We start from the raw sequence: 57,261 nt of genomic DNA, 5'->3' as shown, positions 1-57,261 counted from the left end.
TTCAATTCCTGAATCAGTTGCCCCTGCAAGTTCCACAACCGCGCTGTATTGTCTGAGGATGCGGTAGCGATGGTTTTGCCGTCGGGGCTGAAACTCACACTTAAGACTGTACCCTGATGCCCTTTAAATTGGTTACGTTCGCTAATATTGTCGAGGATATTATTTAAGGCATAAATAGGGCTAATGGTGGGATATTTATCCAGGGGATTATTTTTAACTATCTTTTTTAAAGCTTTACCATTTTTTAAAGCAGATACTAAAGCTGGCAATTCTTCAAGTTGAAATTGTCTTAAAACATTCACTCCACCTTGTTCTAGTTTGGTAACTAGTAATGCTTCTTGTTGGGCTTTGAGTGCTGCTTGTTTAGCTATCTCTGTTGTTTTTAATGCGGCATTTGCTATTTTAAAGGTTTTTTGAGCTTCTTTAGCTTTCCTTTCTGCTTCTTGTTGTTGTATCTTTGCTTCTTTTAATTTATCGTCCGCAGTTTTTATATTATCATTAGCTGCTTGAATTTTTTCTGCTGCTGCTATATTTTGCTGTTTTAGTTCGTCTGCTTGTTTATTTACTTCGGCTACTTTAGCTTTAGCTGCTGATAGATTTTTTTGTGCTTTTTGAGTATTTTGTTCTGCTAATTTAAAGTTCTTTTCTACTGCTAGACTTTTTTTCTCTGCTTGTTGAGATTTTAGTTCTAAATCTTTAGTTTGACTTTCTAATAGTTGCGTTTGTTGTTGTAATTCATTTTGTTTGATTTTGGCTTTTGTAGTTTCGCTCAACTGAGTCATACCATAAACAGAAGCCATACCCGCAATTACTACTAAACTCACAGCTAAACCAGAACTTAATTTTAATCTTTTTTGCCCTTCTTTAATTTGTTCATCAGCGTGAATTTTCGCATTAGCTAATATTTGTCTTGCTTCCTGTTCCTGTTTTAAATCTGCTTCAGCTTTAGCTAATTTCTCCAGTAACTCATTTCCCTGTTGTTGACGAATAAACTCAACTAAATAATCATGCACTAATTGATATCTATCCGCAGGTGATTCTGGTAAGAGTAACACCAAACCAGACGCAACGAAAATATTTAAAACTAAATCCAGGTTTTTAGTTCCTGCTGGTAACTGTTCTGCTAATTCAATACGAGTTTTTAAAGGTCTTGTACCATTTTCATCTGTGAGTAAATACAAAACCAGTCTTGCTTTTTGTTCATTTTCTGTACCACAATCTTTAATTACATTTTCTAAAAAACCCTCAACTAATTTTTCTTTACCAAATTCTCGATATTTTTCTAAAGTTTTAATTTGTTCAGTTTGTAATTGTGTCCCAACTATTTGTAATTCAATCGGTCTAACTTCCCCAATATCTCCTGCTAAGTCTTTGACTAATTCATCAATTAATTCTGATTGTAAATAAAGGCGGGTTTTTTCGGTGAGGCTTTTAATCACAGCTTTAGCATCTTCGGGCAAGAAATTACCCAAATAATAACGAATATTTTTATCAAGAATGTTATTATTGGTAACTTTCAAATCAACTAAACGATCTAATTCTAATAAATAATGTAAATAATCTTCTCGTAAAGAAAGGACAATTTTCACAAAAGGAATATCTAAACAGATTCGCAAAAAGTCATAAAATGGTTTTCTGTGTTTTTGGTTTTTATAAACAAAGAAAAATTCTTCAAATTGGTCAAATATCAAAACCGTTAATAAATTTCTGTCGGCATTTTTTCGTAGTTGTTGAATAATTGTTTCTGTGGAATGTAGGGACAATTCATGAATTGTCCCTACATTTGATTTTAAAGATTCTCCTAAAATTTCTACCCAATTTGTATAAACCCGTAAAAGTATAGGTAAAGCGTCACGTTCTCCAATAGGTTCTTGTTGCAGTGCAGGAATTAAACCACCTTGTAAAATCGAACTTTTACCAACTCCAGACTGTCCATGAATCACAGTTAATTTATGTTCATTACTAGCAATTCTTCCCCGCAACCGTTTAACATCTTGTTCTCTTCCAGAAGCAGAAATTTCTTGTGCAATTGTTCCTGTATTTTCAATATCTGAATTTGCGGGATTAATAACTTTACGTTGGGGATTTAAATAAGATGCACCAACAAAAGCTACAAATCCATATTGTTGTTTAATTTGTAATCTTTCTTGTTTAATTTCAAAAGCTTTTAAATATTGTTTTTCTTGAAAATACAGAAAATTTAATTGTTCTAAAATATCAATATATAGTTTAGGATCATATTGAGGATGACTTTCGTTCTTCGCAGTTTCTAAAGTTTGAATTGCTGCGGAAATTTCCCCTAAACCTATCTGAGAAAGTGCCTGAAATAAGTGATATAAACCAAATTCTTGAGATTGTATATTAGGAATATTAGTTAAAATATCTAATGATTGCTGCGCGTACTGGTTTGCTTTTGTCCATTCTTTATTTTTTAATGCTACTTCTGCGAGAAACCCATAATTTTGACCTAACCCCCTAACCCCCTTCCCTGCTAGGGAATGGGGAACAGAAAAAGCCTCTCTCCTCGTAGGAGAGAGGTTTGGAGAGAGGTTTTCATATAATTTAAGCGATTTTTGAGCGAGAGTTTCTAAATCATTCCATGCTTTTAAATGTCGTAATATATCACCCAAACGATTGATATATTCAACAACTAAATCTAATCTTTCTGCTTGTTCAAAAATATCTAAAGCTTGCTGTAAATTATCTCTCGCATTTTGCCAATCTTCTTGATTTTCGGTGTTACTAATTTCAGCTTTTCGACTATAAGCTAAAGATATTTTAACCAAAAGAATCCCGTGACGTTCTAAATTATGATGAATTTGCCAAAATTCACAACTTCGCCGATAATAAATTAAAGCATCATCTAGATGATCTTGTTGATATTCCCGTAAACCAAAAGCAAAATCTAAACCAGCTTGAATTTCTGGGTCTATATTTTCTCCTCGGTTTTGTAAATCCTGACGTGCAGCTTCTATTTCTTTGTAAACTTGAGAAGTGGGAGTAACATCATGAGTAAATATTCCTTCTGTTGTTTCTCGAAGTAAATCAATTAAATCGTCAGTATCATTTTCAAAGTCAATAATACTCCCCCAGTTTTCTAAATCTGGTGCAACTCTGATGATTTTTCTGAGAATTTGGTCATCTATCCAAATCAGAATCGGAAAAGGAAAGCTTTTTCTAAATTCCTCTCGAATTTGATTAGATAAACTCAATATTGCATCAATATTTTTAACAGAGTCTAAACCAGAAATCATCAAAGCTTGTGGTTGTTCATTTACCAATTCTTGAAATATATTATCGTAGAGACTTTTAGCTGATTCTGGTAAAGTAATTTCTCTAATTGGTATAGAAGAAATTTCTTGCAGTTGTGATGCTATCTGCTGACGTAATTTAGCATAATTGCAGCGGAGAAAAATCAGTGATAATTGACCTTGAGAAAAATTAATTGCTCTTAATATGGTTCTGAGAGAATTATCGTTATTTTCAGGAAGATTTTCTTGATTATTCATTACATTAATTCCTTTGATTCTATCAAAATGGGATTAATATCAAACCAAGAACCTTCATCATCTCGATATTCAAAAACAAACATACTACGAAGTAGGATATCATATTTGTCTTCACCTCTATAGGTTTTGGTTTTCTGTACTTCCTTTAGTAACTCCCATTCATCATCTGTAATTGCTAAACTTAACTCATTACAACGTTTTTTGATAACGCTTTCTACACATTTTTTAGAAATTGGTGTATCTTCTATTTGCAAACAGCGAAATAATAACATTAACAAGTTACGCAAATGACCACCGCTAACTTTACAAAGTCTTTCTAATGTCTCCGGACTATCAAAAATTCTGGTAATTAAACTTTGATTTTCTTCATCACTTACCCCAGGAAAAGCCCTGGCCATTACCATTTGTTGTAGAAGTGTAATTCCTGCTTGGTAATCTTTACCATTCCTCTGTTTAATCGCTACCATTGGTAACACTTTAGGATCTACTCCAAAGCGATTTGTTAATCTACCTAAAGCGTTAGAAAATATCAGAACTAGGGGAATTGTATAAACAACATGACAGTTTAATTTATTTAACTGTTCACCCCGTTCTACAAATAAATACTCTGGTTGATATTGACCATTTGGTTTTAGTGCATTATCTACCCTGTCGAGGTTATCAATAATAACTACTAAACCTTGTTTACCTTGTTTTTTCAGTCTTTCTTTTGCAGGTATGAGTAATTCTTTGTTAATTGATTCTAAAATGCCATTGGTGCGGGGTTCTAAATATTGTCGTAATTGACTACGCAGTTTAGGACTATCTTTAGTTTTGGCGGTAATTTTGCCAATACCCACAGATAATTCCGCTTCCACACCAATATCTAGAGGGGTTTGTAAAAGTTCAGCTATTTCGGTAAATAGATTTTGAAAATATCCTGGTTTGAGTTTAATTTCTGCTGCTTCTAAACTTTGACTAACTTCTCTAGCTATTGCTAACAAAATATCTGTAATATCAATATCAGCTAAATCTAAACTTTGACTAGATTCAAAATAAACTACATGAAATCCCTGGTCTTGTAATTCTGCTTTTAATCTTAGCAATTCTGTAGACTTACCGCAACCAATATGTCCTGTAAATAATTGACAAGTTGGTGATTCTGGAGAAAGCAGAGTAATAGTTCGTTTTAATTCTCTAATTATTTCTGCACCCCGCACGTCGGAAAAATCAATATAGTATTGTCTATCTTCAGCTTTGCTTTGATCAAGAGTTTTATTAGGGTTACAAGCTTGATAAAACCTCGTTAAATCCAGTTTCATAGAAAATTTGCCCGAAAATCACCGTTATGACCGTAATTATACAGTTTATAACAGAACCAAACAAGATAGTATCAGCTTAATTCATTTATACATATAACATACTTATTAGCTTACCAAAGAACATAAATAATACTCCCGCAGATTAGCAAATGACTGATTTTGCATGACTCCACGGAAGTGTAATTTATTGGTGTAGTTCTGAAAAATCTTCTTTTAATTTCTCTTAATTTTTTACCTCTGCTAACCAACTTTCTAAATCAGCTAAACTGGTAAAATCTAACAAAGCTTCGCTCAAATCTTCCAATATATGTAACGGTAAAGTAGAGATTTCAGCGCGTCTTTCTGCTGATAATTCTCCAAACCGCTTAGTCAACTGTCGCATCACTAAATTAACTGTTGCTTGTTCTGCACCTTCTTCTCTTCCTTCTTCTTTTATATCTCGATAAAGTCGGGTTTCTTTGAGGGTTATTCCTAACATAGCTTCAGCCTCACTGCGGGTTAAGTTTTCAAATTTGTAGGAGATGATCGTGGTGATAATTTCTATTATGACTTGATTTGATGGCGCTGATATTTCTTGTTGAGTTCTTGTATTTATTGTCTATGATAATTAGTATATAATTAATGTTATTATAATTAGAGAAATTAACATTTTGAGATCTTCAAGGAAATTATTAGCAAATGGTTTTTTTCAATAAAGACGAACAACTAGAAAATCTCGGTAATGAAATTTTAGAGGCTACTTGGTCTAACTTTGCAAGTTTAGCCCATAACCAAATTGCTTTAACATGGATTGTGTATGATCCTCCTGTTCCTGTAAATACAGGTGGTGCATTGACTCCTGACGCTTTTTGGACTCATCCCGTGAGAGGATTTAGTTATCGTGGTGGAGAACGCATCTATCCCGCTAGTGTAGTCAAGTTGGTTTATTTAGTAGCGGTTCATGAATGGTTAGAAAAAGGAATGACTAACACTTCCAAGGAATTAGAAAGAGCCTTGGGTGATATGATTGTTGACTCTAGTAATGATGCTACCAGTTTAGTTGTTGATATTCTCAGCGGTACTACTTCTGGACCAGAGTTACCCAATGGACCTTTTGAAACTTGGAAATATCAACGCAATATTATTAACCGCTATTATCAGTCCTTGGGTTGGGAAGAAATGACGAGTATTAACGTCTGTCAAAAAACTTGGGGTGATGGTCCCTATGGAAGAGAAAGGGCGTTTTATGGGGAAATGTTTGAAAATCGCAATATGCTAACTACCAATGCTACTGCCAGATTATTGCATAGTATCGTGGGTGGGGTGGCGGTGTCCAGTGGGCGATCGCAATCTATGATGTCTTTACTCAAACGCAGTCTTAACCCTGATGAGTTACCCCAAGATGTGGAAGAAGACCAGATTACAGGCTTTTTAGGCAGCGGATTACCCCAAAATAGTCAAATCTGGTCAAAAGCCGGTTGGACAAGTTCTGTGCGCCATGATGCGGCTTATATTGAATTACCAGATCAGCGTCCTTATTTGTTAGTAGTTTTTACGGAAGGGAAAGAGCAAGCTAAGAGTCGGGAAATTTTACCCTTTGTTTCGGGAAAAATTGCGGAAGCGGTTAGCAATTTATAAACATGATATGAGTGGTGCGTTAATAGCATTTGACGCACTATTTTTATCATCCAATATTACCAGGTTATTAATTTGTTGTGTGTGAAAACATCAACCTGAAAATTTAACCCGTCGATAAATTTCATTCATGGGAAGTTCTACATTTAAAGTATGTAGAAAAACTGATTTATCAATCTGATCATAAACTTGCAATTGCCAAAGATTATTATTTTTATCATCCTGTTTATAATACTGCTCAATATAAGATTCAGTTTGACTTACCAGCACATATTCACAAAAGCTAGGAAGAGAGCGATATTTTCTGAATTTATCTCCTCTATCATAACCTTCTGTTGAAGGTGACAGAACTTCAATAATTAGGAGAGGATTGAGAATTTCATCCGTGCGATTATTATTAAATTCCGGTTCACCATTAATCACCAGCACATCAGCATAAGTTCCATGATTAAAATTAGGAATCCAAACCCGCAAATCACCACCATAAAAACGAAAATTAGTATCTCTGAGTGAAAATCCTAAATAAATTAAAATATTACTAGCGATCGCACTATGAATTTCTGACCCTCCAGGCATAATAATAATCTCTCCGTTGCGGTATTCGTGACGTTCTTCGGCAGTTTCCTCCATCTCTCTATACTCATCTGGAGTAAAGTGAGTTTTTGTCATTTCTGGAGTAATAATCGGCGGGTTGGTATTAGCAATAAGCATCATCTCACCTCCTAAATAATTAGACCGGAAACTATTATAACTTACAGCAGCAGTCAGCATTTTAGACCACGTGTATATTTACACAAGGTTCACCGTGGCAATGATTAACTTCAATGGATACATGAGCAAGAGATGGAATATCTTTCAGCAGATTTTTATAATATTCTGGTGTTTGCGGGTAATGAGTAACCAAGGAAATTGTAGCTGCTAAATGATGCTGCCCAACATACCAAATATGCAAATCTGTAATGCGATTATCAGCGTCTTCTTCAATGGTATTAACAATAGCTAACTTTGTTTGTTTATCAACTGTTCCATCTAGTAAAATAAAACCAGTATCACGCACCAAACCATAAGACCATTTGGCAATTACAGCAGCACCAACAAATCCCATTGCTGCATCCATCCAAACCCAACCTAAAAACTTACCAGCAAATAAAGCAATAATGGCAAAAACAGAAGTTAGTGCATCTGCTAAAACGTGAATGTAAGCCGCACGCAGGTTATGATCTTGATGATCATGATGATGGTGATCATCTGCATCGTCATGGTGATGATGATCTTGCAATAAAAAAGCACTGGCTATATTAACAACTAAGCCAATTATAGCCACACCAATTGCTTCGTTAAATTGAATAGTTTGCGGTTGAAAAAAACGCCCTAGTGATTCAAGTCCCATCACAAAAGCTATGACAGCAAGTGCAACAGCACTAGCGAAACCTCCCAGGACGCTGACTTTTCCTGTGCCAAAGGTATATTTAGGATTATTAGTATTATTTCGCGCATATTGATAGGCAAAAATCGTAATTCCAAAGGCCACAACATGGGTGGCCATGTGCCAACCATCAGCAAGCAAAGCCATAGAACCAAAAATTGCACCAGCGACAATTTCTGCAACCATCGTTAATGCCGTCAGCAGCATCACTATTTTGGTATTTCTTTCTGCTTGATTTTGGTTAACAGAAAAGTCGTGAGAATGTTGCCATTGTTCAAGGGTATGTATATGCACAGAACTTTTTAAACTCCTTTTAATAGGGAATAGGGACTGGGGACTGGGGACTGGGGACTGGGGACTGGGGACTGGGGACTGGTGAATCAATTTTATTTTTCCCAATCACCAATTACCAATTACTAATTACTAATTGCTCCTGACTCCTGAATTCTTCTATTTTGAGTTTAAAAATCTCTCTCAAATTCTGTCAAGAACCTCAACGCTTTCAAAATATAACTAGCGCAATCACTGGGTGAAGTATTGTAAAAATGTGGCCATGCTAAACCTTTATCTTCATCATAGCGATCGCCCCGTTCTGGATGATTTTCTAACCATGCTAACCGCACTGCGTGACCAATTAACACATCTAAAACTATATATTCTTCAATTTGCAATTTAGGGTTATTAGCGGCTATTGCTGCTAATTCCATTAATGCTTCTACATTAACTTGGCGATATTCTGGCGCTTCGATTTTATTCAGTAAATGTTCAATTTTCAAAGCAAAGTTTCTTTCCCCTGCTGTCATTTCCGAAATCATCAACTCACCTTCTAAGCGATTGCGTCTTTCTAACTTATCGCCAATCACCAAGCCTTTACAATGGTGCATTAATAACCAAACTTGTTTAAAAAAGTCTTTAGGAACTCGATTTATTGCCCCTTCAGATTGACGAAATCTGCGCCAATTTTCTGGCTCAACTTCAATCTCTTCGCTAATTGTAGGTTGAACTACCCAAGCAATATCACTTTCTTTTTGTTTGATATGAAGTGATTCTTGTTGACGTAATAATCCTGTCACCCCACTATAGCTGGTTAATACTTTTTCCAAGCGCATTTTCACTTCATAAGGTGAAAGCTGCATTAAATAATCATAAGCTTCGTCTTGAGTAACGCCCAATTCTTGAGCTAATTCGCTAGTAATTAACAAAATTAGATAGCCGACTCTTAGCGTCAACAGTCCTTTAAATAGTTCTGGTTCTGATTTGATTAACACACCTAAATAAATTATAATTTCTTGGGTCAAAACGCGATCGCGTATATCCTCCCGACAGAAATTATTAATCTTCTCCGCAATTTCATGATGAGACATGGGTACAACCATCAGCGAAGCTTCGCTATAAGCCCTACCCACCGCAATTTGTTTACCACGCACCAAAATACTTGTCACCGCATCTGATAAACCAATATCCACCATTTGGCGTAAAGCCGCAGCGCGACGCACCACCGCCCACAAGCCTAAATAACCTGCTTTGGTGTAAACTTCATCCAGTAAATCCCCTACTGTGACTCGATAACCTTCTTCACCATAACCAGTATCAAATTCTAAACCCTTTAAACGGCTTAAAGTTTGCAGTAATTCAATTTGTTCATAGATATTTTCTGAAGGACGCAAATAACTTAGTAACAAATCTAAGTTAGTTTCACATTCCATTTGAAATTCTTGAGTATGCCCCAACCGCCAATTTTTCTCAGGATGAGAAATCAGGTAATAACAACGTAGTCTCGCATTTTTAACTGGAGGACAAAATAATTCTATATCTGGGATAAAATCAATTCTTTGAATGGCGGCTGTCAACATTAATTGATTTAATCGCCCTAATTTTACTTGCACACCACCACATACACCATCTTTGAGTTCTTGCATTAATTCTAATAATGCTTCCGAACCTGTTTCTAGCATTGTGCGGGTAATCATAAAAGTCAAAGTTGGACGACCTAAATCACTCCAACATTTTTGAATATAAGCCAGTTCACCTCTAATTTGATCCCGTAAAAAATGGTAGTCCAGGGTTAAATAGAACTGTTGTGAATCTAAAAAAGCAGGTAAAAATGCAACTGTTTGCTCTTGAATCCGGTAAATTCGTGATGTCGTTAAACTCCGCAACCTACGCACTGGACGACCTGTTAAACCTAATTTATCATTCCGCCCAATTTGAGTATAAATTTGTGATAGTTCTCCAGCTTGTCTAACTTGAATTGGTTCTACTTGGTTGGGTGTTTGGCTTTCAATTCCATGTACTTCTAATTGCGCTTGTAAGTCCTCATCTTCTGCTAATAAAGCAATTTGCACCATTGCTTCCCGATTTTTACCCACACGCAAATGTCTACCCAAAGGATCAATATCACCTACCGCTATTAACTCTTCACTCAACATTTGACCCAGAAAATATAAACTCTGCGCCCAAACTAAGGGAATATTTTCATTTGGTAATCTTGTCTGTGAGTGGGGGTTTAATTTCTCAGCTTCGATATTTTCTTCTGGCACATAATACACTTCTGGTAACAACTGCAAGCCATCCCTTTCTACCAGTAATGCTCCTAACAGTTCTTGATATTTTTTAACTTGTTCTTTGTCTTGGCGGAAAATACCATCGAGAACTAAATAAGTGAAAAATAACGGCCATTCACATTCAATATGCTCAAATTGTTTTAGTTCCCAAGGCTCGTAATGTAAACGGTGTGAGTCTTCTAAAACAGTTTGGTGTCCATCTCTGAGAAAGCGTTTACAGCCATATTTACCTGCTAATTTATTGATAATTTCATTAAATGTGCGTTGCTGCAACTGCACATCTTCCACTGCAAAGGCAGGATAACTAATAATACTCAATAATGCTGCATCAACTTCTTTAGAAGCAGACTCTCTTGGTAATAAAGATTCTAGGGTAATTCTCGCTCTAGCAATTTCATCTGGTAAAACATGAATTACTGATGCTTGACAACCATGTACACCAAATAGATTCAGTCCGTTCATTGCTTCTAGTGCGGCTTTTGCCATACCTAGAGAACTGGCGTTTAATTCTGCATTACCATGATTAATTTTGTTACCTCTCTCCCAAATCCCAAAATCAGGGGTGCGGTAAGCCCTACCAATGTAATAAACCAAATTTTGGACAAAGTTCACCTCATCCAAGGTAAAAATAATTGATACCCCTGCTGCCGTCATTTGTGCCAACATCAGCAAATATATAGATGTGGCATCCACTTGTAAATGCCCCCATTCATCATCCCCAACGACAATATCGCCCGTTGCTGTGTTGTATTTAGCGTGCAGTCCATCAAGTAAAGATTGTGTGTGTTTAAATTTTTCTACTTTATGCGCCTGTCGCATCATAGCAAACAGCAAGCCACGCATAAGTTTAACAACACTATATTCAAGTTCGTAGGCACGCCCTTGATCATTGTCTATTTTCCGGTATGCCAGTGCTAAACCCCAAACTGCCAAAATACTATAAACGTTGTCTCTTACCCAAGCGTCAGTATAATCACCATGAGCGGTAATTGCTGTACTCGCAGGCAGCAAACCAGTAATGGGATTTTGACGAGCTAGAATAATTGTCTTGATTTGCTGGTAGTAAGAATCTAAGCGAGTTGGCAGTGTTGTAGGTGTTTTCATAGTTAAGTAAGTGGGCGTTAAAAATTGTCGTTATGACAAGGGAACGAGGAACGAGGAACGGGGAACGGGGAACGGGGAAGAGGGTTCTGGTGAATTTACTTTTTATTACATACTACTCTTCGAGAAGCCGCTACGCGTCTACGGTTTTTTCCCACTGACTTACTGAGTTAAAAAGGTTTGGGGAAATTCAACCCTGTAGTTGTCAGCTAAACGTCTCTTCTCAAGCAGGAAATTAACTGGTAAATTTTGAGGAAATTACAGATAAAGGTTAGTGTTGCTTTATGTATTGTTTCTGTTGATGAAAAATGGGTTTCAGTAATTATATCTAATAAATTTCACATAAATAGCAGCTGAGTTATTTGTTCTAATCTTCATCATAGGTTCGCCTATTTTACCCTAATTTAAGCTTTTTTCTGTTATTCTATTAATAGAGAAAAAGAAAACACAACTCACCAAAGACGACACACTGACAAAAATATTTTCACATTATATAAATAAACATCTTTAAAAACAAGAACAATTTGTAACAGACAAGAGAGGATATGTTATGTCTTTACGTTACAACGAAAACCACGCTCCTTTGCTTAAAGTAGTTTACTCCCAAGTAAAAGTTAATGGCAAAACTGAATTAGTACCCCTAGAACTGTATGCTGATGGTTCGTTTAAACGTGGTAATGGTTGAATCAAAATCAGACATGAGGATTCAAGTACCGATGATAAGTAGAATGACTTGAAAAAATCAAAGTATATAAGTAACTTGGCACAATTAAATATAAAACCTCTCTCCAAACCTCTCCCCTACCAGGAGAGAGGCTTTGACTCCCCCTTCCCTAGCAGGGAAGGGGGTTGGGGGGTTAGGTTTATATTATATTTTTTAACGCCCACTTACTTAACAATAGGTAAAGTAGCTCAAAAACCTCTTCCTTCTTGCATGAGTGAATGAGTACATGAGTGCCTTGTCATAACGACAATTTTTAACGCCAACCTACTTCATATGTTTCTGCAAAGTTGTTTTGCCCAATAGACATCTGGTAAGAATTAAATGTGCGTGGTTTGAAACCCTTGTAGAGACGTTCCGGCGGAACGTCTCTACCATATTTCCGGAGAGGTCTAATGAATAATTCATGAATATAGCTCCTGTGTTTTTCAACCTATAAACCGTTACTAGCTCCCCTGACATTCTCGATTTGGGGGGTTTAACTTTTGCGGAATTTGGGTTTGAAAACAGTTCATTTCCAGTGAGCAAGGCATTTCGCGATCGCTACACCTCTATACCTTATGCAGATATTACCATCACTGCTGGAAAAATAGGCATAAACAATGATTCAGATCCTACTATTTTTGGCGTAGTAAATTTGACTGTTTGATTATACCCATGATTAATGGCCAATCATGAATGACAAAGTTACAGTTACTAGTTGATGCCTAAAACGATATCATATAAGGCATCACTTCAGACATCAAAGACTGAACGCGCCATGAAAGTAGAAACTATTCGCACGACGTTAACGATCCCGAAAGAATTGTTGGAAGCGACTGATAAAGCAGTGCTAGAGGGAAAAGCCAAGAATCGGAATGATTTTATGGTGCAGGCTTTGAAGCGAGAATTAGCAGCACAAAAACGAGCCGAAATTGATGCCGCCTTGGCGGAAATGGCCAGAGATCCAGACTATCAGGCAGAAGTTTTAAAAATCGAGACAGAATTTGCTACGGCTCAATGGGAGGCGTTGCAGCTAGGGGAATCTCCAAGATGAGAAGGGGTGAAGTGTATGATGCGCGTCTAGAAATGACTGAAGGTTCAGAACAAGGAGGAACTCGCCCCGTAATTATTGTCAGTCGTGACGTGATTAATCTATCTAGCCCAGTTGTTTTGGCAGTACCCTGTACGACTTATCAAACCGGGAAGCGGGTTTACCCCACTCAAGTTTTAATTTTAGCACCAGATGGCGGACTCAGGAAAGACTCGATCGCAATGGCAGATCAGGTGCGGGTGTTGTCAAAAACCCGCTTTTTGCGGTTACGAGGTGTACTTTCTGAAGTGGTAATGGCACATCTAGCACAAGCGTTGTTAATCGCTTTGGATCTACCAGGGGAAGGGGATATTAACAGTTAACAGTTATCAGTCATAGCAGGTGACAGGGAAGATGGGGAGATGGGTAGAATAATAATTACTTTCTGCCTTCTGCCTTCTGCCTTCTGCCTCTAAAGTTTACTGGGAATTTCAATCCAAAACTCACAACCCTGACCAGGTTCAGAAACACAATTAATTTTACCACCATGTTTGCCGACAATTATTTGATAGCAAACAGATAATCCTAACCCAGTACCTTGTCCTGGCTCTTTAGTAGTAAAGAAAGGTTCAAAAATACGCGATTCCATGCCTTCCGGAATACCACAACCATTATCAGCAATGCGAATCAAAATAGAATTCTTGTCTGTAACTTTTGTACGAATCCAGATTTTAGGAATGTCAGTTAATTTGCCATATGCTAATGATGTTTCTAGCGCCCAAATAGCATTATTGATAATGTTCATAAACACCTGATTCATTTGGGCTGCATAGCAGAATACTGGGGGTAAATTCCCATATTCCTTAACAACTTCAATAGCTGGGAAATTAATCTGTGTCTGTGGTTGAAGGCGATTTTGGAGAATTAAAAGTGTGCTATCAATGCCTTCATGTAAATCAATAGGTTTTTTGTCAGCTTCATCAAGGCGAGCAAAAGTTCGTAACGAAATAACTAATTCCCGAATCCGGTTAGCTCCACTCCTCATGGAATTGAGTATTTTTGGCAAATCATCAGCAATGAAATCTAAATCTAGAGATGCTGCTTGCTGTTGAATTTCCTCTGTTGCTTGAGGATAGTTTTTCTGGTAAAGGCGCACTAAATTCAATAAATCTTCAGTGTGGTTAGTCACGTAAGGGATATTACCGTAAATAAAACTAATTGGATTATTAATTTCATGAGCTACCCCAGCAACTAACTGTCCTAAACCAGCCATTTTTTCACTTTGAATTAACTGGCTTTGAGTTGCCTGTAATTCCTTGAGAGTTTGGGTGATCTCTTCTTTTTGAAGTTGGGTTCGTTCCAATAATTCTGCTTGCTGGATTCCTACCCCCAATTGAGAGCCAATCTGTACTAACAAATCTATCTCATCTTCTTGCCAATTACGGGGTTGAGTATGTTGATACGCTGCCAATAATCCCCAAAGTTTTTCACCTTGAAAAATAGGTACAATCATATATGCCCTTGTTTCTGTAGGAGTAATCAAGGCCAGATGGGGAATGGAAGTATTTGTAGTCAATGTATCGTTAACAACAATAACTTTTCCGTTGGCATAATCTCCCCCTTGGGTTGCTTGTAAATAATCATCTGCAATCACAGGTGTAAGTTCCTGAACAGGTTTCCAACCATAAGCTAAGGATTCGGCTACAAATTCCCCACTCCAATCTGGTTGAAAGCGATAAATTGTGACTCGATCAACTTCCAATAACCGCAAAACTTCTTGAGTGCTGGTAGCAAAAATAGTATTTATATCAAGAGATTGGCGAATTTTCTCTACAGTTGCAGCTAAAGCTTTTTCCCTTTCCGCTGCTTTCCGTTCTCGTTCGGCTGCTTTGGCCAATTTTTCGGCTTGAATTTGCACCTGTTGTAAGGATTCAGCTTGCTGTAATGCCACACCCAATTGCACACCTACTTGTGCTAACAAGTTGATTTCTTCATCTTGCCAATAACGGGGTTGGGAGTTTTGATAAGCTACTAACAATCCCCACAGTTTGTCACCTTGGGAAATGGGAACAAATACTTCATTACGGGCATACTTCCCAGCATTGGTTCCTTGTAAAAGTAAGCGTTCTGTAACAGGTTTAGGTTTAACTACTGGTGTCCAACCATCTATAATTGAATCAGCTACAAATTCACCACTCCAGTCAGGATAGAAGCGATAAATTGCGACTCTTTCCACTTCTAATAGTCCGCGAACTTCTTGAGTTGTGGTTTTAAAGATGGTGTCAATATCCAGAGACTGACGAATTTTATCAACGGTGTTGACTAATGCTCTTTGTCGTTCCGCAGCTTTGCTAATTTCTGCGGCTTGTTTCTGCATCTGTTGTAAGTATTCGGCTTGTTGTAAAGCTACACCCAATTGAGAACTAACTTGGGTGAGTAAGTAAACTTCATCTTCTTGCCAATCGCGAGTTCCTGTATTTTGGTAAACTGCTAACAAACCCCAAATTTTGTGGTTATAAAGAATCGCAACTATTACATAAGCTCTAGCTTGATAGCTTTCTAAAACTTTGATATAACAGTCGTTAAAGCCAGCATTATAAATATCATTACAAATCCGGTAGATTTCACCTTTGGCAAACCTACCACCGCCTGTATCTTGTAGGTAGGTATCTGTTGTGGGTTCAACTAATTCTTTTAAGTTACAGTCGCTGATGTTATTAGCTAATTCTGGTCGTTGTAGCTGTTCTTGCATGAGTGTAACCCAACCCTGGGTTACAGATTCAAATACAAATTCACCACTCCAGTCAGGATTGAAGCGATAAATAGCGACGCGATCGCTATTGAGTAATTGTCTGAGTTCTTCAGTAGTAGTGCGAAAAATGCTTTCTAAATCTAAGGACTGACGGATTTTCTCAATAGTTCTCGCTATGGTTTTTTGCCATTCTGCGGCTTTTTCTCTGGCTTTTGCTTGTGCTAGTTGGGCAGATTGTAGTTTCATTTTTTCTATATAATCTGCTTGTTGTAAAGCAACTCCCAGATGTTCGGCTATCAATTGCACAAATTCAATTTCTGATGCTTCCCATTGCCGGGGTTTACTACACTGATGAATAGACAAAAATCCCCATAAATCTTTGCATTTTCTCAGAGGTACAGCTATGTTGGCACGTACTTGAAACTTTTCCAACATCTGAACCTGGCAATCACTGTCTATTTCGTGATAGGTATCCCATCCTACATTAATTCTTCCTTCTTGATGGAATTTGGCAAACTCCTCACTACAGCAGTGATCATACCGTTTAGTTTCTAATATGGAGATCGATTCTGTTCCTACATCCTCATAGATAAATTCCCCTTCCCATTCCGTCTCTGGATCAAAACGAAATACACCAACCCTGTCAATATTCAGTAATTGACGCACTTCTGTAACTGTAATTTTGAAGATGGTATCTATATCTAGAGATTCACGAATATGAGCAATCACTCTAGATAAAGCTTTTTGTTTCTCACTTTGATCCAGGGAAAATACCATATCTGGTTGATATTGTGTTTGGGAAGTCGATGGTATCAGTTTCATGATCAAAGAATTTTCCATTCCCAATTAGATTTTCATTATAGTCATTCTTCTATAAGGTAACAATAAATATTGGTATCTGTTATATCCTGTTAGGTGGAATACTTATTATACCTGTTAGGGCAGGGAATAGGGAATAGGCATAGGCAATAGGGAATAGAAAATAGGCACTAGGGAATAGGCAATCGGAAAAAAGTTATTAAAAGGTTTTTCAGCCAGAAATCAGGCAGATATATGCTGCAATAGCATCAGCGTTGTTTGGCAGTGCTAGTGCTGTGTTTAAGTTCGCGAATTTCATCTTCTCGACGACGGCGATAGCCGCGCTAAAGCGTAACGTCTCGCAGAGAAGGCATGATATAGCAGAAGGCAAGAGTAAAACCCTTGTTATTCTTTGGTTTCAAGGACTAATCATGTCCTAATGATCCTGGCTACAGCTATACTAACCTGCCCAAGTTAAATAAACTACACTACCCTCAATTCTTGAATCTCGTGAAACTCAAACATATTGATGCTTTAAAAGCATAATAAAAAGCAAATTTTAGATTTTTAAATGCTTCCATTCTTAACTTCAAGGAGCTTAATATATTCGATACCACGAATATCTTTAACCGTATGAACTTCTTTCCATTGATAACCTCGTGCTGTTGTTGCTTTTACTTCGTCTGATTGAAGGATAAACAAGCATTTTTTATTTAGCTGTTTCTGTTCAGGTATGGAAAGGATATTATACTTACCAATTGTGTAATTGCCTTCTCCTAGAAAAAGTTGTTTTCTCCTTACAGGATCAATCGGTGACTGTTGATATTCTTGAGGAGGATATTGAGTATAAAAAGGAATAAATACGTGAATTGAACCACATTTTTTCAGGTAAATTTGATTGCTGACAACGATACAATCATAATTACTTTTGTCTGCATAAGTGATAGCTTCTCTCATGCCATATTCCCATTCACGGGTAGTATACTTTGGATAATCTAAAAAATATCGTTTTCCCAAAATACCTAAACTGGCTACTAGAATCAATATACTAGTCACTAACAATATTTTGCGTTTTGAATCTAATAAATCGATTAATTTGGAAACACCATAACCAGAAAGGATAGCAAATATAGTGACACCTACTATTGCCCGCAGCGCGTGTTCTTGTGTTGTCAGGGCAGCGGGTATAGGATACAAAAATAGCCAAAATAGGAGGATAAATTTTTCAGGTCTGTTTTCTTTTACTATGTAAAATAAGCCAACTAGAACTGTAATTACTTCAAAATAGTAAAGTTCACCAATTCCAGCCGGACTATGGCGATCAATTGGATCTCCCTTGAAGAAAAGAAATTTCGGATTGAAGTAAGATAAGTAGTATTGAAAAATAATCAATGGATTAGTTTCTACTCCTGTTCCTTTAGCCCTTGCCATTCCTTCAGGTGATATCCAAAAGCTAAAAAGTGGGATAAAAATCAATAAAAATAATATACCAGCAATTAGTGTTTGCTTTCTAATTTTCCACAAATGTTTTCTGTATATTACTACTATTCCCAGTAAGAACAAAGGAACAAAAACCCTGGCTGCTTGATAAGTATGAAGACTTAACGCAAAGAATAAAAAACTTAGAATTATGTAGTTTGATTGTTTAAAGCTTTTGACAAAAAACAAAATTCCTAAAGTAAAAAGTAAAGGAATAAGAATCGCCTCAAAAGCTATTCGACTAAACTGTATATGCCAAGGACTTATTGCTAATAAAAAAGCACAAATTAAAGCAACTTTATTATTAAAAATTTCTTTGGCTAGATAATATAAAGCTAAAACAGTTAATGTTCCTATAACAGCAGCAGGTAATCGGGTAGCAAACTCATTAAGCCCAAAAATTTTTATAAAAGGAACTGTTAAATATATATACATGGAAGGGCGATAATCATCTAACGCTCTGGCAAACAAAGGTAAAAAATTACCATGTTGATCGCGTAATGTTTGAAGAATTGAATAAGAATCATATCCATTAGAAGCTTCATCACAAAAGAAACCATTTGGAATCGTGCCTAAAAATAGGATTCTTAGTAAGGCAGCAACTAATAAAATGATTGAGAGGGATATAACCTCTCCCGGAATCACTCGCTTTGATTGTGACATAGCAAATCAATACCTTTCCCAAAAAGGATCAAGAGATAGAGCTAATTCAGTAGATTAATGGTTTTCCGTAACGACAACTCAAAAGCCACAAAAACCATTGTTGGACATTATACTATGGCCACAGGAAATAACGATCATTTACGCTCTAAAACATTTCACTTCATTATTGTTTTCAAGAGTGATAGGGTTAACAGCTAGTTAGTGTTTTACTAACAAATGCAAACAGATGCTTACATTTGATCAAGATTTATGTCTACTCATTGACAGAAAAACTTGAGACTTGAGAACCCTAAAGAGCCTGTCGGCAGACAGGAAAGTGCTATTATTGATAGGTATTTTAGGTGATAACCAAGCCTAAATACACCAATAGTAGGGTGAGATACACCCAATCTTAAAGCCTGTGGACCAGACAGTGCCGACACTTCTAGGATGAAGCAGGAAGAAAAAGCTGCCTCTTGTTAGCATTAGTTAGCTTTTTTGTATCGGATCACTATATATCTCACATCTTGCACCAGGCGACTTGAAGTCACGGCTATACATACAAAACCCACCTGCGTGGGTTTCAAACCCTTGATTTTCCGTGAGTCCGTGCAGACGGACTTAGTTTGTATAAGTAAGTGGGCGTTAAAAAATATAATATAAACCTAACCCCCCAACCCCCTTCCCTGCTAGGGAAGGGGGAGTCAAAGCCTCTCTCCTGGTAGGGGAGAGGTTTGGAGAGAGGTTTTATATTTAATTGTGCCAAGTTACTTAGCAGTATCTTTCTAATCACCTGGGCTTGGTGCTTCATTGATCTATGTATAGTGCTTGTACTAATATAAATATGTGGGGATAGGATATAAATCCCATCTCCACACACAGGTTTTTTAAGCCAGAAAACAGGCTGATATATGCTGCAATAGAATCAGCGTCGTTTGGCAGTGCTGCGTTTGAGTTCACGGGTTTCGTCTTCTCGACGACGGCGATCGCGCCAATCTGCCAAGGTTAAATAAACTACACCACCTGTAACTCCTACTAGCAGCACTAGGGCAACCAGAGCCAAAATACTCAGTAATGGACTTTCCACGATTTTTCTATAGTCCGTTGCGTCCCCAAACTACCATAGAAATCGACCAAGTGAACACAACCAAAAGTGATACCCAACCCAGTGTCAAAATCATAGTTCTACTTTTCAAATAATTGCAAAACGTCTCTAATACTTATCATACTGGGAAAAGGCGGTTGATTCGTTAACTGTGTTGATAGAAAGTGAGGAAAATTATGGAACTAATGGCAGAACGGTTAGAATCCCTAAAATCGGGGATTATTGGCAGTATATCTTTGGGTTTAGCTTTCCTTTTCACCAGCTTGATCAATGTTTTGTGGCTGGCTAAGTATTTTCCCCTGCTTACATATCAGAAAGTTGAGTTTTTAAATTTACAGATGTTGCTAAGTGGTATAATAGCAGGTTTTTCTGGGTTTCTATTTGGTGTCACCTACCGTTATATCATCCGCGTAGATACAAATCCTCACCTCAAAACTGGTGGTATCTGGGCTTTTGGTTTGGTGCGAGGATTAACTCAAATAGAAGTAGGCTGGAATGTAAATAATACACTTTTACCTTTCTTGATTTTAGCAGGAGAAAGTATTTTCTGGTTTGCTTTAGCGGCTATTATTCTGGATACTGCTATTTTACTTGGTTGGCTGAAACCGTTTTCATCAATTTATAAATAGTCAAGATATTTTCTTGCCAATTAATTATTTAGACTTACCAATTACCAATGAATCACTACTTTTTGATCATCGATCTTGAAGCTACCTGTTGTAATCAACGTAGTATTCCCCGTCATGAAATGGAAATTATCGAAATTGGTGCAGTGATGCTAAATCGCCAAACCTGGGAAATTGATGCTGAGTTTCAGCAATTTATTAAACCCGTAACAAATCCTCTCCTGACAGATTTTTGTACAAATTTAACGAGTATTTCCCAAGCACAAGTTGACGTAGCACCGCATTTTGCAGAAGCGATGTCAAAATTAACAGTCTGGATGAATTCATATCCTCATTATATATTTTGTTCTTGGGGTAATTACGATAAAACGCAATTTTTACAAGATTGCAAATTTCATCATGTCCCCTATCCTTTTGGTGCAGAACACAGAAATATTAAAGAAGAATTTTCAGAATATTTGGGTGTATCTCATAAATTTGGTATGTCACAGGCACTACAACATTTGGGAATGGAATTAAAAGGCATACATCACAGAGGAATTGATGATGCCCGGAATATTGCCGCAATTTACCGTTATATGCAAACTACAAAAAGAAGTTAATAAGTAAGCATTCAGCCGTTAGCCATCAGCTTTCAATGTTGAAATACAACTAACTTTCACAAGAAATAATTGCCAACGTGTAAATTCAGTACCCATTAATCTTCTATAATCCTTTTGCCTGCCTACACAAGTAATTTCCGTAATCAAACGGATTCCTATATGTGCGATCGCTATCTCAAATAATCATTAGACCTCTCCGGAAATATGGTAGAGACGTTCCGCCGGAACGTCTCTACAAGGGTTTCAAACCACGCACATTTAATTACCGGAGATGTCTATTGAGTGAGAAATTTTGTATGAGAGTTGAATCCCTGTTCCCTAAAACTAAAAAACTTTGTACCTCATGAGCATGGGAACTGCTATATATCCCCAAATCACCCCCCACTATACTTTGCTTTCTTGGTTTAAATGAAGCACAATATTAATCTAGCAAAAATAAATCAATGTCTTTGTTGCCATTCCTTGGCTAGTCGTCGTCATTTTCTCCAAACTCTCCTTCCCGGAGCAGCAGCATTTACTATTTTACAATCAGCAGCACCCGCTAGAGCCGAAACTCATCAAACAAAAGCTTTAGTTCTTAGTTGTATTGATTTTCGGTTTTTGACAGCAGAACGCTATTTTTTAAACAGGAAAAATTTATGGGGTGAGTATGATTGGACAGCTTTAGCAGGTGCTTCCCTGGCTATAACAGGTTTTCCCCATCCATCTGATGCTGAAGCATTTTGGGATCAATTAGATATATCCTATCGACTACATCATATTCACAAAGTGATTGTGATTGATCATCAAGATTGTGGTGCTTATGCAATGATGATAGACTCTAATTTAAGCAAAGATCCAGAGCGAGAATTGCAAGTACATACAGATTATTTAAGTCGGGCTTATTGGTTAATTCGCAACCGCTATCCTGATATTGAAGTTGAGCTTTATTTAGCGACTCTCAAGAAAGCTGAATTTCAACCTATTTTACCAATACAGATAACAGGTGACAGGTAACAAATCTCCTCACCACCTTGACGGTTGCTGTAATTACAAAACTTGATTATTTCACATCAGTTACCCGCCAACTTAGTTTGAGGTTAACCCAGAAATTCCAAATTGTGGCAACTGCGATCGCAATCAAGTTAGCAATATACTGATTACGAACCAAGAAATTATAAACAATATTCAAAACCAAGACATTAATTACCAATCCTGCTAAACAAACCACATTAAACTTGAAAAATCTCTTAATGCGTTGTTTCCATCCTTTTTGCTGCATGGAAACATCTGCAAATGTCCAAGCATCATTCCACAGGAAATTATTGAAAATGGCCACTTCACCAGCAATAATTTTACTGCGAGTTAAATTCCAACCTAAAGTAGAAGGATCACTGAGTAAATAAAGCACTGCCATATCTACAAACACCCCACTGAATCCTACTAAACCAAAGCGGATAAATTTGCCAAGGGGAAAATCAATCTTCCGACTAATTTTACCTAACCTACCAGTAGATACCCGTAAACGAATTAGATGTTGAATATACTCTACATATTGCTTCCATGTTACCTTACTTTCGCCTTCAGTGCGTTCACGGAAGACATAACCAGCTTCTGCAATTTCCCCTACTTTGCCTCTGCCAATCACCTCTAAGAGAATTTTATACCCTACCGGATTCATGGTTGCACCAGCGATCGCACTGCGTCGCACCATAAAATAACCACTCATTGGGTCAGTAACTCTTCCCAAGACTCCTGGTAAAATAATTAACCCTAAAACTTGCGCTCCACGAGACAAAAAGCGTCTAATCACGCTCCAACTACTCACACCACCACCGTCTACGTGACGACTGGCTAAAGCCAAATCTGCTCCGTGTTTTATCTTATTTAACAGTTGTAATAATACTTCTGGAGGATGCTGCAAATCACCATCAATCACACCCAATATGCTCCCTGTCGCAGCTTGCCAGCCACGAATCACCGCAGAAGACAACCCCCGTTCCTCTTGTCGTCGCATCACCCGCAACTGGGGATAATCTGGGATCAGTGATTGTGCTACTTGCCAAGTGAGGTCTGGGCTATCATCATCGACTACAATTAGTTCATAATTACCAGGAATAGCTTCATCCAGTAATCCAGTCAGGATCTTGACAATATTCTCGATATTATCACGCTCTTTGTAAGTAGGAATCACCAGAGATAGCAGAATATCATTGTCTCCAGCTAGATCACCTGGTGGATATTCAGCAATCTTTAATGGACCAGTGGGAACGGTTAATAGTATCTCTGAAGAGTTATTGTTCATGTGCCTTGTTGCAAAGTTTAGTAAATATTTAAGATTTTCCCACGAAACAGAGAAAAACAATGATTTGTTATCCAAATTTTGGCATTTTCACTAGCACCCCAAAGTTAAGCCTACTTTTATTTTTAATTACAGCAACCAATTCTATTTTGATAATTTTACCTAATTAAATTTTTAATGTCAGATTTTTACTTTAACTTTATGAAAAATTCAAATAAATCAATAATTAGTCTGTTATAGTCTTATTTCAATAATGTTTGTAAATAGATGCAGCTAGTGTCAAATTTTTACTTCCATTAAAAATTTGAGGTATAAATAAGTATGACCATTAAACTTTCGCCATTTAATCAAGTACCCAAAAAGCTTTTTTCTTCAAACAAAAAAACAATTAATTTGAATTTTATACTTATATCACTATTGGTTTTAGGAATTCTTTTCAGATTTATCAACATTGACAATAAATCATACTGGGATGACGAAGCATTTACATCTTTACGCGTAGCCGGGTACACAGAGTATGAAGTAGTTCAAAAGGTTTCTAGCGTTGATAATATTAGTGCTAAAGAACTTCAAAATTATCAGACTCTGAGTTCTAGCAAAAGTTTATTTGATACTATTCAATCTCTGGCATTGGAAGACCCACAACATCCACCAGCATACTACGTTATCAATTGGTTGTGGGTGAGATTATTTGGTAGTTCAATTGTCGCTTTTAGAACTGTTGCAGCATTGGCTAGTTTGCTCGCATTACCTAGTATGTATTGGTTATGCCAGGAATTATTTGCTTCATCTTTACCCTCTAGGATAGCCGTAACTTTTATAGCTATATCACCATTTCATATCCTATACGCACAAGAAGCAAGGCAATATAGTTTATGGACGGCAATGATTTTATTTTCCAGTGCATCACTGCTGTATGCAAGCCGCAAAATGAGAATCTTTGATTGGGTAATTTATGCCGCATCTTTAGCACTTAATTTTTATACTTTTCCCTTCTCTGTATTAGTTGCATTAGCTCATGGTAGTTATGTAATAGCCTTAGATAAATTTAGATTTACAAAAAGAATAATTGCTTACCTACTAGCATCTTTTGTCGCTGTCATAGCTTTTATTCCCTGGTTATTAGTAATCATCAACAATTTAAAACATATCAATAATATAGTAGGTGGCAAGGGAGGAATGCCAACTTTATCATTAGTCAAAACCTGGGCTTTTAACCTGAGCCGCATCTTTGTTGATACTAACCATGAAAGGGCAGTTATAAATTTTGGATTTGAAAATATATTTACTTATCTCCTGCAAATAACATTAGTATTCTTGCTAGTAATGTTATCTGGGTATTCTATTTATTTTGTGTGTCGTCGTACCCATGCCAAAACTTGGATATTTCTGTTAACATTAATCCTGTTAACATCTGTCCCCATCATGGGAAAAGATTTATTGTCTGGAGATAATAGATCAATCATTCTGCGCTATCTCACCCCCGCTTACTTGGGTATTCATATATCTGTTTCCTATCTCCTTGCTGCTGGTATTACAACTAGAAAAGCACAGAATAAATTTTGGTATTTTACCATCTGTCTGTTATTCTCTGGAGCATTATTTTCTAGTGTATTAACTTCTCAAGCTACCTCCTGGTGGACTAAAAGCCATAGTGATATTACTTACAAAGCCGCTAAAATCATTAATCAATCTCAACAACCACTAATAGTTAGTGATGGTAGTATGGGAACAAATTTAGCTTTGAGCCATCAACTTAATCCTCAAGTACAGCTAAGATTAAAACCTTACTGTCATACTTGCCGTTCTCTACCTCCTGAATTAATTACCAAAAATCTGTTACCAATTCCTAATAATTTCGATGTATTTTTATTTGTCCCATCTCCAGAATTAATGAATCAACTCAGTCAAGATTCTCAATACAAAATTGAGTTTTTAAGTCCACAATTATGGCGATTAACTCACAATACACAATGAGTAATACCAATTTTCTATGACGTGGCACTTAATTTTTTTAACTAACCGCAAAGTACGCAAAGTACACAAAGGAAGATAATAAATTAATTTGTTAAAGATTTAGTGCAATGTGACAGAGAACTGGTATAAGGAAAAAATTAGATATGGATTGAAAACCCACATACTCGGAAGCATTGGGTAAGTATAAGGTAATATAGCAGTTCCCATGCTCGTGAGGTACAAAGTTTTTTAGTTTTAGGGAACAGGGAACTCTTAAGAGGATGTTTGAAAAGTTTTGAATGTATAAATAAACCCCTCTCCAAACCTCTCCCCGACGCGGGGAGAGGCTTTGAAACCCCAATTCCCTCGTAGGGAAGGGGGGAAGGGGGGTTAGGTTGCTGAAGATTATTGGTTTCATCTAATACTTTTCAAACAACCTCTAACAGGGAACAGGGAATAAATTGGTGTGTACTTCATTAGACTGGGAAACGCTATAAGCAAAACACTTTTGCCTATACCCCCACACAGGACACCTTTTAAGAACGAATGTAAAGATTAGCAGTAAATTGATCAAGGGGCATTGTCCCTAACAGATTGCGAGTTTCTTTTAATTGAAACTGGGATGACAAAACTTGTTGAATTTTCTCTTCTTCCCTTTTTATTTCCGCTTCTGTTTTCAAACGTGACCATAGAGGATTACCACTATTTAACCAAATAATCCGAGAATATTTATTTGCTTCTTCTTTGAGAACTTTTTCTAAATGAGTTGCTAAATCTGCGGGGTGGTGAGATAGAAGCATAACAGGATACTCCGCAGGAATATAATAAGCCACACGATTTACGTGACCCCAAGCTTTCGAGTTCATAGCAATTAAAGTTGGCTGATTTACATCTTTGGCAATTAATTCGGCAACTGAGCGAAAAACAGAACGATGTCGCAGACTCAAATCACTAATACTAATAGTTAGATATATTAGCAATATACCACCAGCTATGAGAGTACGCCATTGTTTATTAACTGCCTTTTCTACCCACAAAGCTATTAATAATAAACACCCAGGCACAATAATGATCATTGTTCTGCCAAAGCCAAAACCCAAGGTAAATTTTTTGGTGGCAATATCTACTATCAATCCTAGTAAGATCGGCAAAATACCTAATATTAAAACCGTACCTAAGTTTTTCTGTTCATTTTGTTGCCACAGATGAATACTAAACCCAACAAATATCAATATTACTAAACTACCAGCTACTGTAACGACGATGGGATCTAAACTAGTTGCCCAGTCTCCTATCAATACGTCAGTACCCAAAGTGTTAGCAAAATCCTGTAAATGTCTTAAAAAGGGAGGTAAGTTAGAACGGTTATTACCAAAGCGGTTTAAGTCAGCATTCCTAAGTTGTTTAAGAGTTCCCCACAACACCCAAGGTATGGTTAATAAAACGCCAGCACCTAAGCGTAAGCCATATTTCAACCAATTTCGTCTATCTAAATACAGTACCAATACTCCTAAAATTATTAGCCAATAGGCATATAAATAAAAAGTCATCAACCCGGCAGCAATGGAAATAATTAAAAGTCCATTCCATAACAACTGACTGCGATGACTTTGGGCAATGTCAGAATTTTGTTGTTCAATAAGATATAGTAACGCCCATGTACTGATAATTACCCATAATACCAGAGGCGCATACATCCTGACATTGAGAGAATGAAATAAATAAAATGGACTAATAGCCAAAAGTGCTGCAAAAAAAAGTCCGCCCCGATGTCCTAAGATAAACTTTCCTAAACCATAAGCCCCACCCATCGCGGCTATACTAAATAATGTGTTTAAACTTCGCATTGCAGCTTCGCTATTGCCAAAAAGACGCAACCAAAAATGCTGACTTAAAAAGAATATTGGTGGATGAGGTTCCCCTCCTAAGAGACTTTTGATTAAAACTATGATAGTTTGAAAAAAATCCCGTAAACTTGCTTCGGTGGGTAAGCTTAATAGGGATGTATATTTTGCTAATACTACTGGTGCATCTCCAGGACTTTTGTAGACACCGTTTTGACTCGTAGAAAGTAGTAATGATAAAACTTCGTCATACCAAAATTCTCTAGTTCCTAAATTGATAATTCTGAGGATGACTGCTACGGCTATAGTTATTAATGCTAATTTTTCTATAGACAGCAGTTGTTTGAAGTTATTTTTTGGGAAGTTCGTTTTCATATTTTTACAATTTTTATGAATTTGTTTTCTCTGGCTTTTGAATAATGGTAGCTTCTTCTATTCTGTATCTTTTATTTTCTTTGATTTTTTTTAGCTGAATAATTAAATTCTTCGGCTTTGCAGCTACTTCTAATTTATTAGGTATGTTGGGGGAGGAAAAGCATTTATCGTAAAAAGGACATATATACAGAAATTTTTTATATCCTTGTTCATCCAATGCCAAACCTAATTTACTAACATCATCAGGTTGCTTAGTGAGAAAAAATATTTTTTGTTTGAAGGTGGCTTCAAAACTTTGTCCAACATATTGATTAGCGACAGCTACAATTTTGTTACTATCTTTCCGTAAAAAATCAAGGACTTCAATATTTTCATTTTTACCTTTTTGATAAGCAGTTTCTGTACCTTCAATTATGTTGAGATTAAATCCCACAACAAACAGCATCGCTAAAATTCCCGTGCTAATATATCTGATACCGAACTGTTTAATTTTCCAAGTTTTCTCTAAACCAGATATGGCGATGACATTAAATAAGGGGATGAGAATTAATAAAAAGCGCGATCCCCACTGTTTACCACCATCACTAGGAATAAGTATAGGTACTATTAACAGAAATAAAGCTGATATTAATAATATTTGGGCGATTGCAATTTTTAATCTCAAGTTAATTTGAAATATAGAAATAACAGAAATTCCTACGGCAAAGTATATGATAGGAAAATGTTTCAGCAAGCTGTCTTTGAGTTCATTAAAAAACTTAAATGATTTCAATAGTCTTTCTTGCAGTGAAAAATTTTCTACCACTTGGAACGCATGAGCGCCCAAAGGATGATTATAAATCATTTTGTTCAAAGCAAAGAAACACAAGATAGTGAGTATTAAACTAGCTAGAAATATTATTTTTTTATCTTTGATAATGGTAATTAAATCTAGTTTAAGTAGATATGATACAATTACTAGCATTATCAAAATAGCTACTAATGCTAGAAACTCTGGTCTAAACCAAACTGATAAACCAATTAATATACCACTGAGTATGGCTTGTTTGTTGGTAAAGTCGTTTTCTCTGTTAGAAAAGATAATCACTAAGCCACTAAATGCCAAACATACCGCCAGTGTATGTTCCCAATACATGGAACTATACATAGTCAGTGGAGAAGCGAAAATTAAGGTAATCAAACCTATGGAAATTATGAACTTATCGAGATTGAAAGCCTGACAGAAACGATAAAAATTAAACCAGATAATCCATGTAGAAATTAAAGGTATTATATAAAATCCTCTATAACCGAAAATGGCGTAAAATGGTGCGGTTACTAGGGGAAATGTAAAAGGAAATGTGATATAATAAAGGTTATTAATTTTATAACTAAATGGAGGTTCAAAAGGATATAATCCGCTATTCCAAGTATTCTGTACCCATGGGGGTACTTGTAGGTTTAAATCAAAGCGTAAGTTACCAGAGCCAAGTTGTTTAGCTAACAATGCTTTGAGTCCACCATCACCACTAAAGTAAATATCATCTGCAACCTGTGACAGTAAATATAAAGAAAAAATCACACCTGATAAAATAATCAGTAATGGTAAATTAGCTTTTAATTTATTCATACGCTAATAAAAATTTGACAACTGTGACTAATATAACCTTGGATACAACTCTTGAGCGTTCCTTACTAGGGTTTAATATATCACCATCTGAGGCAGTAGTATTATTAAAACAAACTGACCCAGATGCTGTAAATGCTATTCGGGAAGCAGCTGACCAAATGCGGCAAAAACAAGCTGGTGAGACTGTTACTTACGTAATAAACCGTAATATTAATTTTACTAACATCTGTGAACAACACTGTAGTTTTTGTGCTTTCCGGCGGGATGATGGTGATACGGATGCTTACTGGTTAGATTGGGCGCAGATTTTGGAAAAATCTACAGATGCGGTGCGTCGGGGTGCAACTGAGATTTGTATGCAAGGGGGACTAAACCCACAAGCGCAAATCAACGGAAAATCCTTACCTTATTACATTAAGTTGGTGGAAACCATTAAACAGGAGTTTCCCCAGCTACATTTACACGCTTTTTCTCCCCAGGAAGTTCAGTTTATTGCCCGATTAGACGGAATTTCTTATACTGAGGTTATTGCAGCTTTGCGTGATGCTGGTGTGGGTTCCATGCCAGGAACAGCAGCAGAAGTGTTAGATGATGAAGTCAGACGGGTATTGTGTCCAGAAAAGATTGATACTGGAACTTGGTTAGAAATTGTCAGTACGGCACATAAATTAGGTGTACCTACCACCAGTACAATGTTATCTGGGCATATTGAAACCCCAGAACAGCAAATTAGACATTTAGAAAAATTGCGATCGCTCCAACAAACAGCCCTTGAACAAGGATACCCCGCCAGAATTACTGAATTTATTTTATTGCCCTTCGTTGGTCAAGAAGCGCCTAAATCCTTACGTCGTCGGGTAGGAAGAGATCAACCAGTCTTAGCAGATGCACTTTTACTAACTGCGGTAGCACGGTTATTCTTAGGAAACTGCATACCTAACCATCAACCAAGTTGGGTAAAATTAGGGCTTGCTGGTGCGACAGAAGCCTTAACTTGGGGTTGTAACGATATTGGTGGCACATTGATGGAAGAACACATTACCACAATGGCCGGGGCTATCGGTGGTACTTGTATGGAAGTAGAAACCTTGCAAAGTGCGATCGCTTCCCTCAACCGACCTTATCAACAACGTAATACTTTGTATGAGGGAATAGGTAATGGGTAATGGGTAATAGGGTTATTAACCTCCCCACCTCTCCAGTCCCCAGTCCCCTATCCCCCGCATACCAATCCAAGATAGGATGGACGATGATTTACGTATTTAATTAATGGATATGAAACATTATTGGTCGCGTCTGCTGGCACTGGTTTTAGTTATCACCGTCGGCTTAATGGGTTGTTCTGGTAGTCCTGATGGCTTAACTGGAGATTATCGTCAAGACACCTTGGCTGTAGTCAACACCTTAAAACAAGCCATAGAAGTATCACCAGATGATCCAAATAAAGCAGCACTTCAAGCCGTAGCACGTCAAAAAATTAATGACTTTTCAGCACGTTATCAAAGAGCTAATTCTGTTTCTGGCTTGAGTTCCTTTACAACTATGCGAACAGCACTCAACGCTTTAGCTGGACACTATAGTTCTTACCCTAACCGTCCCATACCTGAAAAGCTGAAAAATCGCCTAGAACAAGAGTTTGCTCGTGTCGAAGCAGCCCTGAAGCGTGGTGGTTAATTATTGGCTATCCTCATCTTCAACAGGCAAAAGTTGATCATTTTCAAATATCCTTAATAGCAGGCTTGTCCTGCTTTTTATTCAAAAATTTGTCAGGATTCAGAAAATAAGCAGATGTGAGTTTGCACATAATTACATAATTCTGGATCTTTATTGATCAGGACTTATAGTTACTAAAAATATAATCACATATTTCTAGCTTGGTAAGGAACCTACACCTTACCGATGCTCACTACAAGCCTCTCTACTGAGTTTCTATCAAAGATAGACTCCCCAGCTACCTTTCTTAATATATTCAGAGAACCGTTTAAATCTGCTGAATAAGGTTTACCCGACCGGGACTTAAATAAACCTCTTTTAACTCTTTTACCTAAATATTGCTCATGCTTTTTGATTGGTTCAAAATCCAGAAAACTACATTTTGATGTGTAGCTTTCCTCTGTAATTTGTACCTTGATGCCCACAAGTTTAGCTTTATATTCTAACTGCTGTATAAATCGCGCATGAGGAATATTGGTAAAGTTTTGGTTAGTTTTACTTCCTAAGTTAATGTTCTGTTTCCAGTTTTCATTTTTACCTATAATCAAATGTGTGATATTTTGACTAACTAGCTGATTAATAATAAATCTACTAGCTGTGTGGAGGTAGTAATCCACTTTATTGTTACGCTTGAGTGTTAATGCTTCTATTTTTCGAGAAGTTTTTTGATTTTTAGGTAGCTGAGATTGGAGACTAGCTTTAACTTTGTTGTAAAACTGGTTACAAGATTTAATTGCCTTGCCACAAACAATAAAAGGTTGAAAATCTAAACAATTACTACTAACAGTAGCTAAATTATTTAAACCTATGTCAATCGCCGCTATTCTATTATTGCTCTCTATGGTGAAGCAGCCCCCATCTTGGCGGTTTCCGTCGATGGGGGACTGCTGAACCCGTAGGGTGGTTTCTTCTCTTTCATAAACTGCCTCAATAATGTAGACATTATTTTTAGGAATAATCCTCACTTCTTCAATTTGAACAAGTTTAGTTTTAATTAAAATTGACAATCCAGAAGGTGATATTAAACCTTTTTTTAAGGCTTTCTTAGAAACAGCCTGATTATTAAAAGTTAGAACATTTCTCCCTTTTTGTTTATGTTTATATTTAGGTAATTTTGGTTCACCTAAAAACTTACCTGGATTTAACTTATATTCTTTCTTAGCTTCTTGGTAAGATTTAAAGCATTTATCAACTTGTTTAAATACCAGTTGAGCGACTTTGCTCGGTAAAGCCTTGTAATCATAACTCTTCTTGAGTGAATGATATATTTGATTGAATGTTGGTATTGGTTGACCTCTAAAAACAGCTTGACGACATAAATAAACAGCACAGTTAAACAGATTTTTTGATAAAAAAGACATTTTATCAATTTTTCTAAACCTGATGTGATTCTGTTTAATTATATGTCGCTCAACTAATCGCATTCTGACTCCAGGCACTTAACAATACACTCTGTTTTTCTCTTTCTTCTTCTTAATCCATAGATTCTGGCACAAAAGCTATTTATTATCGAAATAAAATCCTGCATAATATCTTCTGTTTCTTCTTCTGCCAGATTTACTACTTCAATATCCTTGCCTTGTTTGTTAAGCAGAACCTTCAAATAATTAAAACCAATTCTGGTTAATCGGTCTTTATGTTCCACAACAATGATTTTGTAATCATCTTCATTTAGTAATTCAACTAATTTTTTACGATTATCATTAACCCCACTTCCTATTTCTTTAATTACTTTTTTTATTTGGTAGCCCTTAGCTTCGCAGTAACGCACAAGTCTTTGGGCTTGATTATCTAAATTCGCTTTATTTTCAGAGCTTGAAACTCTCGCGTAAATAACGACTCCTTCGGTTGTTTTTTGTACATCAACGATGACTGTACCTGTAGGTAGTTGCGTAGCTTTAAGTTCACCACGTTTCCACATTCTCCAAGCAGTCTGATAGCTTATTCCTTTTGATTTTGCATAGTCAGATAGTTTCATTCTCCAACTATAACACAAATGATTATGTTTGACTATATTTGACTATATTTTTGTTATTTAAACTAAATACCAAATTGATATGAAGTTGCAGAGAATAAGATATCAAGAATAATTGACCGCAGATAAACGCAGATAAAGACGGATAATTGAATTGATGTCATCATTCTGTACAGCCTCACATAAAATTGGTATAAGTCCTATTTATATGAAATTCCACAGTATTTCCAGAATAATGTTTTTATGCTTGAGAATTAGTTTTAGATGAAGACTGGCTACCAGAATAAAAAAGGGCAGGTCTCAAACCCACCCTCATTATACATCGTAGTTGTAATTACGAATTAATTAATTACCAATTATTGGCGCACTTAAAGAAACAGTTTCCACCGCTTTATCAGCCGTCAAAGTCGGTACAGAATCACGCAACCTTGCTGTCAATTGTACAGTTGTAGCGTCGTACATTTGTGTTAGCAACTTGGGATAAAAACCAATGCCGATAATGGGAATCAACAAACAAGCAATGATAAACACTTCACGGGGTTCAGCATCAATCAAAGCTTGGTGAGAAACTAACTCTTCGTTTTCTTGACCATAGAAAATTTCTCGCAACATTGAAAGTAGATAAATTGGCGTTAAAATCACACCAACTGCCATTAAGAAAATGACAATTACTTTGAATGTTGGGTTATAAGCATCGCTAGTAGCAAAGCCAACAAATACCATTAATTCCGCTACAAAACCACTCATTCCAGGCAATGCTAAAGATGCCATCGAACAAGTTGTAAACATAGCGAAAATTTTCCGCATCTTCTTACCAACACCACCCATTTCATCTAACATCAGGGTGTGTGTCCGGTCATAAGTTGCACCGACTAAAAAGAACAAACTTGCCCCAATTAAACCATGAGAAACCATTTGTAACATTGCCCCACTTAAACCCAAATCGGTGAAGGAGGCAATACCAATCAGAACAAAGCCCATGTGAGAAATTGAAGAGTAGGCAATTTTCCGTTTGAGGTTCCTCTGGGCAAAAGATGTTAAGGCAGCGTAGATGATATTTACTACCCCCAACACTACCAATACTGGTGCAACATAAGCATGGGCATCGGGGAGCATTTGGGCATTCATGCGAATTAAGGCATAACCACCCATTTTCAGCAAAATACCTGCTAGTAACATATGCACAGGCGCTGTAGCTTCACCGTGGGCATCTGGTAGCCAAGTGTGCAAAGGAATGATGGGCAACTTCACAGCGTAGGCAATGAGGAAGCCAGCGTACAGTAAAAGTTGTAAATTTAGTCCGAAATCTTTCAATGCGAGCGATCGCATATCAAAGGTAACTGTATCGCCATAAAATCCCATCGTCAAGGCAGACAACAAAATAAATAGCGAACCGCCAGCAGTGTATAAAATAAACTTGGTCGCTGCATATTGGCGTTTTTTACCGCCCCAAATCGACAATAGGAAGTAAATTGGTACAAGTTCCAATTCCCACACCAGGAAGAATAACAGCATATCCTGGACAGCGAACACAGCGATTTGACCGCCATACATCGCCAAAATCAAGAAGAAAAATAATTTCGGCTTTAGCGTTACAGGCCAAGCTGCTAAAATCGCCAAGGTGGTAATGAATCCTGTTAGCAAAATCAGGGGCATAGACAAGCCATCAGCGCCCACTGACCAATTTAAACCCAATTGGGGAACCCAGGGGTAACTCTCCACCAATTGCAAATCGGGATTGGAGAAATCATAACCAGTACAAAAAGCGTAAACAATTAGTGCGAAATCTATCAACCCTACAGCGAGGGAATACCAGCGCACTGTTTTGCCGTCTTTATCTGGGATGATGGGAAGCAGTAGCGACGCGGCTATGGGAAATAAAATAATCGTCGTCAACCACGGAAAATTAGCTATATTCATCACAATCAGTCAGCAATTAAAATCATGTTTGGCAAAAAGTCACAGTTAATAACTAACAGCTTTTTGGCAATTTTGCCTTCATTGTTAGGTTGATTTAATTAAATTGGCAATACCCCACCCTCCCAGATGCAGCAATAGACCACTTCTTGTTGTGCATCTGGCAGGTAAACTGCCCGCCAATTGGCTCAAATTGAGCAATTATGGCATCTGTACGACATTAAATGGCAAATTTACTAAAAAATATTAAATTCTTTACAATTTTCAAATGTCTGATAGGGTAGCGTGGCGCAAGCCATATCAGGATTTACAGGATTATATTTTTGGAGGGTAACAAATTGTACAACGTTTGTGATTTTTCAAGGGGGTAGAGAGTCAATATTTGCTTTGGCAAAATCTAGCATTTCGATAGTTCTTTGAATAATCTGATCGGCATCAGCTTGTGTAATGTTAGGATCAGTATTATAGTCACCGCGTAAACGAGTTCTTTCCGCATCAATTAAATAACGATGAAATTCACGAGGAACTCTTTGTGGACGTGCAAACTTTTCTCCAAAAGCAGCAATTACAGCTGAATGTTTAGAATAAGCTAGTCCTTCTCCTTCTAAAAAAGCGGTAGCAATATAAAACATCGCATAATAACCACGAGATGCTGCAAATTCAGCAAAACCGTTTTGATTGAGTTCTGCTGCTGCTTGCAAACTTCTCTCGGCTTTTTCCAGAAGTTTTTCTTGTTCAGTGTTCATATTACTAACCCATCTTGTCTGACATTACGAAAAAAACCACTATTATGATTTTCTAGTTGTTCACAAGTAGCAAAAGCACAACTGATCAAAACGTTGTATTCTAAACATAAATCAGCAATAACTTGACTTATTTTTTCGCTTTCTTGAGAATAGTTAAAAACGTCTTTTAACACAATTAAAACATCTATATCTGAATCTGATTGTGCTGTTCCTCTGGCTTGTGAACCAAATAGAATTAGTTTCTCTAATTGTTCTCCATATAGTTGTTTTAAGTTTTTGCTTACCTGACTTAAAACTGTTGAAATTGGTTGGTTTAGCATGATTTTAAGTAAATAATGATTTTATGTTTATTTTAACTTAAAATGTCTGAATCAGGATGTCCAGGATTAGAGGATTCACAGGATTTTGTATGAATATTTATATGGGAATATTTCAGATTTTAAAGATGAGTTTTTTTCTACATCCTGTACATCCTTAAATCCTGGTTATCCTGATTCAGACAGTAGGGTGTGTTAGCGAAGCGTAACGCACCAAAATTGATTAAATTGATTAAATTTAATATTGTTAATCAATCTACGTTACGTCGCGTTGATAATTTAATGTATGTTTTATAATATTTTCCAGATCATAACGCACCCTACAACTTAGCTCCCTTAATATATTTTTTAATAAGTTCATCAAAGAAATTCTCGACCAAATACTTTCCAGACTCTCCCTCTAATTCATATCCCCCAAACCTATAAATTTCATAACCAGCTAGTTTGAGCTTTCGATCTTCAGCAACCATGTCAGCATATTTTTTAGGACTGGCAATATTATCATCAGCATAATGTTGTTTACCATCAACCTCTATTACTACTCTTTCCTGATGAGAAAAGAGGATTAAAAAGTCCATTCTTTGTCTTGGTATTCTTTTTTCCTTTAATTCCCTTAAAGTGTATGGATCATAGTGTAAATAAACTTGAGGGATCAAGGCGGGTAAAAATTCACCGGGAGTATCCCGCAATTTTGTATAATATGTAGAAAATAATAACTTTTCAGGTGGGGAAGCTAAAGAACTTACTAGACGCTTGTAAAGGGATTCCTCTGTTTCTCTAGTAGGACATTCAGTATTTAATTTTTTCGCCCACCAAGAAACTAAATTCTTCCAAAATAATCCAGAACTAGGAATAGGTTGATCATAAATAAGACAAAACTCTCCATTTTTAACAATACGAATATCATTGTTGATAGAGTCTTCGAGTATTAATTCTGGTTTTGGTCCATTTGCTGCAAATATTAAGTTCTTTATGTTACCACTAACACCTGACCCAATCTTAATTACTTGGTAAAGTGGAAGTCCTGATATCTCTTCTTTTGCTTCTAAGCGATAACTATCTTTAACTAAATGATTATTTATGAGATTAACTAAAAATTTTTGAATCTCTGGTTCTTGTACCAATGGATGAGTAACTTCCTCCATAAATCGAAATAACATTTCGTCGGAACTATCTGTTAAGCCTAAATAACTATTGAACAAGTAATGGTAGTTCCATTCATGGGTCTTAACCATGCGCTGTGTAATTTCTTGTGCTGCCGATTTAAAATATTTGTCAGTAGGTGGCATTGTATCTAATGACCAGATGCGTTTGAGAAAGTCAATTAAATCTAACTTTCCATGTATAGTTAATTCTTCAGATTTTATAATTAACTCATCTAATATATTTTTTCGGTTAATTAAAGATATTTTAAAATTACCTGATATAAATTGGGTAAGTATTTTGCGAAGTTCTTCTGAAGAATAATCCTTTAATACTCTCTGTGATAATTTAATTAAAATCTCCTCTGATTTTCCGATAAGACGTTGTTTAACATAAACTCTTTTGCTAGAGTGTGCCTCTTCATTAGTACCAGGAGATAGACCAAATTCTTCACAAACTTTTGGCAAATTGTAAGATTTTTCTTCAGCTAAAGCATCAGCTATTGCTTCACGTAGTTTATTGAGAGGTGGTTTAGTTGTCATCAATAATAGATGGATTGGGTGTCTACACAGTAGATGCAATAATAAATATTTTTATACCTTACCTAAAAATCCTAGCTCAAATCAACCTCTATACAAAATTACCTATCCTATCTTCTTTCTTTCTTTCTTTCTTCCTTCGTGTCCTTCGCGTCTTCGTGGTTCAATAACTTTGCGCCTTTGCGCGAAACAAAAATCCTCTCCGCGACTCTGCGCCTCTGCGTGCAAAAAAACAATCCAGGGGCGGACAAACCGCCCCCATTAAAATCAGGTAACACCAAAAACGATCACCAAGCCCAAAACAGCCCCAAAAACGATCAGAGCATAGAATTGAACCCGACCGCTTTCCAGGTATTTCAGACCTTCACCACTAACCAAAGTAAAGAAACCAGTTAAATTAACCGCACCGTCAACAACACGGAAATCAACTTCCATCACTTGTCTAGCCACACGACGCAAACCAAGCACAAACACACGATGATAAATATCGTCAAAATACCACTTGTTCAACGATAATTCATACAGTGGTTTGATTTTGGATGCGATCGCAGCGGGGTCAATTTTCCGGGCTAAATACATCAGCACCGCCAAAGTAATACCCACAACAGAAATAGCAATAGAACTACCCGCCATAATGTAAAACTCATGGGGGTCAAATTCCGCAGCCTTTTCCATTACTTCAGCCAAATTTTCGTTAGGAGAAAAGATGAACTGCTCAAAATAATTGGCGTAGGGAGTACCTATCAAACCAATTAACATCGAAGGGATAGCCAACACCAACAACGGTAGAGTCATTGTCCAAGGAGACTCATGAGGAGAAGTGCTGTGATGTCCGTGGGAGTCGTGAGAGTGACTATCCAGTTCGCCTTTTTTCATCGCCCCAGGACCAAAGTTAGGCGCTAATTCCACAGCACCTAATTTTTCAGCCGCAGCAGCCGCAGCATTCTTGAGTTGGGTTTTGATTTTCTCATCATTACCCCGGAATTTGCCTTCAAATGTCGAGAAATACATTCTAAACATATAAAAAGCGGTAATCCCAGCAGTCACCCAACCAATGAACCACAGCAGGGGGTTAGCTGCAAAAGCCGCACCGAGAATTTCATCTTTTGACCAAAAACCAGCAAAGGGAGGAATTCCGGAAATTGCCAAACAACCAATTAAGAAAGTGATACCGGTGGCAGGCATATATTTCCGCAGTCCACCCATTAAGCGCATATCCTGTGCTAATACAGCATCATGGCCAACCACGCCTTCCATACCGTGAATTACCGAGCCTGAACCCAGGAATAGCATCGCCTTAAAATAGGCGTGGGTCATCAGGTGGAATAATCCCGCACTGTAAGCGCCTACTCCCATAGCCATCACCATGTAACCGAGTTGGGAAATGGTGGAGTAAGCCAAGCCCTTTTTGATGTCGTTTTGGGTAATAGCGATAGTCGCGCCCAAAAATGCTGTAAATGCCCCTGTGAAGGCGATCACGTTCATAGCTGCGGGAACGTGTTCAAACACTGGGTACATCCGCGCAATTAGGAATACACCCGCTGCCACCATTGTTGCCGCATGGATGAGGGCAGAAATGGGGGTAGGACCTTCCATTGCATCTGGTAGCCAGACGTGGAGGGGAAATTGGGCAGATTTGGCAACTGGACCGAGGAAAACTAAAATTGCTAAGACGATGGCGAGGAAATTGCTAATAGAACCTGATTCTACGAGTTCAGATAAGCGATCGCCCATAATCATGAAATCAAAGCTGCCTGTTGCCCAAAATAGCCCCAGAATGCCCAGGAGTAGACCAAAGTCACCCACCCGGTTAGTTACAAATGCCTTTTGACAAGCATCTGCTGCTGCTTTGCGATCGTACCAAAAGCCCACTAGGAGGTAGGAACACATCCCTACTAATTCCCAGAAGATATAAATTTGTACCAGGTTGGGACTGACCACCAAACCTAACATTGAAGAGCCGAATAAGCTGAGATAGGCGTAAAACCGCACGTAACCAGGGTCATGCGCCATGTAGCCATCAGTGTAAATCATGACTAGGAAGGCTACCGTTGTCACAATCACCAACATCAGGGCTGTTAGGTGGTCGATAGTGTAGCCCATCGTCAGATGAAAATTACCTGCTGATGCCCATTCTAAGGTACGGAGATAAGGCGCATGGCCTTGATATTGACTCCACAGCAAGGCCAACGACAGCCCCATAGCTGCTCCCATCAGGGAGATAATTACCACAGCGTTAAGCTGTCGCAGGCGGTTTGTCACCTGATTTATCGAGATTAGCCCTAGACCGACCAGCATTGCTCCTAAAAGAGGTAACACTGGAATCAGCCAGGCATACTGATAGATTACTTCCATCACTGACGCCTACTTTTAAAATTCTTGACAAATTGAGGACAGTGCTGTAGTAAATTCTTCCACAGCTAACTGTCCAGGTCGGAACTGTTAATAATTGTGACACACACCCTTGAGGATAAAATACCCCACTCAATCAGCTTTGGGTGGGGTGTTAAGCATGGTTTTATATTTGGGGACTGGGGACTGGGGAGATGGGGGAAGCGGAGGAACATAATCTCGTGCCTCCCCTGCTTGCCTTTCCTCCCCTGCTCGCTGCCCCCTGCCTCCAATTACGCTGATTGACACTCCAAGTCGGCTGTTGTTGGTATATTGTAGGTTTTAGGGCTGCTAATGTAGCTGAGTTTAATTTCTTCTAAGGCCAGACGTAAATCGTCTCTACTGCGAAAACATTCCAGGCGCTGTCGAACCAGTCCTTTTTCAATCAACAGTAAAGTCGGTAGTGATTTAAGTCTATAGGTGGTAGATAGCTTGAAATTTTGGTCGGCGTTAACCCCCACAAGTTTAATTTCGTCACCGCATTGAGCTTGAAATTGCAGCAACAGCGGGTGGATGATGCGACACAAGCCACACCAAGGAGCCTCAAAATTAACTAATACAGGAATTGGAGATTCTAAAACTTCTTGAGTAAATGTCCGCTCACTTACCGACAACACCATGACGCCTCTTGAATTATAAGGTTTTTATATCAAAGTAACTACCAGTAGCAGGGATTGGCAAGTCAGTTTCTTATGGTGTCTCTGACAAAAAAGCCAGCGTGATAAAATTCACGGTAGCTTTTTTTTAATGTTCAACTTCTGATTGCCGTTTCCTCCCCAAGAAAGTCAATCGATCAGCAAATACCAATACTAAATCTCAAACCGACTGAGGAAACCCTCACTGACAGCTATTTGAATTCATCCTACCTTGATTTGGTGGTAATTGATAAGTGGCAATTTTGATGAGATTGATATTTTATGTTTATCTTGGGGATCACTTAAAACTACCATATTATCCTACTAGTTGCTACGATTAACAGGGGGTGAGACCACCAAAGCAAGGCTACAAAAATGGCAACTCCTAAGTAAGCAGGACGAAAAAATTCCTGCCATTGGATAGATTGACGACCATCAAGAATTGCTTTAAAGGGAATAATTGAAGTTCGCTGTTTGACGGCTGCAAAAGCTTCTCCATAGCGATTGCTTAAACGGCGATCGCCATGCCAAACCCCAAATAAGTGGTGTAGTATTAAACCCATTGATGTGACAAAAGTAAAGGTAGTACCTAGCCATAGGGTATGGGCAACACACCAAATCACTTGCCCCACCATTTGCGGATGGCGGGTTATACGCATAATTCCTGTCTCATAAAGATGGACTTGGGGCTTTTGAATAGCCGCAATTTCTAGTAGATTGAAGGTAGCAGGATATAAAAATAAAAACGAAATCGCTGATAGTACCCAAACTACTGGTTTTACTCCCGGTATGCCTTGCACCTGCCAAAGTTGCCAGCCATCATAGCGGTGGTTAAAAAAGTAAGTAATTAATATCACCGCTAAGGGTAAGCTAACTAATGCAAACAGAATGCGATAAAGCCTTGGTCCGATGAATTTTTCTGCCCAAGGACGCAAAGCAGCGCCTCCGCTGTGGGCAATCGCAAAAGCTAATTGTAACCCCAGGATCACAAAATGACTGGAGGTAAACCAAGGATTTGTCATCATAGACACAACTCAATTCCAGATTAAAAATTCAAAATTCCCAATGAAAGAAGGTACTATTGGTAAGCATCTTGACCTTTAACAGATTATACACAAGAGGATTTTTGTCAAGATGTTGTGGTAATGTCTTTTTCGTATCAAGCCTTCAAAATGTTAACAATGTCATAAATCATGCCTAGCTACAAAGCTATCCACTCTGATTTATTGCCAAATCCGCTCCTTTCAAAGTTTGTGGTTTGAGCCTTATGTCTGACCTTCCTTTCACTTTAGATCAGTTACGCATTCTCAAAGCGATCGCCGCAGAAGGGAGCTTCAAACGCGCCGCTGATAGTCTTTACGTCTCCCAACCAGCTGTAAGTTTACAAGTCCAAAACCTAGAACGCCAGCTGGATGTCCCCTTATTTGACAGGGGAGGACGACGCGCTCAATTAACCGAAGCAGGGCATCTACTCCTGAGCTACGGTGAAAAAATTCTCAGTCTGTGTCAAGAAACCTGCCGCGCTATTGAGGATTTACAAAATCTTCAAGGTGGTACTTTAATTGTCGGAGCTTCTCAAACTACCGGCACTTATCTTTTACCGCGCATGATTGGGATGTTTCGACAAAAATATCCCGATGTGGCAGTACAATTACACGTCCACTCTACCCGTCGCACGGCTTGGAGTGTGGCTAACGGACAAGTTGATTTAGCTATTATTGGTGGTGAAATTCCCGGTGAATTGGCAGAATCTTTGGAAATTGTTCCTTACGCTGAAGATGAACTGGCTCTGATTTTACCTACATTCCATCCGTTTGCCAAACTCGACACCATTCAAAAAGAAGACCTATATAAATTACAATTCATTGCTCTTGACTCCCAATCTACTATCCGCAAAGTCATTGATCAAGTACTAGCACGCTGTGAAATTGATACTAGACGTTTTAAATTTGAAATGGAACTAAATTCCATTGAAGCAATTAAAAATGCTGTGCAATCTGGTTTGGGGGCTGCTTTTGTCTCCACCTCAGCGATCGCTAAAGAATTACAAATGGGTGTGCTGCACTGTACCCCCATTGAAGGTGTAGTCGTCAAGCGAACTCTTTGGCTGATTGTTAATCCCAATCGCTATAGATCCAAAGCCGCAGAAGCCTTTAGTCAGGAAATTTTACCCCAGTTTGCTACCCCTGGATGGGATGGAGACACGTTAAAATTATCACAAAAGAATCTAGTGGTAACTACATTAGATATAGATACAGCAACGGCCAACTCATCTGACCCAAACTAAACATTTTGTCAGTAGTCAAGCGTCATTAGTCAAAAGTAGATAGCTAATGACTAATGACTAATGACTGATGACTAATGACCAATAACTAACATGGAAGTTTACTGCACTCGTCCACGTTGCGCTCGTCCAAAAAACCATTTTGCAGATTTAGATGACGTTACAACGTTAAAAACAACTCAGCAAAAATACTGCACTAGTTGCGGTATGCCGTTACTATTAGATGGTCGATATGTACCCACTAAACTCCTGGGTAGAGGAGGCTTTGGTGCTGCATTTTTGGCAAGCGATCGCCGCATACCCGGAATGCGAAAATGTGTAGTTAAGCAATTTCAACCAGCAGGAAATCTCACCGCAGATCAACTTCAATTAGCACAAAACCTATTTGAACGAGAAGCAGAAGTTTTAGCTCAGATAGGTAATGAACATGAGCAAATTCCTGACTTATTTGCTTTCTTCCCTGTCACGGTTCAAAGTTTACAACTAGGAGAAAAAGAGCAATTTTTTTATCTTGTCCAAGAATATATTGATGGACAGAATTTAGAAGAAGAATTAGTCCAAGAGGGCAAATTTTCGGAAGTCGGAGTAACACAAATACTCACAGAAATTCTGCCAGTTCTCACTTTTATCCACGACAGAGGCATTATTCACAGAGATATTAAACCTTCTAATATCATGCGTCGTCGGGATGGTAGACTATTCCTTTTAGATTTTGGTGCAGTCAAACAAGTGACTAATGCCCCTGGTGGTTCTACTGCTTCCACGGGAATTTATTCTATGGGATTTGCACCCCCAGAACAAATGTCAGGAGGTCAAGTATTTCCATCTACTGATTTATACGCTTTAGCTGTTACTCTAATTACTTTAATAACAGGAAAAGAAGCAAATAAACTATTTGATGCTTATAGCAATCAGTGGCAATGGCGAACACAAGCCACTATCAACGACAGACTAGCTGATATTTTAGACAAAATGCTGCTACCTGCTGCTAGTCAACGCTTTCAGTCAGCCGCAGAAGTTCTAGAAGCCCTTTCTCCACCACCTCCCACAATTCTTCCCACAGCATTACCACCACAAAAACAAGCACATCCACCAAAACCACAAGGACAAAAACCACCACAAAAACCAATTCCAATACAATCAGCGTTTGCTACATGGGAATTACTAGCTGGGGCTGCTTTTAGTGGGTTTGAAGGGGCATTAATAGCGATCGCTCTTTTGAGCTTAGTCAAAAATCCCATCATCACTTTGGCTATTTCTGTTGTGATTTTGAGTGGTTTAATTTTTGCTCAAACCAAACGCTGGTTAGAAAAATTTGACTTATTAATTATCCCCACAATTAGTTTTGCAATTATATTTATAATCCCCTTTTTACGAAGTGGTATTGTCATGCAGCAAGTGCTTATTTTTGCAGTTACTTCTGCCTTAATTGCCATTGCAGTAACAACTATATTTCGTCTGATTTATAAATTGATATCTTCAATTATTTAACAAGCATTCAGTAAAAGTGAAAAATTAATTTATGTCTCAAAAAAAAGAAACTCTGGTAATTTTTTTGTCTCTGATAACTACTATTACTTTAATTTTTGGAGGACTATGGTTTTTAATGGAACGTTGGGCAAACATTAATAAAAGTCAAGTTAGTAATACACCTACTTCTAGTAATTCTAATGCTGGCAATCCCAGTAATAACTTAATCAATTCCAACAATTCCCCAAACAATAATTGTAACGTACCCAATTTACCACAGGGAATCTTTAGTTATGGTGGCAGCACAACCTGGGCACCAATTAGAAAAGATGTCGATTCAGTATTATTAAACATTTGCCCTCAGTTTGGTTTACGTTACACTCAACCCATCAATGACAAACCAGGTTCAGGAACAGGAATTAAGATGTTGATAAATAATCAACTAGCTTTTTCTCAATCTTCTCGCTCAATTAAAGCCGAAGAAAATGTAAAAGCTCAACAAAAAGGATTTAGTCTCAAAGAAATTCCTGTAGCAATTGATGGCATAGCGATCGCTGTTAACCCTCAACTCAATATCCCAGGCTTAACTGTTGCTCAAGTCAAAGATATTTACACAGGGAAAATTACCAACTGGAAAGATGTAGGTGGTGTAGATTTGCCAATTCAAGCCCTATCTCGTACTCAAGAATCTGGTGGTACAGTAGAATTCTTTGTAGAAAACGTCCTCAATAAAGAAAACTTTGGCAAGAACGTTATTTACATGGGGACAACAACAGAAGCCATCAGAAAAATAGCCACAACACCAGGAGGAATTTATTACGCTTCTGCCCCAGAAATCGTCCCCCAATGTACTATTAAATCCTTACCAGTAGGGCGTAAAAAAGGAGAATTTATAGCACCATATCAACAACCTTATGTACCGACATCTGAATGTCCCATCAAGCTTAATCAGTTGAATGTCGAAGATTTACGCAATGGTAATTATCCCATCACTCGCAATTTATTTGTGATTGTTAAACAAAATAGTCAAACAGATCAACAAGCAGGAGAAGCTTATGCAAATTGGTTATTAACATCTCAAGGTCAAGAATTAATTGAAAAAGCAGGATTTATTAGAATTAAATAGTTTAGTTAATCACACCTCACTCAAAACAATCATGGAAAAACCAGCTAATTCTCAATATCCAATCCATCCCTTATTGCAACAACGTTGGAGTCCTTTAGCATTTTCCAACAAATCCATTACAGCAGAAACACTTTGCAGTTTGTTAGAAGCTGCTCGTTGGACAGCATCTTGTTACAATGAGCAACCCTGGTATTTTATTGTTGCCACTCAGGAAAATCCCCAAGAATTTAGCAAGTTGCTAAGTTGTCTGGTAGAAGCAAATCAAGTATGGGCAAAAAATGCGCCGGTGCTGATGATATCGGTAGCCAAGCTTAATTTTGAGAAGAATGGCAACCCAAACCGTCATGCTTTTTATGATGCCGGAGCAGCGGTTTGCAGTCTCACCACTCAGGCTACCTCCTTGGGTTTATTTGTTCATCAGATGGGAGGATTTGATCTAGCTAAGGCGCAAGAACTGTACAACATTCCAGAGAACTATGAACCAATAGCAGCGATCGCAGTTGGTTATCCAGGCGATCCCCAAACCTTACCTGAACAATACCAACAACGTGAGTTTGCACCACGTCAACGCAAACCACAACATACATTTGTATTTACCGGCACTTGGGGAGAAAGTTAAACGGAGAAGCAGGGGGTGCAGGGGTGCAGAGAGGAAATTTCTTTTCCTGACTTTTGCCTTTTGCCTCCCATAACTCCTGACTCCTTTTATGAGAATGTTTGCAAAAAAAATTAATACTTCCAAATACTAAATCTTACTCTGTACAACAAGAGTGGTAATTCACTATGTCTCAAAAAAATGAAACACTAGTTCTCGTCCTATCTCTATTCACAACGTTATTACTAATAGGTGGAGGCTTTTGGTGGTTTACTAAAAAATCAACCGTTGACCTGAATACAATTGTTAATTCCCAGTCCAACAGTTCTAGCTCCAGCAATCAAAATCAGCAATCAGTACAAGCTCAAGGTACAACCTTTGCCACTGTGCAGAATGTCCCCACAGGATTATTTAACTATGGAGGCAGTACATCTTGGGCCCCGATGCGGTTGGCAATTGATCCAGCAATTCAAGCAGCACGTCCAGAATTTCGGCTACGTTATGTACAACCCAGTAATGCTGCTCCTGGTTCTGGCACTGGCATACAGTCATTAATAGACGGTCAACTAACTTTTGCCCAGTCTTCCCGACCAGTTTTAGATGAAGAGTTAAGCCGATCCCAGCAGCGTGGGTTCAAACTCAATCAAATTCCTGTAGCAATTGATGGGTTAGCTGTAGCCGTAAATCCCGACCTGAATATCCCCGGATTGACAATAGACCAGCTAAAATCCATCTACACAGGCAAGATTAATAATTGGCAGCAAGTGGGTGGACCGAATCTGCCGATCAAGGCATATTCGCGCCGTATTAGTGATGGCGGCACAGTTGAACTTTTTGTCCAAGACATTTTGGGTGGTCAAGCTTTCAGTTCCCAAGTCGAGTTTGTCTCTACGACCACCCAAGCCTTAAAAAAGGTGGCTGATAGTCCTGGTGGCATCTATTACGCTTCTGCCCCAGAGGTTGTTCCTCAATGTTCCATTAAACCCTTACCTTTGGGACGAGCGGCAGGGCAATACATTGCTCCTTATCAAGAACCATTTATTCTCCCTAATCAATGTCCTGATCAACGGAACCAATTGAACATTAAGGCTTTTCAATCAGGAAAATACCCGATTACCCGTAATCTGTTTGTGGTGGTCAAACAGAATGGTCAAACTGAGGAGCAAGCCGGTGTTGCTTATGCTAACTTACTGCTAACAGAGCAGGGACAGGAACTAATTACCCAGGCTGGGTTTGTTAAAATCCGCTGACACCTGCTAGTCATAGCTTGGAATATATCAATAACCAACTTGTAGGCTTCACATTGGCTTTGTGAGTTTGCTTTAGCTGGCTCTGTTAATTGACTCTGCTGGCAAGCAAATCAAATTATCCCCTTGGGTGAGGATTAGTCCACGCTGACGCAATTTACCCATCAAGCGGGTAACGGTGACGCGAGTAGAACCAATGGCGCTGCCAATTTGGGCATGGGTGAGGGGGAAGGGAAGGCAATAGCCGCGAATTACATCAGGATCGGTTTCGCTCATTGATGGCTCTCCATATTCCTCAATCAACAAGGTGAGAAATCCTAGAAGTCGGTCAATTGTGCGTCGTTGTCCCAAAGCACTTAGCCACAAAAGCTTGCGCTGGTGTTGATATCTAAAGGCATCCATTACTTCACGACGGAAGTGAGGCCAGTTATCCAAATCATGCCAGTACATCCATAGCACCGCAGTTTGGTCAACGTGAGCGTAAGCTTGGAGTGTAAAGGGTGACTGAGCAACGATTTCAAATGGTTGTCCTGCTCCCACGAAACCCAAAAAGGCTTCTTCTGGGGTTCTGTTGATGCGTCGTGATGTTAGCTGGCTGGCAGTAGCACTTACTTGGGCAGTTCCTACCATGCGAATTGCACCTCTCTGCACTAAATATAGCAATCCGGGTCTGGCGGGAATGCGCTCATCTTTGCTGAAGGTGCGGCAGCGGTAGTGTTCTTGAGCCCAATCAAGAATTCGTTGCCAAGTTAAGAAAGGCCGTGATGCCTCGGAAAAGGAGGATTGAGATTGCATAGGTAACAAAGAGCGTTAGGCTGAAGACAAAGACTAAATAAAAAGGTGCAAGGAGTGTCTTTGTGTTAACAGGGTAGGCTTAACGCCTAACAGCGTCAGCCATCCAAAGTGTAGAAAGCAAATTTGCCCTCTACTCTTTTGTTATACTTCTTACTGTACAATGAGGGTAGTAAAGTTTACTAATTATTCATCGATTATTCATGAAATTTTATCCTACTCTCATTTTTCTTTACTTAGACTAAACTTCTATCTAAAGGTGGATGGAACAGGATAAAATCGTGATAACCGTAAAAGTTTTCTAAATAACTACGTGCATCATTGGCTACTGTTTAAGAAGTATACCTCAATTAAACTTTTAGTATATATCCATTTCATGAATTTTCTAAGTGTTTATACCAAGGATGAGAAAATTCTATGGATAAAAAAGGGAAAAGTGCCTCTATATCAAGGTACAGATGGCAAAAAAATTTTATATATTTCTAGCGTAGCTTTGCAAATTTCCGCTGCTGACAATTCAAAAGTGATGCCAATTGTTAGCGGAATCGCTGCTCACCTATCAACAACTTGCGGCGAAATTTTCAACGTTAAAATAGTTCCTCCTGCTTTGATTCATATAGAACTAACTGATCCTACCTTAGCAGCTTGGTTAGATAATCTGACAGGCGGAGTTGCCAGCTTAGAGAAAATGGGGGACTGGGGACTGGGAAGAGGGGAAGAATTCCTTAACTCCTGCCTTCTGCCTCCTGCCTCCTGGGAACGGGAAAATAAAAACCAATTATTATTTGATATTCAATATACTCATGCACGCTGCTGCTCATTAATACAACTGGCTGATCGCGAGGGGTTGATTAAACTGAAAAAATCAATTTCCGATGATGAAAGTTTCATTCCCGCGCAACCTATACCTTGGCTGGACTGTGAGCAAAAACTACGTTTCCATCAACCGGATGAAGTTCGTCTGATTCACCAGTTGGTAAAAATGGTAGACGATTTGGTATTTCCTGATTCTAGCAGTTCAGTTTACTGGGAAACAGCAGCAGTGAAATTAAGCAAGGCTTTTGACAGTTTCTGGTGTAACTGTCGGATTTGGGGAGAAGTGAAAACTAATTCACCAGAGTTAGCTCAGGCTAGGTTGGGATTGCTGATAGCTACGCAGTTGGTTTTAAGGTCTGTCTTAGAAACGAAATTGGGGGTTTTTGCGCCTCTGGAGTTGTGATTGAGCCTATTTCACTGACAAAAACTCAAAATTGTGATTACAGCTATTGACGCGATCAATCTACTGGGATATATTGTCTGGTGTGTGAGGAGCGAACCAGCAAGGACACCGAGACGAAACACGGCCAGTCGTCGGTGTCCTTTCTGATGTTTAGAGTATGTTTAAAGCAAAAATTTTTCTATAGCGATCGCTGCCCCATCATTTTCTACAATAGGAGCTACCCAATTAGCGATCGCTTGTACTTGTTCTGGGGCGCTACCCATAGCCACACCAATACCCGCATACTCTAGCATTTCCACATCATTGAAGTTATCCCCAATAGTCATAACTTGATTGCTTTCTAATCCCAGCAGTTCTTCTGCAAGATAGCGGACAGCAGTTCCTTTGTTGACAAAGGGGTTAGTTGCTTCAAAAAAGGTAGCAACGGAAGTTGTCATATATAGTTCTGCTGGCGTGTATTGAAGGCGTAAATTCCCCAAGAGTTCCCTAATTAAATTCGCGTCGTCGCACAAAGCTAAAACTTTGGTAGGTTCATTAGTTAAAACTTGACGCAAATCACCAACGGGAAAGGGAGTGACACCACAGCGTACTGCATAACTTTCTGTTTCTGTCGTGATTTCCCGCACGTAAAGTTGGTCATTGATGTAAAAATGAACAGAGAGGAGCGATCGCAACTCTGGCTGTTCAAAATAGTCCAGTAGTTGATGGGCAATTTCCCTAGTTACAGATAAATGACGATGAATTGTTTGGTTACTTGGATCTTGAATCCAAGCTCCTTGATAAGCTACCAATGGTAGAGTTGATTTAATGTCTTGATGAAACCGCAAAGCTGAACAATACATTCTACCCGTGGCTATAGCCACCTTAACGCCTTTTGCTTGGACTGCTTGAATGGCTTGCTTGACAGTTGCACTCACTTGGTTGTCATGTCCGGCAATAGTACCATCTATATCTAATACCAGTAGCTTAATATCTCTTCTATCTTGAGCCTGATTGTTGATAGATGCCATAAGATTAGCAGGTACGTGGTTCTAGTAATCGTTCCAGTAAGAGATTAACAGTCTCTAGGCACTAGTTAAAATAGCGTTATGTTCCCAACTTTGGCTAATCAGGTGATTTCTAATTCTCCAACCACAACCAGTCCCACCATCATCCTTGTAGACGGACATTCTTTAGCGTTTCGTTCCTATTTTGCATTTGCTAAAGGTAAAAACGGAGGACTACGAACAAAAGCGGGTATTCCTACTAGCGTTTGTTTTGGCTTTATTAAGTGCTTATTGGAGGTAATGACAACCCAACAACCGCAAGCTATAGCTGTAGCATTTGATTTAGGATTGCCAACTTTCCGCCATGAAGCAGATGATACTTATAAAGCGGATCGTGTAGAAACACCAGAAGATTTTATTCCCGATTTAGAAAACCTGAATGAATTATTGAGAGGTTTAAATTTACCAATTTTTACAGCACCAGGTTATGAAGCGGATGATGTTTTAGGAACTTTAGCACAAAAAGCGTCTGCGGCTGGTTATCGAGTTAAGATTTTATCTGGAGATAGAGATTTATTCCAACTAATTGATGAAAGAAAAGGTATTACAGTTTTAAATTTTAGTCCTGAAGCTTTAAAACGTTCTGCGAATAGCATCACGGAATTTCAAGCAGAACAAGTTAAGGAAAAATTAGGCGTATTACCTACACAAATTGTAGATTTTAAAGCTCTTTGCGGTGATAAATCAGATAATATTCCTGGAGTCAGAGGAATTGGTGAAAAGACAGCGGTTAAACTGCTCAATACTTATAATTCTCTGGCTGAAATTTATGCAAAGTTAGATGAAATCACAGGTTCAACTCATGAAAAATTGATTGCAGGTAAAGAAGATGCTCTGCATTCTCAATATTTAGCGCAGATAGTTGTCGATGTACCTATAGAAGTCAATTTAGAAGATTGTCAATTAACAGGTTTTGATACTAACAATTTAATTCCTATTTTAGAGAAATTAGAATTTAAGAAATTCTTAGAACAAATCAACCAACTACAAGAGAAATTTGGGGGTAAGGTTCTAGAAACCAAAGTAGAAGAAATTAATAAGATTGAACCAGAAGAAAATGATGATTTATGGTTTTTTAGTGCTGAAGATACAGCTAAGGCTGAAAAATTACCTGAGTCATCAATTCAGATACGTATCATTGACACAGAAGATAAATTACAAGAATTAGTTAGCATTCTCCAAAAATGCACTAACACAGAAAAACCCGTCGCTTGGGATACAGAAACTACAGCTTTAGAACCTAGAGATGCTGATTTAGTAGGAATTGGTTGTTGTTGGGGAATAGGAGAAAATGAAGTTGCTTATATTCCTGTTGGTCATAAAATAGGGAATAATTTACAATTAAATTTAGTGCTATCAGCATTACGTTCAATTTTGGAAAGTGCTGATTATCCGAAAACTTTTCAAAATGCTAAATTTGATAGATTAATTTTCAAATGTCAGGGAATTAATTTAGCAGGTGTGGTATTTGATCCGATGTTAGCAAGTTATTTGATTAATCCAGATACTACTCATAATTTAAGTGATTTATCTTTAAGACATTTGGGTTTACAGTTAACAGAATATAATGATATTGTTCCCAAAACAGGTAAAAAAGAACCACAAAAAACTATTGCTGATATTGGAATTAATTTAGTAGCGTATTATTGTGGTACTCAAGTTTATGCGACATTTCAATTAGTTGATAAATTGCGTGCAGAATTAGAAAAAGCACCAGATTTAGCGAAATTATTGGTGGAAGTAGAACAACCACTAGAAGCAGTGTTAGCGGAAATGGAATACACAGGGGTGAGAATTAACTCCGGTTATTTGCAAGAATTATCTCAGCAGTTAGAAACTGAATTAGCTAAATTAGAAATACAAGCAACTGAAATTGCTGGAGAAACATTTAATTTAGGTTCTCCTAAACAACTGAGTTATATTTTGTTTGAAAAACTCGGTTTAAGTACCAAACATTCCCGCAAAATTCAAACAGGTTATTCTACCGACGCAGCAACTTTAGAAAAACTCCAAGAAATTGATGATACTGGTTTTGTGGATGCGATTATTGAATATCGGACTTTATCAAAATTAAAGTCTACCTATGTAGATGCTTTACCAGCGTTGGTACATCCCCAAAGTCAACGGTTACATACTGATTTTAACCAAACTGCAACTTCTACAGGTAGGTTATCTTCTTCTAATCCCAATTTACAAAATATTCCTATCCGTACTGCTTTTAGCAGACAAATTAGAAAAGCATTTTTACCTGAATCTGGTTGGTTGATGGTAGCTGCTGACTATTCACAAATTGAGTTAAGAATTTTGGCTCATTTGAGTCAAGAACCTATATTACTAAAAGCATATCAGCAAAATGAAGATATTCACACAGTTACAGCAAAGTTAGTCTTTGAAAAAGAAGAAGTGACATCAGAAGAAAGACGTTTTGCTAAGACAATTAACTTTGGTGTGATTTATGGGATGGGTTCGCTTAAGTTTGCACGTTCTACAGGTGTAGATAAAGCTAATGCGAATGAATTTATTAAGCGATTTAATGAACGATATCCCCTAGTATTTAAATATTTGGAGGGTGTGAAAAAACAAGCAATTTCTCAAGGTTATGTAGAAACAATTTTGGGAAGAAGACGTTATTTAGATTTTACTAGTAAAAGCTTACAAGAGTTAAGAGGTAGAGATTTAGAAGATATTAATTTGAGTAAGTTAAAAAATTTGGGTGCTTATGATGCGGGGTTATTACGTTCTGCTGCGAATGCACCAATTCAAGGTTCGAGTGCAGATATTATTAAAATTGCGATGGTGCAATTACATGAGGTTTTAAAGAATTATCAAGCGCGGTTGTTGTTACAGGTGCATGATGAATTAGTATTTGAAGTTCCTCCGCCAGAATGGGAAGAATTGCAAATACAAATTAAGTCGGTGATGGAAAATGCTGTGAGTTTAAGTGTTCCTTTAGTTGTTGATGTGCGTGCGGGTGATAATTGGATGGAGACGAAATAATGCAATCGCGTAATCATCTAACCTAGCAATAAATTTATGAGTAGCAGCGATTTTTGATGCGTATGAATTTATTTTTAATTGTTATGAAAAGTACAATAACAAAAAAAATACATATTGTTAACAAAATTTTAATAATTTACTTGGAACTGGCATTATAAATGTAGGTGATTAATAGTAATCAAAGAAGCTGTTTGTTAATTTATCATTCGGGGAATATTTCACAGGACTTACGCAAAACAGAACGGAAGTAGGGGTAATTCATGAATTACCCCTACGCAAGAATTAGGTTTTGAGTTCAATCTTGCGTAAGTCCTATTTCAGTAAAAATAGTTTCTTCCAACACAACCTAGCTACTATATCAACATTAAAGAGTGTTTGAAACTCATAGATAGGTATATGAAAAATACAGAAGATATTTCCGTACCATTGTCTTGTCGAATTCGATTTAAAACAGAAAGTAATGCAACTAGGCAATACTTACAGGCAATGGAACGTTTATTATTAGTAGTTCAAGACCTTTCTCTAGCCCGTAGTTTAGACAGAATTATGGAAATTGTGCGGGTAGCTGCACGAGATTTGACGGCATCAGATGGAGCTAGTTTTGTACTACAGGATAATGGTTGCTGTTACTATGCTGACGAGGATGCTATTGCCCCACTTTGGAAAGGTCAAAGATTTCCGATGAATATTTGTATTGGTGGTTGGGCGATGTTTAACCATCAACCTGCGATTATTGAAGATGTAAGTGTTGATGAGCGCGTTCCCCATGTTGCCTATAAACCTACATTTATAAAAAGTATGGTGATGGTTCCTATTCGCACACAACAACCCATAGGAGCTATTGGCACTTACTGGGCCATTCACCATCAACCTACCTTAGAAGAAGTCAAGGTGTTGCAGGCATTGGCAGATGTTACTTCTGTAGCAATGGAAAATGTAGAAGTTTATTCAGAATTAGAACAGCGAGTAAAAGATCGTACTGTTGCTTTAGAAAAGGAAATTGAAGAACGAAAAGCTGCTGAGGCTGAGGTGCGTCGTCTTTCTCTAACTGATGAGTTGACAGATTTATACAATCGACGAGGATTTTTTGTAGTTGCAGAACAACAATTCAAGTCAGCCCAACGGACTCAAATTCCTACTTATTTAATGTTTATTGATTTGGATGGACTCAAACAAATCAATGATCAATTAGGACATGAAATAGGTGATGCGGCTATAGTTGCAGCTGCTAACTTAATCAAACAAACTTTTCGTCAATCCGATACTTTGGGGAGATTGGGGGGTGATGAATTTGTGGTATTACTGCAAGGTAATGACCCTAGTTTAGAAGTAATGATAGGGCGACTACAATCGTCTATTGATGAGTATAATAAATCTGGAAATAAGCCGTTTGATATGTCAATGAGTATAGGGGTAGTGAGTTATGATTATAACCAACCAGTTTCTTTAGATCATTTAATTACTTTGGCAGATGAATTGATGTATCAACAAAAACGTGCTAAGAAAAATAAAAAGGGGTATAAAATTTAGTTATTTAGTATTTACTCTTTCTCTAAGATGCCTATCTACGATGCTGATCCGATTAATTATGAGGGTGTAAATGGTCATCGCTATTGGTGTCATGAACCATTTTCTTACACAGGAATAACTGATATTGATGAAAGACTGAGCGGTTTTCCTGTAGCGGTGTTTCTTCCCAGTCATCGACCTCTACAAGATACACCTTTAGTCATTGGTTTACAAGGGATGTGTGCGCCCTATCAGTGGAATAATTTTATTATCCCCACGTTAACACAGATGGGTATTGCTGTGGCTTTATTTGATACGCCATTTGCGGGAGAAAGAAGTTTGGTAAGAACATTTAAAGCTGTGGTAGAAAATGAAATTAAGCCTTTAATTGATCGGGGTATTTCCTTTGATACGCAACTTTTATTAACAGTATTTCAGCAAACTGCGTTAGATATTACAAGAATTCATCAATTTTGCTGTGAAAAATACGGTATTAGTCATCGTTTAGGTTTGTTTGGTGTGAGTATGGGGGTTTTATTTAGCGCATACACTTTTACTGCTCATGGAATTGGGGAAAGGTTATTAGGTACAATTGGCCATGCTGATATTTCAGCTTTTGCTAATAGTTGGGGGCGTGGGTTTTTGCCAGATTTAGCAGCTTCACCTTTGGGAACTTTAGCAGAAATTATTTTGGCAAAAGTGCAACCACAAATAAAACCAGTCGTGCAGATGCTCACGTTGGCTAACAATTTGAAATATTCTGATAAATATGCTCAATTGTGTGACCCGATGACCTATATTGAACAAGTTCAGTTACCGCGACGGGTGAGATTTTTAGTAGGTGCTGATGACCCAATTGTGAATTTTAAAAATGCTCAAGCTTGCGCTCGATGTTTCCCTGATGGTGATTGTTATGTAGTTCCAGGTTTAGGACATGGAAACAGCAACTTTGGGCTAAAATTCACTGATCATGTCCGTTATTTTTTGGCTACGCAGTTAGGAGATTGGTAAACAAGTCAAAAGACTCCTGTAGAGACGTTCCGCCGGAACGTCTCTACTCCTGAATTCTGCTGTATTAATTCCGGCAAAATTTACGATCGCCATCATGTTCTGGATGTTGCCAAGAATAAGCAAAATGACTGACTGCATTGATTTGGGGTGAAAATCGTCGTAAAGCTGCCATCTGCACTTCTAGAGGTGGACGGCCAGTGATTGGTTCTCCCCACTTACCAGCTAAAGCGGGAATTACCTGTGTTCTTGGTTGTGCCATACTCAAAACCCGTTGCACTTGATCCATAATACAACTGGCATTACCACAAGTAGCATAAGACATAGGATGCCATTCTAGAGAATTAGGAAATCTATCCCAAGGTTGCAAACGGGAATCATAACCTTTGCCTACGGTTTGATTACCATCGGGGAAAAATACTACTCCAGCGGGAATATTATTTTGTGTGGCTGGATAACTAGCTAAGGCGACAAAATCTAATATACCCTGCATCGCGTGAGCAACTGCTAACAACCATAACTCTGATTGTAAAATTGGTTGTTTCTGGTTTGGTGTCAGCAGTGATTTTTGTGCGACTGGAAGATTACGTCCTTCCCACATCGGTTCATCTTCTTGGGGATAGAGTTTATCTACTTCACCTATATCTCCAGCGGTGACGAATCCTTTACTTAAAAAGCGGCGGATTAATTCTAAGCCCTTATTATTTTTGGCCCGACGCAGAAAAGCTTCTTGAGTTGCGGGAGTAAATACCCATAAATCCGACACTTTAGTAGCGATGGAATCACTTCCTGCTTGTCGGGGATAGCGTACATAGTCCAATAACAAACCATCAGGACGACGACGCATTATTTCTTGCACCATGCGGTAATAGTCATCTTTCGCTTGCTGGTTGTAGGGGTCTACAAATACTTGGGAACGGTTATCTACAACTTCTATGCTATTTTGACCTTTACCATTACGAGCGATCGCCTCTTTTCTACTAGCAATCTGGCCGTAAGTATAGCCAAAATTCATCGTAAACATCCAAGCATAAACCTTTAAACCTCTTTCTTGTCCTTTTTTAATTCCTTCAGCTAATAAATCTACTTTTTCTTTTCCCGGAGTGCGAACTACAGCAGGCCAAACTGTAGGATTATTTGCTGCTGGTAACAATACCTGACCATCATAAAATGCTTCTAAATAAACTTGGTTATAGCCACTGTTGACTATCTGATCCATAATCTGATCAATAGCTCCCGGCTGAGAGTCACAGGGATATAAGCGCAACCAGATGG

The 57,261-nt window shown here is 38.0% G+C and carries 44 protein-coding genes and 1 pseudogene (1 of these 45 cut by a window edge); 20 read left to right on the top strand and 25 right to left on the bottom strand.

Annotated features, from left to right (window positions below; translation table 11 throughout):
- The 3 genes and pseudogenes from H6G06_RS22700 to H6G06_RS22690 form a co-directional block, all read right to left on the bottom strand.
- Nucleotides 1–3,509 (bottom strand): ATP-binding protein (locus tag H6G06_RS22700; protein WP_190564325.1); only part of this gene is annotated, 3,509 nt, incomplete at its 3' end.
- Nucleotides 3,509–4,810 (bottom strand): ATP-binding protein, encoded by a 1,302-nt coding sequence (locus H6G06_RS22695; RefSeq protein ID WP_190564324.1) that lies wholly within the window; start codon nt 4,808–4,810, stop codon nt 3,509–3,511. The genes H6G06_RS22695 and H6G06_RS22700, both read right to left, overlap by 1 nt.
- A 223-nt stretch (nt 4,811–5,033) precedes the next feature.
- Nucleotides 5,034–5,399 (bottom strand): annotated as a pseudogene (locus tag H6G06_RS22690) (DUF4351 domain-containing protein); the annotation flags it as partial.
- A gap of 89 nt (nt 5,400–5,488) precedes the next feature.
- Here H6G06_RS22690 and H6G06_RS22685 point away from each other — a divergent pair.
- Nucleotides 5,489–6,427, top strand: coding sequence for a serine hydrolase (locus H6G06_RS22685; RefSeq protein WP_190564323.1), 939 nt, complete (start codon nt 5,489–5,491; stop codon nt 6,425–6,427).
- A gap of 90 nt (nt 6,428–6,517) precedes the next feature.
- Here the strand turns inward: H6G06_RS22685 and H6G06_RS22680 are convergent, their stop codons facing one another.
- From H6G06_RS22680 to H6G06_RS22670, 3 genes are all read right to left on the bottom strand, one after another.
- Complete coding sequence (locus tag H6G06_RS22680; RefSeq protein ID WP_190564330.1) at nt 6,518–7,135, bottom strand: Uma2 family endonuclease; 618 nt, start codon at nt 7,133–7,135, stop codon at nt 6,518–6,520.
- A gap of 61 nt (nt 7,136–7,196) precedes the next feature.
- Nucleotides 7,197–8,144 (bottom strand): CDF family Co(II)/Ni(II) efflux transporter DmeF, encoded by a 948-nt coding sequence (gene dmeF / locus H6G06_RS22675; RefSeq protein ID WP_190564322.1) that lies wholly within the window; start codon nt 8,142–8,144, stop codon nt 7,197–7,199.
- A gap of 167 nt (nt 8,145–8,311) precedes the next feature.
- A complete protein-coding gene (locus tag H6G06_RS22670; RefSeq protein ID WP_190564321.1) occupies nt 8,312–11,518 on the bottom strand; it encodes a glycoside hydrolase family 15 protein in 3,207 nt (1,068 codons plus the stop codon).
- 547 nt (nt 11,519–12,065) lie between these two features.
- On the opposite strand from H6G06_RS22670, the gene H6G06_RS27905 reads away from it, so the two are divergent.
- From H6G06_RS27905 to H6G06_RS22660, 4 genes are all read left to right on the top strand, one after another.
- Nucleotides 12,066–12,200 (top strand): hypothetical protein, encoded by a 135-nt coding sequence (locus tag H6G06_RS27905; RefSeq protein ID WP_277875217.1) that lies wholly within the window; start codon nt 12,066–12,068, stop codon nt 12,198–12,200.
- A gap of 556 nt (nt 12,201–12,756) precedes the next feature.
- Complete coding sequence (locus H6G06_RS27900) at nt 12,757–12,885, top strand: hypothetical protein (RefSeq protein WP_277875216.1); 129 nt, start codon at nt 12,757–12,759, stop codon at nt 12,883–12,885.
- 111 nt (nt 12,886–12,996) lie between these two features.
- The gene (locus H6G06_RS22665) at nt 12,997–13,272 is read left to right on the top strand and encodes a ribbon-helix-helix domain-containing protein (RefSeq protein ID WP_190564320.1); all 276 of its coding nucleotides are present in this window, start codon (nt 12,997–12,999) and stop codon (nt 13,270–13,272) included.
- Nucleotides 13,269–13,631 (top strand): type II toxin-antitoxin system PemK/MazF family toxin, encoded by a 363-nt coding sequence (locus H6G06_RS22660; RefSeq protein ID WP_190564319.1) that lies wholly within the window; start codon nt 13,269–13,271, stop codon nt 13,629–13,631. Before H6G06_RS22665 ends, H6G06_RS22660 begins: the two co-directional genes overlap by 4 nt.
- Before the next feature lie 89 nt (nt 13,632–13,720).
- Here H6G06_RS22660 and H6G06_RS22655 read toward each other — a convergent pair whose 3' ends face one another.
- The 4 genes from H6G06_RS22655 to petN form a co-directional block, all read right to left on the bottom strand.
- On the bottom strand, nt 13,721–16,822 hold the full coding sequence (locus tag H6G06_RS22655; RefSeq protein ID WP_242039826.1) for a GAF domain-containing protein: 3,102 nt from the start codon (nt 16,820–16,822) through the stop codon (nt 13,721–13,723).
- A gap of 543 nt (nt 16,823–17,365) precedes the next feature.
- Nucleotides 17,366–18,940: a glycosyltransferase family 39 protein gene (locus tag H6G06_RS22650; protein WP_190564317.1), complete on the bottom strand. Its 1,575-nt coding sequence runs from the start codon at nt 18,938–18,940 to the stop codon at nt 17,366–17,368.
- A 904-nt stretch (nt 18,941–19,844) separates the two neighbouring features.
- Nucleotides 19,845–20,006, bottom strand: a complete 162-nt coding sequence (locus H6G06_RS22645) for a hypothetical protein (protein WP_190564315.1) — start codon at nt 20,004–20,006, stop codon at nt 19,845–19,847.
- Between the two features lie 7 nt (nt 20,007–20,013).
- Nucleotides 20,014–20,100 carry a cytochrome b6-f complex subunit PetN gene (gene petN, locus H6G06_RS22640; RefSeq protein ID WP_013189847.1) on the bottom strand — a complete coding sequence of 29 codons (87 nt, stop codon included), beginning with the start codon at nt 20,098–20,100 and terminating at the stop codon, nt 20,014–20,016.
- Nucleotides 20,101–20,200: 100 nt separating this feature from the next.
- On the opposite strand from petN, the gene H6G06_RS22635 reads away from it, so the two are divergent.
- The 3 genes from H6G06_RS22635 (at nt 20,201) to H6G06_RS22625 (ending at nt 22,248) form a co-directional block, all read left to right on the top strand.
- A complete protein-coding gene (locus tag H6G06_RS22635) occupies nt 20,201–20,653 on the top strand; it encodes a hypothetical protein (RefSeq protein WP_190564313.1) in 453 nt (150 codons plus the stop codon).
- Between the two features lie 47 nt (nt 20,654–20,700).
- Nucleotides 20,701–21,252, top strand: coding sequence for a 3'-5' exonuclease (locus H6G06_RS22630; protein ID WP_190564311.1), 552 nt, complete (start codon nt 20,701–20,703; stop codon nt 21,250–21,252).
- Between the two features lie 408 nt (nt 21,253–21,660).
- Nucleotides 21,661–22,248 (top strand): carbonic anhydrase, encoded by a 588-nt coding sequence (locus tag H6G06_RS22625; RefSeq protein WP_190564309.1) that lies wholly within the window; start codon nt 21,661–21,663, stop codon nt 22,246–22,248.
- A gap of 46 nt (nt 22,249–22,294) precedes the next feature.
- Here H6G06_RS22625 and H6G06_RS22620 read toward each other — a convergent pair whose 3' ends face one another.
- Nucleotides 22,295–23,536, bottom strand: a complete 1,242-nt coding sequence (locus H6G06_RS22620; RefSeq protein ID WP_190564308.1) for a glycosyltransferase — start codon at nt 23,534–23,536, stop codon at nt 22,295–22,297.
- A 318-nt stretch (nt 23,537–23,854) separates the two neighbouring features.
- On the opposite strand from H6G06_RS22620, the gene H6G06_RS22615 reads away from it, so the two are divergent.
- Nucleotides 23,855–25,510 (top strand): glycosyltransferase family 39 protein, encoded by a 1,656-nt coding sequence (locus H6G06_RS22615; protein ID WP_190564307.1) that lies wholly within the window; start codon nt 23,855–23,857, stop codon nt 25,508–25,510.
- 515 nt (nt 25,511–26,025) lie between these two features.
- Here the strand turns inward: H6G06_RS22615 and H6G06_RS22610 are convergent.
- Nucleotides 26,026–27,708, bottom strand: a complete 1,683-nt coding sequence (locus H6G06_RS22610; protein ID WP_190564306.1) for a glycosyltransferase family 39 protein — start codon at nt 27,706–27,708, stop codon at nt 26,026–26,028.
- Between the two features lie 13 nt (nt 27,709–27,721).
- Entirely contained in the window at nt 27,722–29,317 is a 1,596-nt protein-coding gene (locus H6G06_RS22605; protein ID WP_190564305.1) for an LA_3751/LA_3752 family putative glycosyltransferase, read from the bottom strand.
- 23 nt (nt 29,318–29,340) lie between these two features.
- On the opposite strand from H6G06_RS22605, the gene cofH reads away from it, so the two are divergent.
- The gene (cofH, locus tag H6G06_RS22600; RefSeq protein WP_190564304.1) at nt 29,341–30,483 is read left to right on the top strand and encodes a 7,8-didemethyl-8-hydroxy-5-deazariboflavin synthase subunit CofH; all 1,143 of its coding nucleotides are present in this window, start codon (nt 29,341–29,343) and stop codon (nt 30,481–30,483) included.
- 109 nt (nt 30,484–30,592) lie between these two features.
- Nucleotides 30,593–30,991 (top strand): photosystem II protein Psb27, encoded by a 399-nt coding sequence (psb27, locus tag H6G06_RS22595; RefSeq protein ID WP_190564303.1) that lies wholly within the window; start codon nt 30,593–30,595, stop codon nt 30,989–30,991.
- A 212-nt stretch (nt 30,992–31,203) separates the two neighbouring features.
- Here psb27 and H6G06_RS22590 read toward each other — a convergent pair whose 3' ends face one another.
- The 9 genes from H6G06_RS22590 to H6G06_RS22550 all read right to left on the bottom strand — a co-directional run bounded on the left by H6G06_RS22590 (nt 31,204) and on the right by H6G06_RS22550 (nt 41,718).
- Entirely contained in the window at nt 31,204–32,454 is a 1,251-nt protein-coding gene (locus H6G06_RS22590; protein WP_190564301.1) for an RNA-guided endonuclease InsQ/TnpB family protein, read from the bottom strand.
- Nucleotides 32,445–33,008: an IS607 family transposase gene (locus H6G06_RS22585; RefSeq protein ID WP_190564299.1), complete on the bottom strand. Its 564-nt coding sequence runs from the start codon at nt 33,006–33,008 to the stop codon at nt 32,445–32,447. Before H6G06_RS22585 ends, H6G06_RS22590 begins: the two co-directional genes overlap by 10 nt.
- 342 nt (nt 33,009–33,350) lie before the next feature.
- Nucleotides 33,351–34,925: a photosynthetic/respiratory NAD(P)H-quinone oxidoreductase subunit D1 gene (ndhD1, locus tag H6G06_RS22580; RefSeq protein ID WP_190564297.1), complete on the bottom strand. Its 1,575-nt coding sequence runs from the start codon at nt 34,923–34,925 to the stop codon at nt 33,351–33,353.
- Nucleotides 34,926–35,281: 356 nt separating this feature from the next.
- Nucleotides 35,282–35,668, bottom strand: coding sequence for a HEPN domain-containing protein (locus H6G06_RS22575; protein ID WP_190564295.1), 387 nt, complete (start codon nt 35,666–35,668; stop codon nt 35,282–35,284).
- Nucleotides 35,665–35,988 (bottom strand): nucleotidyltransferase domain-containing protein, encoded by a 324-nt coding sequence (locus H6G06_RS22570; RefSeq protein WP_190564293.1) that lies wholly within the window; start codon nt 35,986–35,988, stop codon nt 35,665–35,667. Before H6G06_RS22570 ends, H6G06_RS22575 begins: the two co-directional genes overlap by 4 nt.
- A 317-nt stretch (nt 35,989–36,305) precedes the next feature.
- Nucleotides 36,306–37,670, bottom strand: a complete 1,365-nt coding sequence (locus H6G06_RS22565; protein ID WP_190564291.1) for an AbiJ-related protein — start codon at nt 37,668–37,670, stop codon at nt 36,306–36,308.
- A 264-nt stretch (nt 37,671–37,934) separates the two neighbouring features.
- Nucleotides 37,935–40,022: an NAD(P)H-quinone oxidoreductase subunit 5 gene (locus H6G06_RS22560; protein WP_190564289.1), complete on the bottom strand. Its 2,088-nt coding sequence runs from the start codon at nt 40,020–40,022 to the stop codon at nt 37,935–37,937.
- A gap of 269 nt (nt 40,023–40,291) precedes the next feature.
- A complete protein-coding gene (locus tag H6G06_RS22555; protein ID WP_190564287.1) occupies nt 40,292–40,678 on the bottom strand; it encodes a thioredoxin family protein in 387 nt (128 codons plus the stop codon).
- A 323-nt stretch (nt 40,679–41,001) separates the two neighbouring features.
- Nucleotides 41,002–41,718 carry an NnrU family protein gene (locus tag H6G06_RS22550; RefSeq protein WP_190564285.1) on the bottom strand — a complete coding sequence of 239 codons (717 nt, stop codon included), beginning with the start codon at nt 41,716–41,718 and terminating at the stop codon, nt 41,002–41,004.
- A gap of 242 nt (nt 41,719–41,960) precedes the next feature.
- Here H6G06_RS22550 and H6G06_RS22545 point away from each other — a divergent pair, with 242 nt between their 5' ends.
- The 5 genes from H6G06_RS22545 (at nt 41,961) to H6G06_RS22525 (ending at nt 47,418) form a co-directional block, all read left to right on the top strand.
- Nucleotides 41,961–42,980, top strand: coding sequence for a LysR family transcriptional regulator (locus H6G06_RS22545; RefSeq protein WP_190564283.1), 1,020 nt, complete (start codon nt 41,961–41,963; stop codon nt 42,978–42,980).
- A gap of 90 nt (nt 42,981–43,070) precedes the next feature.
- Nucleotides 43,071–44,468: a protein kinase domain-containing protein gene (locus tag H6G06_RS22540; protein ID WP_190564281.1), complete on the top strand. Its 1,398-nt coding sequence runs from the start codon at nt 43,071–43,073 to the stop codon at nt 44,466–44,468.
- A gap of 31 nt (nt 44,469–44,499) precedes the next feature.
- Complete coding sequence (locus tag H6G06_RS22535) at nt 44,500–45,573, top strand: PstS family phosphate ABC transporter substrate-binding protein (protein WP_190564279.1); 1,074 nt, start codon at nt 44,500–44,502, stop codon at nt 45,571–45,573.
- A gap of 31 nt (nt 45,574–45,604) precedes the next feature.
- Nucleotides 45,605–46,192, top strand: coding sequence for a nitroreductase family protein (locus H6G06_RS22530; protein WP_190564278.1), 588 nt, complete (start codon nt 45,605–45,607; stop codon nt 46,190–46,192).
- A gap of 164 nt (nt 46,193–46,356) precedes the next feature.
- Complete coding sequence (locus H6G06_RS22525) at nt 46,357–47,418, top strand: PstS family phosphate ABC transporter substrate-binding protein (protein WP_190564276.1); 1,062 nt, start codon at nt 46,357–46,359, stop codon at nt 47,416–47,418.
- Nucleotides 47,419–47,490: 72 nt separating this feature from the next.
- Here the strand turns inward: H6G06_RS22525 and H6G06_RS22520 are convergent, their stop codons facing one another.
- Nucleotides 47,491–48,210, bottom strand: a complete 720-nt coding sequence (locus H6G06_RS22520; RefSeq protein WP_190564274.1) for a Crp/Fnr family transcriptional regulator — start codon at nt 48,208–48,210, stop codon at nt 47,491–47,493.
- A gap of 310 nt (nt 48,211–48,520) precedes the next feature.
- On the opposite strand from H6G06_RS22520, the gene H6G06_RS22515 reads away from it, so the two are divergent.
- The gene (locus H6G06_RS22515; RefSeq protein ID WP_422387059.1) at nt 48,521–49,426 is read left to right on the top strand and encodes a DALR anticodon-binding domain-containing protein; all 906 of its coding nucleotides are present in this window, start codon (nt 48,521–48,523) and stop codon (nt 49,424–49,426) included.
- 161 nt (nt 49,427–49,587) lie between these two features.
- On the opposite strand, the gene H6G06_RS22510 is transcribed toward H6G06_RS22515, so the two are convergent.
- Nucleotides 49,588–50,436, bottom strand: a complete 849-nt coding sequence (locus H6G06_RS22510) for a Cof-type HAD-IIB family hydrolase (protein WP_190564270.1) — start codon at nt 50,434–50,436, stop codon at nt 49,588–49,590.
- 78 nt (nt 50,437–50,514) lie between these two features.
- Here H6G06_RS22510 and polA point away from each other — a divergent pair, with 78 nt between their 5' ends.
- The 3 genes from polA to H6G06_RS22495 all read left to right on the top strand — a co-directional run bounded on the left by polA (nt 50,515) and on the right by H6G06_RS22495 (nt 55,989).
- A complete protein-coding gene (gene polA / locus H6G06_RS22505) occupies nt 50,515–53,469 on the top strand; it encodes a DNA polymerase I (protein WP_190564268.1) in 2,955 nt (984 codons plus the stop codon).
- Nucleotides 53,470–53,865: 396 nt separating this feature from the next.
- Complete coding sequence (locus H6G06_RS22500; RefSeq protein WP_190564266.1) at nt 53,866–54,999, top strand: sensor domain-containing diguanylate cyclase; 1,134 nt, start codon at nt 53,866–53,868, stop codon at nt 54,997–54,999.
- Nucleotides 55,000–55,026: 27 nt separating this feature from the next.
- On the top strand, nt 55,027–55,989 hold the full coding sequence (locus H6G06_RS22495) for an alpha/beta hydrolase family protein (protein WP_190564264.1): 963 nt from the start codon (nt 55,027–55,029) through the stop codon (nt 55,987–55,989).
- A gap of 64 nt (nt 55,990–56,053) precedes the next feature.
- Here the strand turns inward: H6G06_RS22495 and H6G06_RS22490 are convergent, their stop codons facing one another.
- Nucleotides 56,054–57,261 carry the 3' portion of a family 10 glycosylhydrolase gene (locus tag H6G06_RS22490; RefSeq protein ID WP_190564262.1) on the bottom strand. The gene runs 289 nt beyond the window's last position, so 1,208 of the gene's 1,497 nt are visible here — the last part of the coding sequence; its start codon lies off the right edge, out of view; it ends in the stop codon at nt 56,054–56,056.

The sequence above is a fragment of the Anabaena sphaerica FACHB-251 genome (genome assembly GCF_014696825.1).
In the GTDB taxonomy this organism is placed as follows: domain Bacteria; phylum Cyanobacteriota; class Cyanobacteriia; order Cyanobacteriales; family Nostocaceae; genus RDYJ01.
The sequence above is the reverse complement of the archived record's forward strand: the minus strand, read 5'-3'. Positions and strand labels throughout refer to the sequence as shown.

Excerpts from the sequence above, each read along its gene's own strand:
- ndhD1 (WP_190564297.1), bottom strand. The coding sequence starts at position 34,925 with ATGAATATAGCTAATTTTCCGTGGTTGACGACGATTATTTTATTTCCC.
- H6G06_RS22555 (WP_190564287.1), bottom strand. The coding sequence starts at position 40,678 with ATGGTGTTGTCGGTAAGTGAGCGGACATTTACTCAAGAAGTTTTAGAA.
- H6G06_RS22565 (WP_190564291.1), bottom strand. The coding sequence starts at position 37,670 with ATGACAACTAAACCACCTCTCAATAAACTACGTGAAGCAATAGCTGAT.
- H6G06_RS22535 (WP_190564279.1), top strand. The coding sequence starts at position 44,500 with ATGTCTCAAAAAAAAGAAACTCTGGTAATTTTTTTGTCTCTGATAACT.
- H6G06_RS22605 (WP_190564305.1), bottom strand. The coding sequence starts at position 29,317 with ATGAATAAATTAAAAGCTAATTTACCATTACTGATTATTTTATCAGGT.
- H6G06_RS22495 (WP_190564264.1), top strand. The coding sequence starts at position 55,027 with ATGCCTATCTACGATGCTGATCCGATTAATTATGAGGGTGTAAATGGT.
- H6G06_RS22685 (WP_190564323.1), top strand. The coding sequence starts at position 5,489 with ATGGTTTTTTTCAATAAAGACGAACAACTAGAAAATCTCGGTAATGAA.
- H6G06_RS22530 (WP_190564278.1), top strand. The coding sequence starts at position 45,605 with ATGGAAAAACCAGCTAATTCTCAATATCCAATCCATCCCTTATTGCAA.
- H6G06_RS22635 (WP_190564313.1), top strand. The coding sequence starts at position 20,201 with ATGGAACTAATGGCAGAACGGTTAGAATCCCTAAAATCGGGGATTATT.
- H6G06_RS22650 (WP_190564317.1), bottom strand. The coding sequence starts at position 18,940 with ATGTCACAATCAAAGCGAGTGATTCCGGGAGAGGTTATATCCCTCTCA.
- H6G06_RS22510 (WP_190564270.1), bottom strand. The coding sequence starts at position 50,436 with ATGGCATCTATCAACAATCAGGCTCAAGATAGAAGAGATATTAAGCTA.
- H6G06_RS22560 (WP_190564289.1), bottom strand. The coding sequence starts at position 40,022 with ATGGAAGTAATCTATCAGTATGCCTGGCTGATTCCAGTGTTACCTCTT.
- H6G06_RS22540 (WP_190564281.1), top strand. The coding sequence starts at position 43,071 with ATGGAAGTTTACTGCACTCGTCCACGTTGCGCTCGTCCAAAAAACCAT.
- H6G06_RS22590 (WP_190564301.1), bottom strand. The coding sequence starts at position 32,454 with ATGCGATTAGTTGAGCGACATATAATTAAACAGAATCACATCAGGTTT.
- H6G06_RS22615 (WP_190564307.1), top strand. The coding sequence starts at position 23,855 with ATGACCATTAAACTTTCGCCATTTAATCAAGTACCCAAAAAGCTTTTT.
- H6G06_RS22630 (WP_190564311.1), top strand. The coding sequence starts at position 20,701 with ATGAATCACTACTTTTTGATCATCGATCTTGAAGCTACCTGTTGTAAT.
- petN (WP_013189847.1), bottom strand. The coding sequence starts at position 20,100 with ATGATTTTGACACTGGGTTGGGTATCACTTTTGGTTGTGTTCACTTGG.
- H6G06_RS22620 (WP_190564308.1), bottom strand. The coding sequence starts at position 23,536 with ATGAACAATAACTCTTCAGAGATACTATTAACCGTTCCCACTGGTCCA.
- H6G06_RS22575 (WP_190564295.1), bottom strand. The coding sequence starts at position 35,668 with ATGAACACTGAACAAGAAAAACTTCTGGAAAAAGCCGAGAGAAGTTTG.
- H6G06_RS22525 (WP_190564276.1), top strand. The coding sequence starts at position 46,357 with ATGTCTCAAAAAAATGAAACACTAGTTCTCGTCCTATCTCTATTCACA.
- H6G06_RS22695 (WP_190564324.1), bottom strand. The coding sequence starts at position 4,810 with ATGAAACTGGATTTAACGAGGTTTTATCAAGCTTGTAACCCTAATAAA.
- H6G06_RS22545 (WP_190564283.1), top strand. The coding sequence starts at position 41,961 with ATGTCTGACCTTCCTTTCACTTTAGATCAGTTACGCATTCTCAAAGCG.
- H6G06_RS22500 (WP_190564266.1), top strand. The coding sequence starts at position 53,866 with ATGAAAAATACAGAAGATATTTCCGTACCATTGTCTTGTCGAATTCGA.
- H6G06_RS22670 (WP_190564321.1), bottom strand. The coding sequence starts at position 11,518 with ATGAAAACACCTACAACACTGCCAACTCGCTTAGATTCTTACTACCAG.
- H6G06_RS22655 (WP_242039826.1), bottom strand. The coding sequence starts at position 16,822 with ATGAAACTGATACCATCGACTTCCCAAACACAATATCAACCAGATATG.
- H6G06_RS27905 (WP_277875217.1), top strand. The coding sequence starts at position 12,066 with ATGTCTTTACGTTACAACGAAAACCACGCTCCTTTGCTTAAAGTAGTT.
- H6G06_RS22610 (WP_190564306.1), bottom strand. The coding sequence starts at position 27,708 with ATGAAAACGAACTTCCCAAAAAATAACTTCAAACAACTGCTGTCTATA.
- H6G06_RS22570 (WP_190564293.1), bottom strand. The coding sequence starts at position 35,988 with ATGCTAAACCAACCAATTTCAACAGTTTTAAGTCAGGTAAGCAAAAAC.
- psb27 (WP_190564303.1), top strand. The coding sequence starts at position 30,593 with ATGAAACATTATTGGTCGCGTCTGCTGGCACTGGTTTTAGTTATCACC.
- H6G06_RS22660 (WP_190564319.1), top strand. The coding sequence starts at position 13,269 with ATGAGAAGGGGTGAAGTGTATGATGCGCGTCTAGAAATGACTGAAGGT.
- polA (WP_190564268.1), top strand. The coding sequence starts at position 50,515 with ATGTTCCCAACTTTGGCTAATCAGGTGATTTCTAATTCTCCAACCACA.
- H6G06_RS22665 (WP_190564320.1), top strand. The coding sequence starts at position 12,997 with ATGAAAGTAGAAACTATTCGCACGACGTTAACGATCCCGAAAGAATTG.
- H6G06_RS22625 (WP_190564309.1), top strand. The coding sequence starts at position 21,661 with ATGAAGCACAATATTAATCTAGCAAAAATAAATCAATGTCTTTGTTGC.
- H6G06_RS22550 (WP_190564285.1), bottom strand. The coding sequence starts at position 41,718 with ATGATGACAAATCCTTGGTTTACCTCCAGTCATTTTGTGATCCTGGGG.
- H6G06_RS22585 (WP_190564299.1), bottom strand. The coding sequence starts at position 33,008 with ATGAAACTATCTGACTATGCAAAATCAAAAGGAATAAGCTATCAGACT.
- H6G06_RS22520 (WP_190564274.1), bottom strand. The coding sequence starts at position 48,210 with ATGCAATCTCAATCCTCCTTTTCCGAGGCATCACGGCCTTTCTTAACT.
- H6G06_RS22680 (WP_190564330.1), bottom strand. The coding sequence starts at position 7,135 with ATGCTTATTGCTAATACCAACCCGCCGATTATTACTCCAGAAATGACA.